General features: G+C 64.6%; 45 protein-coding genes (1 of these 45 running past the window's edge). 15 read left to right on the top strand and 30 right to left on the bottom strand.

Annotated features, from left to right (window positions below):
- From PVZ80_RS05205 to PVZ80_RS05180, 6 genes are all read right to left on the bottom strand, one after another.
- Positions 1 to 354, bottom strand: partial view of an acetyl/propionyl/methylcrotonyl-CoA carboxylase subunit alpha gene (locus PVZ80_RS05205; RefSeq protein ID WP_273863496.1) — the 5' portion only. Its footprint begins 1608 nt before the window's first position; only the first 354 of its 1962 coding nucleotides appear in the window; the start codon lies at positions 352 to 354; its stop codon lies beyond the left edge, outside the window.
- Between the two features lie 114 nt (positions 355 to 468).
- The gene (locus PVZ80_RS05200; RefSeq protein WP_273863495.1) at positions 469 to 1266 is read right to left on the bottom strand and encodes an enoyl-CoA hydratase/isomerase family protein; all 798 of its coding nucleotides are present in this window, start codon (positions 1264 to 1266) and stop codon (positions 469 to 471) included.
- On the bottom strand, positions 1263 to 2420 hold the full coding sequence (atuD, locus tag PVZ80_RS05195) for a citronellyl-CoA dehydrogenase (RefSeq protein ID WP_028683044.1): 1158 nt from the start codon (positions 2418 to 2420) through the stop codon (positions 1263 to 1265). Before atuD ends, PVZ80_RS05200 begins: the two co-directional genes overlap by 4 nt.
- 208 nt (positions 2421 to 2628) lie before the next feature.
- Positions 2629 to 4245 (bottom strand): geranyl-CoA carboxylase subunit beta, encoded by a 1617-nt coding sequence (gene atuC / locus PVZ80_RS05190; RefSeq protein ID WP_273863494.1) that lies wholly within the window; start codon positions 4243 to 4245, stop codon positions 2629 to 2631.
- A gap of 3 nt (positions 4246 to 4248) precedes the next feature.
- On the bottom strand, positions 4249 to 5118 hold the full coding sequence (locus PVZ80_RS05185; RefSeq protein ID WP_038634081.1) for an SDR family oxidoreductase: 870 nt from the start codon (positions 5116 to 5118) through the stop codon (positions 4249 to 4251).
- Positions 5119 to 5130: 12 nt separating this feature from the next.
- The gene (locus PVZ80_RS05180; protein WP_135006837.1) at positions 5131 to 6921 is read right to left on the bottom strand and encodes an acyclic terpene utilization AtuA family protein; all 1791 of its coding nucleotides are present in this window, start codon (positions 6919 to 6921) and stop codon (positions 5131 to 5133) included.
- Between the two features lie 210 nt (positions 6922 to 7131).
- On the opposite strand from PVZ80_RS05180, the gene PVZ80_RS05175 reads away from it, so the two are divergent.
- The 3 genes from PVZ80_RS05175 (at position 7132) to PVZ80_RS05165 (ending at position 9157) form a co-directional block, all read left to right on the top strand.
- Positions 7132 to 7755, top strand: coding sequence for a TetR/AcrR family transcriptional regulator (locus tag PVZ80_RS05175; protein WP_009050077.1), 624 nt, complete (start codon positions 7132 to 7134; stop codon positions 7753 to 7755).
- A 100-nt stretch (positions 7756 to 7855) separates the two neighbouring features.
- Positions 7856 to 8647 (top strand): substrate-binding periplasmic protein, encoded by a 792-nt coding sequence (locus PVZ80_RS05170; RefSeq protein WP_110175678.1) that lies wholly within the window; start codon positions 7856 to 7858, stop codon positions 8645 to 8647.
- A gap of 72 nt (positions 8648 to 8719) precedes the next feature.
- Complete coding sequence (locus PVZ80_RS05165; RefSeq protein WP_009050075.1) at positions 8720 to 9157, top strand: hypothetical protein; 438 nt, start codon at positions 8720 to 8722, stop codon at positions 9155 to 9157.
- A 56-nt stretch (positions 9158 to 9213) separates the two neighbouring features.
- Here the strand turns inward: PVZ80_RS05165 and PVZ80_RS05160 are convergent, their stop codons facing one another.
- Positions 9214 to 9762: an RNA polymerase factor sigma-70 gene (locus tag PVZ80_RS05160; RefSeq protein WP_009050074.1), complete on the bottom strand. Its 549-nt coding sequence runs from the start codon at positions 9760 to 9762 to the stop codon at positions 9214 to 9216.
- Between the two features lie 376 nt (positions 9763 to 10138).
- On the opposite strand from PVZ80_RS05160, the gene PVZ80_RS05155 reads away from it, so the two are divergent.
- From PVZ80_RS05155 to PVZ80_RS05145, 3 genes are all read left to right on the top strand, one after another.
- The gene (locus PVZ80_RS05155; RefSeq protein ID WP_273863493.1) at positions 10139 to 23155 is read left to right on the top strand and encodes a non-ribosomal peptide synthetase; all 13017 of its coding nucleotides are present in this window, start codon (positions 10139 to 10141) and stop codon (positions 23153 to 23155) included.
- Between the two features lie 196 nt (positions 23156 to 23351).
- Positions 23352 to 24170 carry an alpha/beta fold hydrolase gene (locus PVZ80_RS05150; RefSeq protein WP_273863492.1) on the top strand — a complete coding sequence of 273 codons (819 nt, stop codon included), beginning with the start codon at positions 23352 to 23354 and terminating at the stop codon, positions 24168 to 24170.
- A gap of 626 nt (positions 24171 to 24796) precedes the next feature.
- The gene (locus tag PVZ80_RS05145; RefSeq protein WP_273863491.1) at positions 24797 to 25168 is read left to right on the top strand and encodes a DUF6124 family protein; all 372 of its coding nucleotides are present in this window, start codon (positions 24797 to 24799) and stop codon (positions 25166 to 25168) included.
- Between the two features lie 138 nt (positions 25169 to 25306).
- Here the strand turns inward: PVZ80_RS05145 and PVZ80_RS05140 are convergent, their stop codons facing one another.
- The 4 genes from PVZ80_RS05140 to dsbD form a co-directional block, all read right to left on the bottom strand.
- On the bottom strand, positions 25307 to 28609 hold the full coding sequence (locus PVZ80_RS05140) for a DEAD/DEAH box helicase (RefSeq protein ID WP_273863490.1): 3303 nt from the start codon (positions 28607 to 28609) through the stop codon (positions 25307 to 25309).
- Between the two features lie 148 nt (positions 28610 to 28757).
- On the bottom strand, positions 28758 to 29525 hold the full coding sequence (dsbG, locus tag PVZ80_RS05135; RefSeq protein ID WP_016704291.1) for a thiol:disulfide interchange protein DsbG: 768 nt from the start codon (positions 29523 to 29525) through the stop codon (positions 28758 to 28760).
- Positions 29501 to 30373 carry a TlpA family protein disulfide reductase gene (locus PVZ80_RS05130; RefSeq protein WP_009050067.1) on the bottom strand — a complete coding sequence of 291 codons (873 nt, stop codon included), beginning with the start codon at positions 30371 to 30373 and terminating at the stop codon, positions 29501 to 29503. The genes dsbG and PVZ80_RS05130 overlap by 25 nt, the downstream gene beginning before the upstream one ends.
- A complete protein-coding gene (gene dsbD, locus PVZ80_RS05125) occupies positions 30373 to 32115 on the bottom strand; it encodes a protein-disulfide reductase DsbD (RefSeq protein WP_038634062.1) in 1743 nt (580 codons plus the stop codon). The genes PVZ80_RS05130 and dsbD overlap by 1 nt, the downstream gene beginning before the upstream one ends.
- A gap of 154 nt (positions 32116 to 32269) precedes the next feature.
- On the opposite strand from dsbD, the gene PVZ80_RS05120 reads away from it, so the two are divergent.
- From PVZ80_RS05120 to PVZ80_RS05105, 4 genes are all read left to right on the top strand, one after another.
- A complete protein-coding gene (locus PVZ80_RS05120; RefSeq protein WP_009050065.1) occupies positions 32270 to 32947 on the top strand; it encodes a response regulator in 678 nt (225 codons plus the stop codon).
- Between the two features lie 3 nt (positions 32948 to 32950).
- Entirely contained in the window at positions 32951 to 34273 is a 1323-nt protein-coding gene (locus PVZ80_RS05115; protein WP_038577300.1) for an ATP-binding protein, read from the top strand.
- A 265-nt stretch (positions 34274 to 34538) separates the two neighbouring features.
- Positions 34539 to 35951 carry an aspartate aminotransferase family protein gene (locus tag PVZ80_RS05110; RefSeq protein ID WP_009050063.1) on the top strand — a complete coding sequence of 471 codons (1413 nt, stop codon included), beginning with the start codon at positions 34539 to 34541 and terminating at the stop codon, positions 35949 to 35951.
- 81 nt (positions 35952 to 36032) lie between these two features.
- The gene (locus PVZ80_RS05105) at positions 36033 to 36257 is read left to right on the top strand and encodes an MbtH family protein (RefSeq protein ID WP_007923760.1); all 225 of its coding nucleotides are present in this window, start codon (positions 36033 to 36035) and stop codon (positions 36255 to 36257) included.
- A 241-nt stretch (positions 36258 to 36498) separates the two neighbouring features.
- Here the strand turns inward: PVZ80_RS05105 and PVZ80_RS05100 are convergent, their stop codons facing one another.
- The 11 genes from PVZ80_RS05100 to soxR all read right to left on the bottom strand — a co-directional run bounded on the left by PVZ80_RS05100 (position 36499) and on the right by soxR (position 45283).
- Complete coding sequence (locus PVZ80_RS05100) at positions 36499 to 37320, bottom strand: class I SAM-dependent methyltransferase (protein WP_273863489.1); 822 nt, start codon at positions 37318 to 37320, stop codon at positions 36499 to 36501.
- 206 nt (positions 37321 to 37526) lie between these two features.
- The gene (locus tag PVZ80_RS05095; protein ID WP_009050061.1) at positions 37527 to 38513 is read right to left on the bottom strand and encodes a metal ABC transporter solute-binding protein, Zn/Mn family; all 987 of its coding nucleotides are present in this window, start codon (positions 38511 to 38513) and stop codon (positions 37527 to 37529) included.
- Positions 38514 to 39413 (bottom strand): metal ABC transporter permease, encoded by a 900-nt coding sequence (locus PVZ80_RS05090; RefSeq protein ID WP_041987754.1) that lies wholly within the window; start codon positions 39411 to 39413, stop codon positions 38514 to 38516.
- Positions 39413 to 40168 carry a metal ABC transporter ATP-binding protein gene (locus PVZ80_RS05085; RefSeq protein ID WP_028683029.1) on the bottom strand — a complete coding sequence of 252 codons (756 nt, stop codon included), beginning with the start codon at positions 40166 to 40168 and terminating at the stop codon, positions 39413 to 39415. Before PVZ80_RS05085 ends, PVZ80_RS05090 begins: the two co-directional genes overlap by 1 nt.
- Positions 40165 to 41094 (bottom strand): metal ABC transporter substrate-binding protein, encoded by a 930-nt coding sequence (locus tag PVZ80_RS05080; protein ID WP_009050059.1) that lies wholly within the window; start codon positions 41092 to 41094, stop codon positions 40165 to 40167. Before PVZ80_RS05080 ends, PVZ80_RS05085 begins: the two co-directional genes overlap by 4 nt.
- A gap of 35 nt (positions 41095 to 41129) precedes the next feature.
- Positions 41130 to 41702, bottom strand: a complete 573-nt coding sequence (locus PVZ80_RS05075) for a DUF6162 family protein (protein ID WP_009050058.1) — start codon at positions 41700 to 41702, stop codon at positions 41130 to 41132.
- Positions 41699 to 42043, bottom strand: a complete 345-nt coding sequence (locus PVZ80_RS05070) for a hypothetical protein (protein WP_009050057.1) — start codon at positions 42041 to 42043, stop codon at positions 41699 to 41701. Before PVZ80_RS05070 ends, PVZ80_RS05075 begins: the two co-directional genes overlap by 4 nt.
- Positions 42040 to 42561, bottom strand: a complete 522-nt coding sequence (locus PVZ80_RS05065) for a thiamine pyrophosphate-binding protein (protein WP_257375100.1) — start codon at positions 42559 to 42561, stop codon at positions 42040 to 42042. Before PVZ80_RS05065 ends, PVZ80_RS05070 begins: the two co-directional genes overlap by 4 nt.
- Positions 42562 to 42578: 17 nt before the next feature.
- Positions 42579 to 43790: a PepSY-associated TM helix domain-containing protein gene (locus PVZ80_RS05060; protein ID WP_273863488.1), complete on the bottom strand. Its 1212-nt coding sequence runs from the start codon at positions 43788 to 43790 to the stop codon at positions 42579 to 42581.
- Positions 43791 to 44098: 308 nt separating this feature from the next.
- Positions 44099 to 44560, bottom strand: coding sequence for a VOC family protein (locus tag PVZ80_RS05055; protein ID WP_009050054.1), 462 nt, complete (start codon positions 44558 to 44560; stop codon positions 44099 to 44101).
- Between the two features lie 267 nt (positions 44561 to 44827).
- Positions 44828 to 45283, bottom strand: a complete 456-nt coding sequence (gene soxR / locus PVZ80_RS05050; protein ID WP_009050053.1) for a redox-sensitive transcriptional activator SoxR — start codon at positions 45281 to 45283, stop codon at positions 44828 to 44830.
- Between the two features lie 118 nt (positions 45284 to 45401).
- Between soxR and PVZ80_RS05045 the strand changes: the two genes are divergently transcribed.
- Positions 45402 to 45767, top strand: coding sequence for an antibiotic biosynthesis monooxygenase (locus PVZ80_RS05045; RefSeq protein WP_038577335.1), 366 nt, complete (start codon positions 45402 to 45404; stop codon positions 45765 to 45767).
- Here the strand turns inward: PVZ80_RS05045 and PVZ80_RS05040 are convergent.
- From PVZ80_RS05040 to msuE, 4 genes are all read right to left on the bottom strand, one after another.
- A complete protein-coding gene (locus tag PVZ80_RS05040) occupies positions 45764 to 46870 on the bottom strand; it encodes a sigma-54 interaction domain-containing protein (RefSeq protein ID WP_041987771.1) in 1107 nt (368 codons plus the stop codon). The two genes, PVZ80_RS05045 and PVZ80_RS05040, sit on opposite strands and share 4 nt — an antisense overlap.
- Positions 46871 to 46893: 23 nt before the next feature.
- Positions 46894 to 48081: an acyl-CoA dehydrogenase family protein gene (locus PVZ80_RS05035; protein WP_110175666.1), complete on the bottom strand. Its 1188-nt coding sequence runs from the start codon at positions 48079 to 48081 to the stop codon at positions 46894 to 46896.
- A 176-nt stretch (positions 48082 to 48257) separates the two neighbouring features.
- Entirely contained in the window at positions 48258 to 49409 is a 1152-nt protein-coding gene (gene ssuD / locus PVZ80_RS05030; RefSeq protein WP_041987776.1) for an FMNH2-dependent alkanesulfonate monooxygenase, read from the bottom strand.
- 9 nt (positions 49410 to 49418) lie between these two features.
- Positions 49419 to 49982 carry an FMN reductase gene (msuE, locus tag PVZ80_RS05025; RefSeq protein ID WP_009050048.1) on the bottom strand — a complete coding sequence of 188 codons (564 nt, stop codon included), beginning with the start codon at positions 49980 to 49982 and terminating at the stop codon, positions 49419 to 49421.
- 402 nt (positions 49983 to 50384) lie between these two features.
- Here msuE and PVZ80_RS05020 point away from each other — a divergent pair, with 402 nt between their 5' ends.
- From PVZ80_RS05020 to PVZ80_RS05010, 3 genes are all read left to right on the top strand, one after another.
- Positions 50385 to 50651 carry a hypothetical protein gene (locus PVZ80_RS05020; RefSeq protein ID WP_009050047.1) on the top strand — a complete coding sequence of 89 codons (267 nt, stop codon included), beginning with the start codon at positions 50385 to 50387 and terminating at the stop codon, positions 50649 to 50651.
- A gap of 320 nt (positions 50652 to 50971) precedes the next feature.
- Positions 50972 to 52141: a cysteine desulfurase family protein gene (locus tag PVZ80_RS05015; protein WP_041987778.1), complete on the top strand. Its 1170-nt coding sequence runs from the start codon at positions 50972 to 50974 to the stop codon at positions 52139 to 52141.
- A 55-nt stretch (positions 52142 to 52196) separates the two neighbouring features.
- A complete protein-coding gene (locus tag PVZ80_RS05010; RefSeq protein ID WP_273863487.1) occupies positions 52197 to 54005 on the top strand; it encodes an aminopeptidase P family protein in 1809 nt (602 codons plus the stop codon).
- Positions 54006 to 54074: 69 nt separating this feature from the next.
- Here the strand turns inward: PVZ80_RS05010 and PVZ80_RS05005 are convergent, their stop codons facing one another.
- The gene (locus PVZ80_RS05005; protein WP_009050044.1) at positions 54075 to 54665 is read right to left on the bottom strand and encodes a 2-hydroxychromene-2-carboxylate isomerase; all 591 of its coding nucleotides are present in this window, start codon (positions 54663 to 54665) and stop codon (positions 54075 to 54077) included.
- Positions 54666 to 54702: 37 nt separating this feature from the next.
- The gene (locus PVZ80_RS05000; RefSeq protein WP_009050043.1) at positions 54703 to 55443 is read right to left on the bottom strand and encodes an SDR family oxidoreductase; all 741 of its coding nucleotides are present in this window, start codon (positions 55441 to 55443) and stop codon (positions 54703 to 54705) included.
- A 93-nt stretch (positions 55444 to 55536) separates the two neighbouring features.
- Here PVZ80_RS05000 and PVZ80_RS04995 point away from each other — a divergent pair, with 93 nt between their 5' ends.
- Positions 55537 to 56106, top strand: coding sequence for a TetR/AcrR family transcriptional regulator (locus PVZ80_RS04995; RefSeq protein WP_009050042.1), 570 nt, complete (start codon positions 55537 to 55539; stop codon positions 56104 to 56106).
- An 11-nt stretch (positions 56107 to 56117) separates the two neighbouring features.
- Here the strand turns inward: PVZ80_RS04995 and PVZ80_RS04990 are convergent, their stop codons facing one another.
- Together PVZ80_RS04990 and rhtA are read right to left on the bottom strand one after the other, a co-directional pair.
- On the bottom strand, positions 56118 to 56399 hold the full coding sequence (locus PVZ80_RS04990) for a hypothetical protein (RefSeq protein WP_009050041.1): 282 nt from the start codon (positions 56397 to 56399) through the stop codon (positions 56118 to 56120).
- A gap of 169 nt (positions 56400 to 56568) precedes the next feature.
- Positions 56569 to 57456 carry a threonine/homoserine exporter RhtA gene (gene rhtA, locus PVZ80_RS04985; RefSeq protein ID WP_273863486.1) on the bottom strand — a complete coding sequence of 296 codons (888 nt, stop codon included), beginning with the start codon at positions 57454 to 57456 and terminating at the stop codon, positions 56569 to 56571.
- Positions 57457 to 57671 lie beyond the last annotated feature (215 nt).

Raw genomic sequence — 57671 nt, 5'->3', positions numbered from 1 at the left:
CTTGCTGCCCATCAGTTCGATGGCCTCGGCGCTGGGGCCGATAAAGGTGATGCCGGCCGCCTCGCAGGCGCGGGCGAATTCGGCGTTCTCCGACAGAAAGCCGTAGCCGGGATGCAGCGCATCGGCGCCCGTGCGCCGGGCCGCGTCGAGGATCGCCTGGCTGTTCAGGTAGGACTGCTGCACCGCCGCCGGGCCGATGCGCACCGCCTCGTCGGCCATCCGCACATGCAGCGCATCGGCGTCGGCGTCGCTGAACACCGCCACGGTGCGATAACCCAGGGCTTGCGCGGTGCGCTGGATGCGGCAGGCGATTTCGCCACGGTTGGCGATCAGGATTTTGCTGAAGGCGGGCATGGGGTGGTTTCCTGAGATCGGTGGTGTTTGGTCGGGCGTTTCGCGAGCAAGCTCGCTCCTACAAGGAGTAGGCAGGTCACGGACCTGTAGGAGCGAGCTTGCTCGCGATGGGGCTCATGACGCCCACGCCGGTTTGCGTTTCTGCACGAAGGCCATGGTCCCCTCGATGCCTTCGGCACCGGTGACGGCAGCGCTGAACTGCTCCGCCGCGCGATCGAGCAGGGGCGCCAGCGGTTCTTCAGCGCTGGCCAGCAACAGGGCCTTGGTCGCTGCATTGGCCTCGGGCGCGCAGCACAGCACATGGGCCAGCACTTCATCGAGGCGTTCGGCCAGGGCCTGCGGGCTGTTTTCGACAAAATGCACCAGGCCCAGCCGCTTGGCCTCGTGGCCGTCAAAGCGCGCGGCGGTCAGCGCCAGTCGACGGGCCTGGGTCAGGCCGATGCGCTTGACCACGAACGGGGCGATTTGCGCTGGCAGCAGGCCGAGGCTGGTTTCCGGCATGCCGAACTGCGCCTGATGATCGGCGATGGCGATATCGCTGACACAGGCCAGGCCGAAGCCGCCGCCTAGCACCGCGCCTTGCAGCAGCACGATCAGCACCTGCGGGCTGTGCTGGGCTTCTTCGAGCAGCGTGCCGAATGCCCGGTTCAGTTCCTGATAGGCGCTGGCGCCCTGGGTGCGGGCATTGGCCATGTCTTTCAGGTCGCCGCCGGCGCAGAAGTGCCCGCCAGCGCCCCTCAGGACCAGGGCGCGAATGTCGCGGTCATCGCGTACCGCCGCCAGCACCGTGCGCAGTTCGGCGACCATTTGCAGGCTCATGGCGTTGCGGCTGTCCGGGCGATCGAGGGTGATGTGCAGGACGCCGCCGCGGGGCGCCAGCAGCAGGGTTTCGCAGGCGGGCAGGCGGCTCATTTTCTTTTCCCCGGCAGGATGCCCATGAGTTTGCAGATGATGCCCAGCATGATTTCGTCGGCGCCGCCGCCGATCGAGACCAGGCGCACGTCGCGGTAGGCGCGGGCCACCGGGTTGTCCCACATGAAGCCCATGCCGCCCCAGTATTGCAGGCAGCTGTCGCTGACTTCGCGGCCCAGGCGCCCGGCCTTGAGCTTGGCCATGGACGCCAGGCGGGTGACATCCTGGCCCCGCACGTACTGCTCGGTGGCCTGGTACACCAGGGCCCGCAGGCATTCGATTTCGGTGGACAGCTCGGCCAGGCGGAAGTGGATCACCTGGTTGTCGATCAGCGCGCTGCCGAAGGTCTGGCGTTCCTTGCAGTACTCGATGGTGCTGTCGACGCAGTACTCCAGGCCCTTGATCATGTTGGCCGCGCCGAACAGCCGCTCTTCCTGGAATTGCAGCATCTGCATCATGAAGCCGGCGCCTTCGTGGCCGATGCGATAACGCTGGGGCACGCGCACGTTGTCGAAAAACACCTGGGCGGTTTCCGAGCTGCGCATGCCGAGCTTGTCCAGGTGCGGGCTGAGACTGATGCCGGGGCTGTTCATCGGCACCATGATCAGCGACTTGTTGACGTGGGGCTTGTCGTCCGAGGTGTTGGCCAGCAGGCAGATGAAGTCGGCGCTGGGGGAGTTGGTGATCCACATCTTGCTGCCGTTGATCACATAGTCGTCGCCGTCCTTGCGCGCCGTGGTCTTGAGCCCGGCCACGTCGGAGCCGGCGCCGACTTCGGAGACGCCGATGCAGCCGACCATTTCCCCGCTGATGGCCGGGCGCAGGAATTCCTCGCGCAGCTCGTCGGAGCCGAAGCGCGCCAGGGCCGGGGTGCACATGTCGGTCTGCACGCCGATGGCCATCGGGATGCCGCCGCAATGAATGGTGCCGAACTCTTCGGCGGCGACTATCGAATAGCTGTAGTCCAGGCCCATGCCGCCGAACTTCTCCGGCTTGGAGATGCCCAGCAGGCCCAGTTCGCCGGCCTTGCGGAAAATCTCATGGATCGGAAAGCGCCCGGCCTTTTCCCACTCGTCGACGTACGGGTTGATCTCGCGCTCGACAAAGTTACGCACCGTGCGCCGCAGTTCTTCATGTTCCTGGGTGAAGATCATTTTTATTGTTCTCCTCAAGTTGAGTGACGCAATCCCTGAACCTTGTGACTCCTGTAGCCGCTGCCGCAGGCCGAAAACACCGCCGTTGCGGAACTGCTCGCTGTCCCTGTCGCCGCTGCCGAAGGCTGCGATAAGGCCCGAAGGGCCTTCGAGGGCTTCAAGAGCACGTCCCCTTCGGGGCCGATCGCAGCCTGCGGCAGCGGCTACATCAGAACCGTGCGACACCGAAGCTATTGGGTTGTAGCTGACGCACCTGCGCCTCATGGCAGATATCCAGCAGATAACCCAGCAGGGTGCGGGTATCCCGTGGGTCGATCAGCCCGTCGTCCCACAGGTTGGCGCTGCCATACAAGGCGGTGGACTGGCTGTCGAGCTTCTGCGCGGTGACCTGTTCCAGCATATCCAGCATCTGCGGATCGGCCGCCTGGCCCTGCTTGGCGTGCTTGGCCTCGGTGACGATGCGCAGCACCTTGCCGGCCTGGGCGCCGCCCATCACTGCGGTGCGGCTGTTGGGCCAGGCGAAGATGAAGCGTGGGTCCAGGCCACGGCCGCACATGGCGTAGTTGCCGGCGCCATAGGAGCCGCCGACCACGATCGTCAGCTTCGGCACCCGGGCATTGGCCACCGCCTGGATCAGCTTGGAACCGTGCTTGATCACGCCTTGCTGCTCCGACTCGGTGCCGACCATGAAACCGGTGGTGTTGTGGAAAAACAGCAGCGGGGTGCCGCTCTGGTCGCACAATTGAATGAACTGCGCGGCCTTGCTTGCACCTTTCGGGGTGATCGGCCCGTTATTGCCGATAAAACCGCAAGGGCGCCCCTGGATCTGCAAATGACCGCAGAGGGTCTGCTGGTCGAACTCGCCCTTGAATTCGAGGAAGTTCGAACCGTCGGCGATGCGCGCGACGATTTCCCGGGCGTCATAAGGCTTTTTCGGGTCGTCGGGAATCAGCCCCAGCAGTTCGTCGATCGGGTACAGCGGTTCCGCGTAGGCGCGGGTCGGCTGCAGCGGCAGCCGGGCATTCCACGGCAGGGCGTCGAGAATCTCGCGCACGATGCGCACGCCGTCGCCGTCGTTTTCCGCCAGGTATTCGGCGGTGCCGGCCACCTGCGCATGCATCTCGGCGCCGCCCAGTTCTTCGTCGGTGGCCACCTCGCCAGTGGCAGCCTTGAGCAGGGGCGGCCCGGCAAGAAACAGCTTGGCCTTGCCGCGCACCACCACCACGTAATCCGACAGCCCCGGCTGGTAGGCGCCGCCGGCGGTGGCCGAGCCGTGCACCACAGTGATCTGTGGCAAGCCCATGGCCGACATGCGCGCCTGGTTGGCGAAACTGCGCGCGCCTTCGACGAAGATCTCCGCCGCGTAATTGAGATTGGCGCCGCCGCTCTCGGCCAGGGTCACCACCGGCAGTTTGTTTTCCATGGCGATCTGTTGCAGGCGCAGGGATTTTTTCAGGCCGCTGGGGGAGATGGTGCCGCCCTTGATCGCACTGTTGTTAGCCACCACCAGCACCCGCACGCCACTGACATAACCGATGCCGGCGATCAGCCCGCCACCGGCCTGGCTGCCGTCCTTGTCGTCGTGCAGCTTGTAGCCGGCCAGGCTCGCCAGTTCGAGAAAGGGCGCGCCGGGGTCCAGCAGCAGGTTGAGGCGTTCGCGGGGCAGCAGTTGCCCGCGCTTTTCGAATTTCGCCTTGGCCTCGGCAGCCTTGGCCAGCAGGTTCTGTTCCAGTTGGCGGATCTGTGCCAGGCCGGCCAGCATCGCTTCGCGGTTCTGCAGGAACTGCGGGCTGTGAGGGTCGAGTTGGGAATGGATGGCCGGCATGGCTTACTCCTGGTCCTTGAGCACGTCGGGCAGATAAGCGCGGTGGAAGCCGTTGTAGGACTGGCTATGGGAGGCCTTGTGCAGCGGCCAGGCGCGGCTGCCGAGGCTGGCGGCGCCGTCGATGCGCAAGGTGCTGCCGCTGATGAAGGCCGCCGCCGGGCTGAGCAGGAAGACGATGGCGGCACTGACTTCCGACTCGGTGCCGATGCGCTTGAGCGGCACGTGTTCGCGCAGGGTCGGGATCACCGCCTTGAACGCGCCTTCGTAGGTGTCCATGCCGCTGGAGGCGATCCAGCCCGGCGCCACGGCGTTGACCCGCACCCCGGCATGGCCCCATTCGAATGCGGCGGTCTTGGTGAAGTTGTCCATCCCCGAGCGCGCGGCGCCGGAATGGCCCATGCCGGGCATGCCGCCCCACATGTCGGCGAGCATGTTGACGATGCTGCCGCCGTGCTTGCTCATGGACTGGTTGAAGACTTCTCGGGCCATGAGAAAACCGCCCACCAGGTTGGTGCGCAGCACGGTTTCAAAACCTTTCTGATTGATCGAGGCCAGGGGCGAGGGGTATTGCCCGCCGGCGTTGTTGACCAGACCATGCAGCGGCCCGTGCTCACGGATCAGTTCACTGACCAGGGCCTTGACCGCCTCCTCGTCGCGGATATCGCAGGCATGCCCGCTGGCCTGGCCGCCGTCTTCGGCAATCTCCGTGGCCACCTTGTGCAGCTTGTCCGCCTTGCGCCCCACCAGCAGTACACGGGCGCCAAGGGCTGCCAGTTCGTGGGCGGTGCAGCGCCCGATGCCGCTGCCGCCGCCGGTGACGATGATGGTCTGGCCGGCGAACAGGTCGGGTTTGAAAATCGAGTCATAACCCACGATAGGTGTCCTCTAATTAACGGCGTCAGCGATGCTCTGCGGCACCGGGATCTGGATTTCCAGCAACTGCTGGGCAAAGGCCTTGCCTTGCGGGTCGATGCGCAGGCTGGCGACACCGCCGCCACCGAGGGCGTTTTCCAGCAGGAAATTCAGGCTATGGCTGCCCGGCAGGTACCAGCGCTGGACCCGGCCATGGATCGGGTCCAGCACATGGCTCATCCAGTCCACCACGACTGCGGGGGTCAAGGCTTCGGCGATCCACGGCAGGTATTCGGGCGCGCGGGCCATGACTCCGATATTGCTGTGGTTGCCCTTGTCTCCGGAGCGCGCCACCGCCAGCTTGACCAGCGCCACGCTGGCATCGGCGCGGCCCACGGGGCTGGCCACGGCATGGGGCGCGGGCAGGGCACTGGAGTCGAGGCTGTCGAGCTCGGGCAACTCGACCCGGTGGCGCTGGCCGGCCATCTCGACTTCCAGGGTGCAGGCGCTTTTGTCGATCAGGAACGAGAACAGACGGATCAGCGGATAGACCGTGGGCCGGCCGCCGACGATGCCGGTCAGGCCCGGGGCCATGCCCGTGGCGGCCTGGGCGATCTCCCGGGAAAACAGCACCAGCGCGCGCTTGTCCGGGTGGCGCACGGCGAGCTTGATCACCACTTCGCGGCTGTCCTGGCGCTGGCCGTGAGGGCCGTAGGTGGCTTCGCTGCCGAGCAGTTCGATATTGACTTCGCTGTAAGGCGCCCAGCCGCGCTGGGCGAACATTTCCGCGGTCTTGTCGATGATCGCCTGGCTGACCCGGCGCGCCTTGGCCACTGCGTCGATACCGGCGATCAGGCAACTGGCGGTGCAACGGAAACCGTCCGGGTAGGTGGCGCTGACCTTGTACTGGCCGGTCGGCGGCAGGCCCTTGGCGCCGTGCACGCTGACCGCATTCTTGCCCTGTTGGCGCAGCTTGACCTGGGTGAAGTCGCAGACCACGTCGGGCAGCAGATAGGCCCGAGGGTCGCCGATCTCATATAGCAGTTGTTCGCCGACGGTCAGCGGCGTGACCAGGCCGCCGGAGCCTTCGGGCTTGCTGACCACGAACTGGCCGTCGGCGCCGACCTCGACTATGGGAAAGCCGATGTGTTCGTAGTCCGGCACGTCGCGCCAGTCGGTGAAGTTGCCGCCGGTGCACTGTGCGCCACATTCGATGATGTGCCCGGCGAGGGCGGCCTGGGCCAGCTTGTCGTAGTCGTGCCAGGACCAGCCGAACTCATGCACCAGCGCGGCGCTGACCACCGCGCTGTCGACCCCGCGGCCGGTGATGACGATATCGGCGCCGAGCTTCAGGGCTTCGACTATTCCCGGGGCGCCGAGGTAGGCGTTGGTGGACACGCACATGGGTGGCAGCGGCGCGCCGCTGAACATTTCATGAATGCCGCTGCCGCTCAGTTGCTTGAAGCGCGGTTGCAGGTCGTCGCCCAGCAGCACGGCGATCTTCAGGGCCACGCCGGCCTGGTCGCAGGCCGCTTGCAGGGCCGCGGCGCAGGCCTGTGGGTTGACCCCGCCGGCATTGTTGATGACCCGGATGTTTTGCCGGGCGATCTCGCCCAGCAGCGGGCTCAAGACCTCGACAAAGTCCGTGGCGTAGCCGGCAGTGGGATCCTTCATCCGGGCGCCGGCCATGATCGACATAGTGATCTCGGCCAGGTAGTCGAACACCAGGTAATCCAGGCGGCCGCCCTGCACCAGTTGCGCGGCGGCGCTCGAGGTGTCGCCCCAGAAGGCACTGGCGCAGCCGATGCGGAGGGTCTTGGTCATGGCAGGGGGCTCTCGATAAAAGACTCGATAAAAGACGCGATGACAGAACTGCATCGAGACTACCAAGCAAGCGCTTGGTTTGTAAACGTCGGAAATATCTTCTTCCCAAGCGCTTGCTTGGTCGTCCCCACGGGCTTAAATTGCGCGCGCAAGCTCCCTGTTTCAGCGGGCTGCGCCGCATAACGATCGAGCGAATGTAGGAGAGAGGCCGTGGACGAGCAAAAAGCCTTGCTGGTGATGCGCCAGCTGGTCGCCAACGGGCAACTGACCGATCCGGACAGCGCCCGCGGCAAGCTGCTGCAAACCGCGGCTCACCTGTTTCGCAACAAAGGCTACGAACGCACCACGGTGCGCGACCTGGCCAGCGCGGTGGGCATCCAGTCCGGCAGCATCTTTCATCACTTCAAGAGCAAGGACGACATCCTGCGCGCGGTGATGGAGGAAACCATCCACTACAACACCGCCCTGATGCGCGCCGAACTGGCCGAAGCCGGCAGCGTGCGCGAGCGGGTGCTGGCGCTGATCCGCTGCGAGCTGCAATCGATCATGGGCGGTAGCGGTGAGGCCATGGCGGTGCTGGTCTACGAATGGCGCTCGTTGTCGGCGCAAGGCCAGGCCGACGTCCTGGCCCTGCGCGACATTTATGAGCAGATCTGGCTGCAGGTGCTGGGCGAGGCCAAGGAGGCCGGCTTTATCAAGGGCGATGTGTTCATTACCCGGCGTTTTCTCACCGGGGCGCTGTCCTGGACCACCACCTGGTTTCGCGCCGAGGGCAGCCTGACCCTCGAACAACTGGCCGAGGAAGCGCTGACCCTGGTGCTCAACGAGCCCTGAGCGCAAGTAATTAATTACTCAGTGGAAAGTTGTCGAAGCGAGGGAAACCGCCTAGCTTTAATGGCACTCCCCTGTTTCTTTTCTTGAGGTACGTTACCTGATGTCTTCGCCAATGCGGACGGCTTTGCGAATGCTTGTGTGGGGCCTGGCCACCCTGACGGTTTTCCCGGTCTGTGCTGCACAGTTGGTACGGGTGGGGGCGGCGCACTTTCCTCCTTATACCGTGCGGCCCGAGCAGGGCGCCGATACCGGTTTGCTGCCGCAACTGGTGGAGGCCTTGAACGTACTGCAAAGTGATTATCAATTCGTACTGGTGCCGACCTCGATTCCCCGGCGTTTTCGCGATTTCGAGCAAGGCCGCGTCGACATGGCGATTTTCGAGAACCCGGCCTGGGGCTGGCAGGACATTCCCCACACCAGCGTCGACATGGGCCTGGAAGATGCCGAGATCTTCACCGCCCAGCGCGAGCCCGGCCGCGGCCAGGAATATTTCGCCGACCTCAAGGGCAAGCGCCTGGCCCTGTTCAGCGGTTACCACTACGCGTTCGCCAACTTCAATGCCGACCCCAAGTACCTGGCCGACACCTACAACGCGACCCTGACCTACTCCCATGACAGCAACCTGCTGATGGTGCTGCGCGGTCGTGCCGACATTGCGCTGGTGACCCGTTCCTACCTCAGTGATTTCCTCTCGCACAATGCCGACACGGCGCAGCAGTTGTTCGCGTCCGAGCGGATCGATCAGGTCTACCACCACTACGCCCTGATTCGCCCCATGGCGCCGATCACGGGCGAAGACTTCGCCAAGTTGCTGGGGCGCCTGCGCGACAGCGGTGAAATGCTGAAGATCTTCGATCCCTACCGCATCGTGGTCATGCCCCCGGCCAAGTGAAGCCGGCCTGCCTAAATTTCTCTCTACGGCTCACGTCACTTGGTTGAACACCGATGACGCTGAGTCCGTGCCATGTCCTCTCTCGATACGCTGTCCGCTGTGGCCGTTGCCGATACCTGCCGTTGCGTCGCCGATGCCGCTGGCCTGCAACCGCTGCGGCTCGCCGGCATTGAAACCAGCGGTGCCAGCCGTGGGCCTGGCGCGCCGCTGCCACCGCCGGGCAGCGAGGTGCTGCAAGCCTTGCGTGGGCAAGACGGATGGCGTGAGGAGTGGATGGCCGGCTGGTTGTCGACCCTGGTGCATTCGTTATGCCTCGACCACGGGCCGAGCGAGCGGCTGGTCGAGGACGCTGGCCACAGGCTCGAGCAGCAGGAGCGTTGCCTGCATTGTGGAAGGGCCTTCGATTTTTCGCACAAGCGCGCCGCCCTGCTGATTCTGGCGCAGGGGCGTGGTGTCGAACGGCATCAGGGGGTCGAGAAGATCGGGCGGGAGCGTTCCTGTTCGCGGTAGCGCCGTGGCGGACGGTGGCTATCGCGATCAGGTGCGGGAGTAGCGGGCAGCGCGGATCAGTGGCGGGCGTAGGTGTCGGCGCGGCTACCCGAGACTTTGCGGCAGTGCACCAGTGCATCGCGAATCATGAAATTCACCAGGGTCGGCGAGACCCCGAGCTCCTTGGCGATGTCCTTTTGCGGCACGCCATGCAGGCGATACATCTCGAACGCATAGCGGGTGCGGCTCGGCAGTTCGGTCAGCGCATCGGCAATGTGTTCCAGAGTCGAGAAATTGATGTGTGAGGTTTCCGGCGACGCTCCCTGCACGACCACATTCAAGCCCTCTTCTTCAGTGCCCGAATACTTCTGCTCCAGCGCCTGCTTGCGATAGTGGTCGATCGCCAGGTTGCGCACGATCTGGAACAGGTAGCTCAACTGCGCCTTGAACGACGAGGTGATCTGCGGCGCCGATTGCAGCCGGAAGAAAGCGTCCTGCACCACGTCTTCGGCGCGGGAGCGGCAGCCGGTAATGCGCGCCGCGATTTTGACCAGGATCAGGCGGTTGTCGACAAAGGCCTGGAGTAGCGGTGAATCGCACCTGCTTGTGGATACTTGTTCCGTCATGGAAATCACCTTGCTGCAAAAGGGTTAGTAGGACGACAGAAATTTCAGATTCGTCTTACACATCGAGCGACAAATTATGTTGAATGATAATGATTGTCAATTGAGAAAGAGAATTAATGATCCTCTTTGGTGCGCAGTGAGAACTGCGGCTCGTTGTCGCACTTTGTGAAGGTGTTCGAGGGGTGGGTGGGGACTAATTATTTCAAGACGCCATCCGTTCTCATTGGAGAAAAGGCTACGGGTGGAACATCCCGCCACAGCAGTCTCCAGATGCCCCGTTCCGAGGGCAGGGGCCTTTATTTTTCAAAGGTTTATGTAACGGTCGCGGCCTTGGTCCGCGGCTCTACGTGCAAGCACAATCCGCGCAGGAAACCCCATGATGGACGCGTTCGAACTCCCCAGCACTCTGGCTCAAGCCCTTCAACGCCGGGCGGCTCAGACCCCCGATCAAGTGGCCTTGCGCTTTCTTGCCGAAGAGCAGGATCAGAGCGTGGTCCTCAGTTATCGCGACCTGGATCTGCGCGCCCGGACCATCGCCGCGGCGCTGCAGGCCAATGCCGGTCTGGGCGATCGCGCGGTGCTGCTGTTCCCCAGCGGCCCGGACTATGTCGCGGCGTTTTTCGCCTGCCTGTATGCCGGGGTCATCGCGGTGCCGGCCTATCCGCCGGAGTCGAGCCGACGCCATCACCAGGAGCGGCTGATCTCGATCATCGCCGACGCCGAGCCGCGGCTGCTGCTGACCAGCAGCGGGCTGCGCGATTCCCTGGCGCAGATGGACGAGCTGCAAGGCGCCGACGCGCCGCAGCTGCTCTGCGTGGACACCCTGGAGGCGAGCCTGGCCGAAGTCTGGACGGCCACCGAACTGCGCGGCGACGACATCGCCTTCCTGCAATACACCTCGGGTTCCACCGCCTTGCCCAAGGGCGTGCAAGTCAGCCACGGCAACCTGGTGGCCAACGAACTGCTGATCCGCCGCGGCTTCGGCATCGACCTCAACCCCGACGACGTGATCGTCAGCTGGCTGCCGCTGTACCACGACATGGGCCTGATCGGCGGCCTGCTGCAACCGATCTTCAGCGGTGTGCCCTGCGTATTGATGTCGCCGGCCTACTTCCTCGGCCGGCCGTTGCGCTGGCTGGAGGCGATCAGCCAATACGGCGGCACCATCAGCGGCGGCCCGGACTTCGCCTATCGCTTGTGCAGCGAGCGGGTCAGCGAATCGGCCCTGGAGCGCCTGGACCTCAGCCGCTGGCGCGTGGCCTATTCCGGGTCCGAGCCGATCCGCCTGGACACCCTGGAGCGCTTCGCCGAGAAGTTCGCCGCCTGCGGTTTCACCCCGAACAACTTCTTTGCCTCTTATGGCCTGGCCGAAGCCACCCTGTTTGTTGCCGGCGGCACCCGTGGCCAGGGCATCCCGGTCCTGCGCCTGGACGAGCAGGCCCTGGCGCAGAACCGCGCCGAGCCGGGCACCGGCAACGCCATGATGAGCTGCGGCACCAGCCAGCCCGAGCACGCCGTGCTGATCGTCGAGCCGCACACCCTGGTCGAGCTGGAAGACAACCTGGTCGGCGAAGTCTGGGCCGCCGGCCCGAGCATCGCCCATGGTTACTGGCGCAACCCCGAGGCGTCGGCCAAGACCTTCGTTCAGCACGCCGGCCAGACCTGGCTACGCACCGGCGATTTGGGCTTCATGCGCGGTGGCGAGCTGTTCATTACCGGTCGCTTGAAAGACATGCTGATCGTGCGTGGCCACAACCTTTATCCACAGGACATCGAGCAGACCATCGAGCGTGAGGTCGAGGTGGTGCGCAAGGGCCGGGTCGCGGCGTTCGCCGTCACCGAACAGGGCGAGGAAGGCATCGGCATCGCCGCGGAAATCAGCCGCAGCGTGCAGAAGATCCTCACGCCGGAGGCGCTGATCAAGCTGATTCGCCAGACCGTGGCCGAGGCCTATCAGCAAGCGCCGAGCGTGGTGGTCCTGCTTAACCCCGGCGCGTTGCCCAAGACCTCCAGCGGCAAGCTGCAACGTTCGGCCTGTCGTAACCGCCTGGCCGATGGCAGCCTCGACACTTATGCCCAGTTTCCTAGTCGCCAGGCGGCGATCGACGAGGCCAGCGGCGAAGCGAGCAGCGAACTGCAAGAGCTGATCGGCCGCATCTGGCGCGAACAGCTGCACGTCGAGCAAGTGGCGAGCGACGATCACTTTTTCCTGCTGGGCGGCAACTCCATCGCCGCGACCCAGGTCGTCGCGCGCCTGCGTGAAGAACTCGGCCTGGAGCTGAACCTGCGTCTGCTGTTCGAGGCGCCGACCCTCGGCGCCTTCGCCGCGCAGGTCGCGCAATTGCAACAGGACGGCGGCCTGGCCCAGGGCGCGATCAATGCCTTGTCGCGTGCCGAGGCGCTGCCTCAGTCCCTGGCGCAGAACCGCCTGTGGATCACCTGGCAGCTCGACCCGCACAGCAGCGCCTACAACATTCCCGGCGGCCTGCGCCTGCGCGGCGAGCTGGACGAAGACGCCCTGCGCGCCAGCTTCCAGCAACTGATCGAACGCCACGAATCCCTGCGCACGCGCTTTTTCGAGCGCGACGGCCAGGCGCTGCAACAGGTCGAAGCCGCTGGCGAATTCAACCTGCAGGTGATCGACCTCAGCGACCTGCCGCTGGCCGAGCGCGAGGCGCGGGCGCAACAGATCCGCGAGGAGGAAGCCCGTACCCAGTTCGACCTGGAACAAGGCCCGCTGCTCTGGGTGACCCTGGTGCGCCTCGACGACGAAGAGCACCAACTGCTGGTGACCCTGCACCACATCATCGCCGACGGCTGGTCGCTGAATGTGCTGATCGACGAGTTCTCGCGCCTGTATGCCGCCGCCGTGCAAGGCCAGGCGGCGAGCCTGGCGCCGCTGCCGCTGCAATACGCCGACTACGGCAGCTGGCAGCGCCAGTGGCTGGCCCAGGGCGAAGGCGAGCGGCAACTGGCCTACTGGAAACAGCAGTTGGGCAATGAGCACCCAAGCCTGAGCCTGGCCACCGATCACCCGCGCTCGGCACAGCGGCAACACAGCGCCGCGCGTCACAGCCTGCGCCTGGGAGCGAGCCTGAGCGAAGCCATCCGCCAGACCGCCCAGGCCCATGAATCCACACCTTTCATGCTGTTGCTCACGGCGTTCCAGAGCCTGCTGCATCGCTACAGCGGCCAGCGCGACATCCGCATCGGCGTGCCCAACGCCAACCGTCCGCGCCTGGAAACCCAGGGCCTGATCGGCTTTTTCATCAACACCCTGGTGCTGCGCGCCGAGGTGGATGGTCGCCTGCCATTTAGCGCGTTGCTGGCGCAGACCCGCCAGGCCGCGCTGGAAGCCCAGGCCCATCAGGACATGCCGTTCGAGCAACTGCTCGAAGCCTTCCCCCAGGCCCGCGAACAGGGTCTGTTCCAGGTCATGTTCAACCACCAGCAACGCGACCTCGGCGCCCTGCGCCGGTTGCCCGGGCTGCTGGCCGAAGAGCTGCCGTGGCACAGCCGCGAGGCCAAGTTCGACCTGCAACTGCACAGCGAAGAAGACCGCAACGGCCGCCTGAGCCTGTCCTTCGACTACGCCGCCGAGCTGTTCGAGGCCGCGACCGTCGAGCGCCTGGCCGAGCATTTCGTCAGCCTGCTGCGCGAGGCCTGCGAGCGTCCGCAGACCGCCATCGCCGACTTGCCGTTGCTCAACCCCTGCGAGCAGGCGCAGCAGCAACAGTGGAGCGAAGCCCCTTGCGCGGCGGCCAGCCAATGGCTGCCCGAGCTGCTCGACGCACAACTGCAACAGACCCCGGAGCGCACCGCGCTGGTGTGGCAGGGCGGTGAGCTGAGCTTCGCCGAGCTGCACGCCCAGGCCAATCGCCTGGCCCATTACCTGCGCGACAAAGGGGTCGGCCCGGATGTCTGCGTGGCCATCGCCGCCGAGCGTTCGCCGCAGCTGTTGATCGGCCTGCTGGCGATCGTCAAGGCCGGCGGCGCCTATGTGCCGCTGGACCCGGACTACCCGGCCGAACGCCTGGCCTACATGCTGGCCGACAGTGGCGTCGAGCTGCTGCTGACCCAGATCCAGCTGCTCGAGCGTCTGCCCCAGGCCGAGGGTGTCAGTGCCATCGCCATGGACAGCCTCAAGCTCGACAGCTGGCCGAGCCAGGCGCCGGGCCTGCACCTGCACGGCGACAACCTGGCGTATGTGATCTACACCTCCGGTTCCACCGGCCAGCCCAAGGGCGTGGGCAACACCCACGCGGCCCTGAGCGAACGCTTGCAGTGGATGCAGAATACCTACCGCCTGGACGCCAGCGATGTGCTGATGCAAAAGGCGCCGATCAGCTTCGACGTGTCGGTGTGGGAATGCTTCTGGCCGCTGATCACCGGCTGCCGCCTGCTGCTGGCCGCGCCGGGCGAACACCGCGACCCGCATCGCATCGCCCAGTTGGTGCAGCAATACGGCGTGACCACGCTGCACTTCGTGCCGCCGCTGTTGCAGCTGTTCGTCGATGAGCCGCTGAGCGCCGAATGCAGCAGCCTGCGCTGGCTGTTCTCCGGTGGCGAAGCCTTGCCGGCCGAATTGCGCGACCGGGTGCTGGAGCAACTGCCGAACGTCCAGTTGCACAACCGTTATGGCCCGACCGAAACCGCGATCAACGTCACCCACTGGCATTGCCGCCGCAGCGATGGCGAGCGCTCGCCCATCGGCCGGCCGCTGGGCAATGTGATCTGCCGGGTGCTGGACGCCGACCTCAACCCGGTGCCGGCCGGCGTGCCGGGCGAGCTGTGCATTGCCGGGATCGGCCTGGCCCGTGGTTACCTCGGGCGGCCGGGGCTGAGCGCGGAACGTTTTGTTGTCGACCCGCTGGGCACCGAGGGCGCGCGCCTGTACCGCACCGGCGACCGAGTGCGCTGGGCGGCCGATGGCGCGCTGGAATACCTCGGGCGCCTCGATCAGCAGGTCAAGCTGCGCGGCTTTCGCGTCGAACCCCAGGAAATCGAAGCGCGCCTGCTGGCCCAGGAGGGCGTGGCCCAGGCCGCGGTACTGGTGCGCGAGACCGCGGCCGGTGCGCAGCTGATCGGCTATTACACCGCCACCTCCGATGTGGAAGATGAAGAGGCGCAGACCGAGCGCCTGAAAACCGCCCTGGCCAGCGAGCTGCCGGAGTACATGGTGCCGGCGCAACTGATGCTTCTTTCGACCATGCCCCTGAGCCCGAGCGGCAAGCTCGACCGCCGTGCCTTGCCGGAACCGCAATGGCAGGTGCGTGAACACGTCGAACCGGTCACCGAGCTGCAACAGCAGATCGCGGCGATCTGGCGCGAGGTGCTGGGGCAGCAGCGCATTGGCTTGCGCGATGATTTCTTTGCCCTGGGCGGCCACTCGCTACTGGCCACGCAGATCATTTCCCGCACCCGCCAGGCCTGCGACGTCGAGTTGCCGCTGCGGGCCTTGTTCGAAGCCAGCGAGCTGGGCGACTTCGCCGAGCAAGTGCGGCTGATCCAGGCATCCGGCAAGCGCAACCAGCAGCCGCCGATTGCCAAGGTCGACCGCAGCGCGCCTGTGCCGCTGTCCTATTCCCAGCAGCGTATGTGGTTCCTCTGGCAGATGGAGCCGGACAGCCCGGCCTACAACGTCGGCGGCATGGCGCGCTTCAAGGGCGTGCTGGATGTCGGGCGTTTCGAGGCGGCGCTGCAGGCGCTGATCCTGCGCCATGAAACCCTGCGCACCACTTTCCCTAGCGTCGACGGCGTGGCCCAGCAACGGGTGCACGGGGAAACCGGCGTGCGCATGGCCTGGAAGGACTTCTCCAGCCTGGATGCAGCAGCCCGCGAACAGCGCCTGCAACAACTGGCCGACAGCGAAGCGCACCAGCCGTTCGACCTGGAAACCGGTCCGCTGCTGCGCGCCTGCCTGGTCAAGGCGGCGGAGCATGAGCACTACTTCGTGCTGACCCTGCACCACATCGTCACCGAAGGCTGGGCGATGGACATCTTCGCCCGTGAGCTGAGCGCGTTGTACGAAGCCTTTATCGACGACCGCGACTCGCCGCTGGAACCACTGCCGGTGCAGTACCTGGACTACAGCGTCTGGCAACGCCAGTGGCTGGAGTCCGGCGAGCGTCAGCGCCAGCTGGATTACTGGACCGCGCAACTGGGCAGCGAACACCCGCTGCTGGAACTGCCGGGCGACCGTCCGCGGCCGCCGGTGCAAAGCCACCAGGGCGAGCTGTACCGCTTCGACCTCAGCGACGAACTGGCGGCACGGGTGCGTCGCTTCAATGCGGAACACGGCCTGACCCTGTTCATGACCATGGCCGCCACTTTGGCCGTGCTGCTCTATCGCTACAGCGGCCAGACCGACCTGCGCATCGGCGCGCCGGTGGCCAACCGCATCCGCCCGGAAAGCGAAGGGCTGATCGGCGCCTTCCTCAACACCCAGGTGCTGCGTTGCCAGCTCGACGGGCAGATGAGCGTCGGTGAACTGTTCGAGCAGGTGCGACATACCGTGATCGAAGGCCAGTCCCATCAGGACCTGCCGTTCGACCACCTGGTGGAAGCCCTGCAACCGCCGCGCAGCGCCGCCTACAACCCGCTGTTCCAGGTGATGTGCAACGTCCAGCGCTGGGAGTTCCAGCAGAGCCGCAGCCTGGCCGGCATGACCGTCGAATACCTGGCCAACGATGCGCGGGCCACCAAGTTCGACCTCAACCTGGAAGTCACCGACCTCGACCATCGCCTGGGTTGCTGCCTGACCTACAGCACCGACCTGTTCGACGAACCGCGCATCGCGCGCATGGCGACGCACTGGCGCAACCTGCTGGAGGCCTTGATCGAGAGCCCCGAGCAACGCCTGAGCGAATTGCCGCTGCTCGACCGCGCCGAGCAACAGCAGCTGCTGGACAGCCTGGGCGTCGAGCCCGGCGAGCACCGCCTGGACCAGTGCATCCACCACCTGTTCAGCGAACAGGCGCTGCTGCGCCCGGACGCGCCGGCCCTGACGTTCGCCGGGCAGACCCTGAGCTACGCCGAACTCGACAGCCGCGCCAACCGCCTGGCCTGGATGCTCCGTGAACGTGGCGTCGGTCCGCAGGTGCGGGTCGGCCTGGCCCTGGAGCGTTCGCTGGAAATGGTCATCGGCCTGCTGGCGATCCTCAAGGCCGGCGGCGCCTACGTGCCGCTGGACCCGGAATACCCGCTGGACCGCCTGCACTACATGATCGAAGACAGTGGCATCGGCTTGCTGCTCAGTGACGCGGCGATGTTCCAGGCCCTGGGCCAGCTGCCGCCGAGCGTGGCGCGCTGGTGCCTGGAAGAGGACGGCGCGCAACTGGCCAACTACCCGGCCAGCGAGCTGCCCTTTATCAGCCTGCCGCAGCACCAGGCGTACCTGATCTACACCTCGGGTTCCACCGGCAAGCCCAAGGGCGTGGTGGTGTCCCATGGCGAGATCGCCATGCATTGCCGCGCGGTGATCGAGCGCTTCGGCATGCGCCCGGACGACTGCGAGCTGCACTTCTATTCCATCAACTTCGACGCCGCCACCGAGCGCCTGCTAGTGCCGCTGCTCAGCGGCGCCCAGGTGGTGCTGCGGGCGCAAGGGCAGTGGGACACCGAAGAGATCTGCCAGCTGATCCGCCAGCATCGCATCAACATCCTCGGTTTCACCCCGAGCTATGGCAGCCAGCTGGCGCAGTGGCTGGCGACCCAGGGCGAAACCTTGCCGGTGCGCATGTGCATCACCGGCGGCGAAGCGCTGACCGGCGAGCACCTGAGCCGCATCCGCGCGGCGTTCAAGCCGAGCCTGTTCTTCAACGCCTACGGCCCCACCGAAACCGTGGTCATGCCTTTGGCCAGCCTGGCGCCGGAACAACTGGAGGAGGGCGTCGGCAGCGTGCCGATCGGCACGGTGGTCGGTGAGCGCGTGGCCTACATCCTCGACGCCGATCTGGCCCTGGTGCCGCAAGGCGCCACCGGTGAGCTGTATGTCGGCGGGGCCGGCCTGGCCCAGGGTTACCACCAGCGTCCGGGTATGAGCGCCGAGCGCTTTGTGGCCGACCCGTTCAGCACTCTTGGCGGGCGTCTGTATCGCACCGGCGACCTGGTGCGCCAGTGCGCCGACGGTCAGGTGGAATACATCGGCCGGGTCGACCATCAGGTGAAGATTCGCGGCTTCCGCATCGAGCTGGGGGAAATCGAAAACCGCCTGCTGGAACATGAGGCCGTGCGCGAAGCGGTGGTGCTGGCCCTGGACATGCCGGGCGGCAAACAGCTGGCCGGCTATCTGGTGACCGATGTCGCCGAACAGAGTGACGAGCAGCAAGCTGCCTTGCGCGAAGCGATCAAGGCCCAGCTGAAAATCCATCTGCCGGATTACATGGTGCCCACCCATCTGGTCCTGCTGGCGAGCATGCCGCTGACCGCCAACGGCAAGCTCGACCGCCGCGCCTTGCCGGCGCCGGACCTGGAGCTCAACCGCCAGCAGTACGTGGCGCCGAGCAACGAGCTGGAGCAAACCCTGGCCCAGGTCTGGTGTGATGTGCTGAACCTGCGGCAGGTCGGCCTGCACGACAACTTCTTCGAACTGGGCGGCGACTCGATCCTGTCGATCCAGGTGGTCAGCCGCGCCCGCCAGCTGGGCATTCATTTCAGCCCGCGGGATTTGTTCCAGCATCAGACCGTGCAGACCCTGGCCGCGGTGGCCAGCCGCAGCGAGCAGATTGTTGCCGAGCAAGGCGTGCTCAGCGGCGAGTCGGGCCTGACGCCGATCCAGCACTGGTTCTTCGACAGCGAGATCCCCGAGCGTCAACACTGGAACCAGGCGCTGCTGCTGGCGCCGACCCAGGCACTCGATGGGCAGTTGTTGGAGCAAGCGCTGCACGCGGTGCTGGCGCAGCATGATGCCCTGCGCCTGCGCTTTACCCAGGTCGACGGCCAATGGCAGGCGATACATCAACCGTTGTCCGAAGCGCCGCTGCTGGTGCAGATGCATGTGGCGTCTATGGATCAATGTGTTGCGCTGTTCGCCGAGGCCCAGCGCAGCCTCGACCTGAGCAACGGACCGCTGTTGCGCGCGCTGCTGGTGGACGGTCCGCAGGAACAGCAACGCCTGTTTATCGCCATCCACCACCTGGTGGTCGACGGCGTGTCCTGGCGGGTGCTGCTGGAGGATCTGCAAAACCTCTACCGCCAGCTTGAAGCTCAGCAGACGCCGCGCCTGCCGGCGAAAACCAGCGCCTTGCGCGATTGGGCGTCACGCCTGCTGGCCTATGCCGGCAGCGAGTCGCTGCGCGAAGAGTTGAGCTGGTGGCAGGACCAACTGGCTGGCCCGGCAGCGACGCTGCCGGTGCAGCACACTCAGGGCGGGCGGCAGAACAAGCATGCCCGGACCGTCAGCGTGAAACTGGATGCCGAGCGCACCCGGCAGTTGCTGCAACAGGCGCCGAGCGCTTACCGCACCCAGGTCAACGACCTGCTGCTGACGGCCCTGGCCCGCGTACTCTGCCGTTGGACCGGCGAGGCTTCGGCGCTGATCCAGCTCGAAGGCCACGGCCGCGAAACCCTGTTCGACGAGATCGACCTGACCCGCACGGTCGGCTGGTTCACCAGCGCTTACCCGCTGCGCCTGACCCCGCAGGCTATAGAGGAAGCGGCCGGGCAGGGCGCCTCGATCAAGGCGATCAAGGAACAGCTGCGCGCCGTACCGCACAAAGGCCTGGGTTATGGCGTGCTGCGCTACCTGGCCGACGCGGCGATCCAGCAAGGCATGGCGGCCTTGCCGAAGGCGCCGATCACCTTCAACTACCTGGGCCAGTTCGACCAGAGCTTTGCCAGCGACGCGCTGTTCCGTCCGCTGGACGAGCCGGTGGGCGCCGCCCATTCACCGGAAGCGCCGCTGCCCAACGAGCTGAGCGTCGACAGCCAGGTCTACGCCGGTGAGCTGGTGCTGCGCTGGACCTTCAGCGGCGAGCGTTTCGACCCGCAGACCATCGACGAGCTGGCCCAGGCCTACCTCGGCGAACTGCACTGCCTGATCGCCCATTGCCTGGAGGACGATGCCGGCGGCCTGACGCCGTCGGACTTCCCCCTGGCGCGCCTGACCCAGGCGCAGCTGGACGCGCTGCCAGTAGCAGCCGGGGTCATCGAAGACGTCTACCCGCTGACCCCGATGCAAGAGGGCATGCTGCTGCACACCCTGCTGGAGCCGGGTACCGGCCTGTACTACATGCAGGACCGCTACCGCATCAACAGCGAGCTGGACCCTGCGCGTTTCGCCCAGGCCTGGCAGGCGGTGGTGGCTCGTCACGAAGCCCTGCGCGCGTCCTTCTGCTGGAACGTCGGCGAAGACATGCTGCAAGTTATCCACAAGCCGGGCGGCACGCCGATCGAGTTCCTGGACTGGAGTTTAGTGGCCGAAGCCGAGCAGGAGCCGAAGTTGCAGGCGCTGCTGAAAAGCGAACGCGAGGCCGGTTTCGATCTGCTCGAGCAGGCGCCGTTCCACCTGCGGCTGATCCGCGTGGGGGCCGCGCGCTACTGGTTCATGATGAGCAACCACCACATCCTGATCGATGCCTGGTGCCGTTCGCTGTTGATGAACGACTTCTTCGAGATCTACACCGCCCTGGGCGAAGGTCGCGAAGCCCAGCTCAGCGTGCCGCCACGCTACCGCGATTACATCGGCTGGCTGCAACGCCAGAGCCTGGCCGAGGCGCGCCAGTGGTGGAAAAACAACCTGCAAGGCTTCGAGCGCACCACGCCGATTCCGAGCGACCGGCCGTTCCTGCGTGAGCACGCCGGCGACAGCGGCGGCATGATCGTCGGTGACTGCTACACCCGGCTCGATGCCCGCGACGGTGCGCAACTGCGCGAGTTGGCGCAGCAGCATCAACTGACCGTCAACACCTTCGCCCAGGCGGCCTGGGCCCTGGTCCTGCGGCGCCTGAGCGGTGAGCGTGACGTGCTGTTCGGCGTCACCGTGGCTGGGCGCCCGGTGGAGATGCCGGAGATGCAGCGCACCGTCGGCCTGTTCATCAACAGCATCGCGCTGCGGGTGCAGCTGCCGGAAGACGGTCAGCGTTTGAGCGTGCGTCAATGGCTCAGCAGCCTGCTGGAACGCAATATGGAGCTGCGCGAGTACGAGTACCTGCCGCTGGTGGCGATCCAGGAAAACAGCGAACTGCCCAAGGGCCAGCCGCTGTTCGACAGCCTGTTCGTGTTCGAGAACGCGCCGGTGGAAGTCTCGGTGCTGGACCGCGCGCAAAGCCTGAACGCCACCTCGGATTCCGGCCGCACCCACACCAACTTCCCGCTGACCGCGGTGTGCTACCCGGGGGATGACCTGGGGCTGCACCTGTCCTACGACCAGCGCTACTTCGAGCAAGCGACCATCGAGCGCATGCTCGGCGAATTCAAGCGCCTGCTGCTGGCGCTGGTGCAGGGCTTCCATGGCGACATGGCCGAGCTGCCGCTGCTGGGCGCAGAAGAACAGGACTTCCTGCTCGCCGGCTGCAACCAGAGCAAACATGAGTACCCGCTGGAGTGCAGCTACGTCGAACTGTTCGAAGCGCAGGTGGCGGCCCATCCGCAACGCATCGCCGCCAGTTGCCAGGAGCTGCAATACAGCTACGCCGAACTGAACCAGCGCAGTAACCGCCTGGGCCACGCCCTGATCGCCAACGGCGTGGGCCTGGACCAGCCGGTGGCCCTGCTGGCCGAGCGCAGCCTGGACCTGCTGGGCATGATCATCGGCAGCTTCAAGGCCGGCGCCGGCTACCTGCCGCTGGACCCGGGCCTGCCGAGCCAGCGCCTGGGGCGGATCATCGAGCTGAGCCGCACGCCGTTGCTGGTGTGCACCGCGGCCTGCCAGGCACAGGCGCAAGCCTTGCTGGACGAATTCGCCTGCGCCAACCGACCCCGTTTGTTGGTCTGGGAAGAGGTGCAAGCGGCCGATCATTCGCTGGACAACCCAGGCATTTACAGCGGCCCGGACAACCTGGCCTATGTGATCTACACCTCGGGTTCCACCGGCTTGCCGAAGGGCGTGATGGTCGAGCAGCGCGGCATGCTCAACAACCAGCTGAGCAAGGTGCCGTACCTGCAATTGAGCGAAGCCGATGTGATCGCCCAGACCGCGTCGCAGAGCTTCGACATTTCGGTCTGGCAGTTCCTCGCCGCGCCGCTGTTCGGCGCGCGGGTGGACATCGTGCCGAACGCCATCGCCCATGACCCGCAAGGTTTGCTGGCCCATGTGCAGGCGCAGCGCATCAGCGTGCTGGAAAGCGTGCCGTCGCTGATCCAGGGCATGCTGGCCCAGGAGTCCATCCACCTTGATGGCCTGCGCTGGATGCTGCCGACCGGCGAGGCGATGCCGCCGGAGCTGGCGCATCAATGGTTGCTGCGTTACCCGCAGATCGGCCTGGTCAACGCCTATGGCCCGGCCGAGTGCTCGGATGACGTGGCCTTCTACCGTGTCGACATGGCCTCGACCCGTGGCAGCTATCTGCCGATCGGTACGCCGACCGACAACAACCGCCTGTACCTGATGGATGGCGCGCTGGACCTGGTGCCGCTGGGCGCGGTGGGCGAGCTGTGCGTCGCCGGTACCGGGGTCGGCCGTGGTTACGTCAGCGATCCGCTGCGCACCGCGCAGGTGTTCGTGCCCCATCCGTTCGGTGCCCCGGGCGAACGTCTGTACCGCACCGGCGACCTGGCACGCCGCCGCGCCGATGGCGTGCTGGAATACGTCGGGCGCATCGACCACCAGGTGAAGATCCGTGGCTACCGCATCGAGCTGGGGGAAATCGAAGCCCGCCTGCACGAACAACCGGAAGTCCGCGACGCGGCGGTCGGCGTGCAGGAAGGCGTCAACGGCAAGCATCTGGTGGGTTATCTGGTGGCCAGCGACTCGGCGCTGAACCCGACGGAACGCCTGGAGCGCATCAAGCAACGCCTGCGCGCCGAGCTGCCGGAATACATGGTGCCGCTGCACTGGTTGTGGCTGGAACGCCTGCCGCTCAACGCCAACGGCAAGCTCGACCGTAAGGCCCTGCCGGCCCTGGAGATCGGCCAGCTGCACAGCCAGGACTACCTGGCGCCGCGCAGCGAGCTGGAGCAGACCCTGGCCGCTATCTGGGCCGAGGTGCTCAAGGTCGAGCGGGTCGGGGTCCGGGACAACTTCTTCGAACTGGGCGGGCATTCGCTGCTGGCCACGCAGATCGCCTCGCGGGTGCAGAAAACCCTGCAACGCAACGTGCCGCTGCGGGCGATGTTCGAGTGCAGCACGGTGGAGGAACTGGCGCAGTACATCGACAGCCTGGCGAGCAGTGAAATCAGCGAGGAGAAGGTCGATCGCCTGAGCGATCTGATGGCGGAGCTGGAGGGGCTGTAATCCAGTGTTGTCAGTGCTGGCCCTATCGCGAGCAAGCTCGCTCCTACAGAAGGCGATATGTCCCATGTAGGAGCGAGCTTGCTCGCGAAAAACCTCCAGGCTTGCACGGCCGTTAGGACTTGTCCGATTGACGGCAACCCTTCACCGGCACAGTCTACCGAAGCTTTTTCGCAGCCCACCTGACAGGAGACAGTTGATGCCCTTCGCGACTATTGATGGACAAGCCCTTCACTACCTGGACCAGGGCAGCGGCCCCGCGGTGCTGCTGGCCGGCAGTTACCTGTGGGACCTGAACATGTGGGCGCCGCAGATCGAGGCGCTGTCCCGGCAGTACCGGGTGATCGCCCCGGACCTGTGGGGCCACGGCCAATCCGGCGCGCTGCCGCAAGGTACTGCTTCGCTGGATGACATCGCCCGGCAGGTGCTGGCGCTGCTGGATCATCTTCAGATCGAACGCATCACCCTGGTCGGCCTGTCCGTGGGCGGCATGTGGGGCGCGCGCCTGGCCCTGGCGGCGCCGCAACGGATCAATGGCCTGGTGCTGATGGACACCTATCTCGGGGCCGAGCCGGAGCCGACCCGCCAGTACTACTTCTCGCTGTTCAAGCAGATCGAAGAGAGCGGGACGATCGCCCCGCAACTGCTGGACATCGTGGTGCCGATTTTCTTCCGTCCGGGCATCGACCCGCAGTCGGCGCTGTACCAGGACTTCCGCGCCGTGCTCGCGGCACTGCCCAGCGAACGCCTGCGTGAAAGCGTGGTGCCCATGGGTCGTATCACCTTCAGCCGCGCAGACCTGCTGTCGCGCCTCAACCAACTGGACCCCAAGAGCACCTTGCTGCTGTGCGGCGACCAGGACAAACCGCGCCCACCGTCGGAAACCCGGGAGATGGCCGAGCTGATTGGCTGCCCTTATCAGCTGGTGCCCGAGGCGGGGCATATCTCTAATCTGGAGAACCCGGAATTTGTCACCGAGGTGTTGTTGGCGTTTTTGGCGCAGCGGTATTCCTGCTGATGCCTCGGCGGCGTCTGGGCTGACGTCATCGCGAGCAAGCTCGCTCCTACAGTGATCGCATTCCTCTGATCGATCATGCTCTTCTGTAGGAGCGAGCTTGCTCGCGATCCGATCCTCCAGAATGCCGACGATCTGCGTTATCCCACGGACCCTGTAGCCGCTGCCGCAGGCTGCGATCGGGCTGGGCGGCATTCCGACGAAGCGGCCGCAAACCAGGCGACGGTATTTTTCCTGACACACCGCATGGGCAGGTTTGGCGCCTGCTGCGCGGTCGATCGCAGCCTCGCAGGCTCGGCAGCGGCTACAGGGGCTGATTCGCTTTCTTTTGTAAGGTATTTCCTAGAAACTTCTGCGCGCTTGAGTGCGCCTGTATGCGGGGCTAGGCTGCCTGGGTCATCGCCAAATCGATGACTCGGATGTGCAAGTCCGGGCTCTACCAGGTGCAGAAGCGCTCAGTCGTGAGTGAGCGTTTTCATGTCCGCTGCTTTATGGCGGCCATGCGCGGGAGATCCTCGGATCTGCTGAGTGGCCTGGTAGCTCGGTCTTGCACACCCGCGTATGGCTGCCACCCTTAATTCGTGTGCAAGCGAACGGTGTCAGCTCCTTTATTTACCAGGAGCCTAACCATGAAAAAACTTGTTCCCGATCCACCTGTTGATTCCAGCACCTACCGCTACCCCGAACTGAAACTCGCCAACCAGGCCTTGCGCCAGTCCTTGGCCGAGCAGCCTGTCGAAACGGTGCCATTCGCGTCCTTGGCCACCACTGCGGCGGTACGCGTCACCCCGGATTCCTTGTTCCATGTACGCGAAGGCATCAGCGCCGAAGAAGCCCTGGTGCATGTGTCGTTGCTGCTCAAATGCGCTGAAGAAGTCAGCGATGAAATCACCGAACGCGGCAGTGGCCTGGAGCGTGGGTTGATCTGGTCGATGGTCCATTCCGTGGAAATGGCCAGGGCGGTGGTGGATGCGTTGCTGGATGGGCGCGGCGCCCGTTGAGTCGTTTTTGAAGCGTTCATCCTGAGCGGGCTCGCCCCCACAGGGGCCTGATCGTTGTTTCACAATCAGGTATCCGTGGGGGCGAGCGCGTTCACCAAATATCTTCAGGTCAGCGTCAGGCGCTGACGGTGTTCAACGTTAGGCCTGCTCTTCCAGAGCATTCAGTTTTGCCAGAAAGGCAGCAGGCCCCATTCTTTGCAGCGGGAATTTGCCGCGACTCACCGTATCGAAATAGCGCAGCGACCCCCAGAGGTCAAAATCCCCGACCAGATAGACCCGACGTTTGGCCCGGGTGAGGGCAACGTTCAACAGGTTGGGTTTGGAGGCGGCCCACTGCGCCGCTCCCGCATGCTCGGGGTCTGCCCCCAGCAGCATGAACACGGTGTCTTGTTCCTTGCCCTGGAAGGTATGCACGGTGCCGATGGAGGCTTTCAACCACTGTTTCAACTCGCCCGCGGGTAATTTCGGGCGATGGTTGGGCCTGGCCCAGGCCGCCGCGCGTATGGCTTTCTGCAGGGCCAGGCGCACGGCCTTGAACGGCGAGATCACGTACAGCTGCGGCAGTTCTCCATCGCGCAGGTACAGCTGCCCGAGAAGATCGACCATGAACTCGATCTGCCTGGGGACGACCTGTTTGTGTTCGACATTGCCAGGGATATCGACCCAGCAACTGGAGCTGTACACCGGGGCGTCCTGTTCGGCGTGGGCGTTGGGCAGGCCAAAGACCATCTTGTTACCGTAGGCGATCTGGTTCGACAGGCTGAACATGGGTTCGATGCAGCGTCTGTGGACCCTCAGCGGGCTGCCGATCCACAGCTCTTCATCGGTGTCGTTCTTGAACACGCTGCCATAGCGATTGTTCTGGTCCGCCAGGCTCTGGACCGACACGCGATTGGGGGCGAAGGCATCGTTTGCCGTGTGCGCCGATAGCTGGCCCAGTGTCTTGACCAGGCGTTGCGGCAGGGTGAAGACCGGCTCGATTTGCAGGGGGTCGCCCACCACCATGGCGCGCTGCGCCCGCCACAAGGCACCGACGGCGGCCTGGGGCACGGCTTGCCCTGCCTCGTCGATGTACAGCCAGCCCAGAGAGCCGGCACCCAGCCCACGGAACTGGTTGCCAAAGGAGGCAAAGGTGCTCGAGACCACCGGGATCACCATGAACAGGCTTTGCCAGAGCACCTGGGTCAGTCGCTCATCCTCGGGTGTCTTGTTGCTCAGCAACAGGCTGATGGCTGCAAGGTTGGCGCTGAAGCCCTTGCCGTTCGAGCCTGAGGGCGCGACCTCGGCAAGCCAGGCCTCATGCAGGGTCAACGCCGCGGCGAACACGGTCGAGCGCAATCGATTGAGCGCGGCATCATGCCAAAGCCCATTGATCTGGAAGTCGCTGTTCTCCAGTTCACTCAGCTGGCCTGGCAGGTTCGGACGGCCCAGGCGGCTGGCGAAATCGTCCAGGCATTGGCACTTGCTTTGCCATTGCGCTTTACGGGCATCGAGTTCGCTTTTACAGAACAGCAATGCGGTTTGCGCGCTTTCAAGTTCCGGTCTCAGGCTATTGTTCAGAAGGTTTTTCGCGCGGTTGATCTCTTCATGCGCCAGACGCTGGAGCCGGGCATTTTCCAGTTGTTCATTACGGTGGGTTTTAGCTGCTTGAGTATTGAACAAGCGCTTCCACCAGACCGGACGACTGCGATCTATCAGGCGCTCCAGTTCCTGCAGGCTGCTCAGGTGTTGCGCCGTTGCTTGAAGTTGCTGTTGCTGGCGGTCGAGGGCTTGCTGGGCGGACGCCCTGGTCTGTTCGGCCTGATTGAATGACTGCTGTTGAGGGTGCAGGAAGGCCGGCTCATCGGTAGCCGCCATTTCTTCCAGCAGGCTGGCGTAGCGGGCTCGCTCCTCCAGCGCCTTGCTGACCTCCTCGTCGGCTTTTTTGAAGGCTGCGCAGGCCTCCTTGAAGGTGGGGCCCTTATAGTCATCCACCCATTGCCGAATCGTCAGGGGCGGATTGGGCTCGGTGGTGTCTACCGGGTTGAAAAACAAACGTTCCTGCAGGGCTTTTCGGTTGCTGCTGTTACCGAGTGCGGCGCAGATCAACCCCCAGGGTTTGTCCTCATCGGACAGGGGGCTGATGCTGCCATCGCTTTTCTGGGCAGCAATCTTATGGGCGACCGGTTGCAGGTACTGCACGTTGTTCCAGCATTTTCCCAGGGATTTGCGTTTGGGCAGGTCTCGGGAAATGTTTTCCACGGCGGCGTTGTTGGAGGAGGCCACCACCATTTCATAGCCGGTCAGCTCAGGCTTGAGCGCGCGGATGGTGTAGGTATTCGGCATGCCCTTGAAGGTGACCTGCGGTTTTTTCCCGCCAACAAAAGCGTCTGCCGCCTCGCTGTATCCCGCCAATACCCGCGCTCGACGAACAATGTTCTCGGCGAACATGTCGCGCAATAAGGTCGTTTTGCCCGTCCCGGGTGGTCCGTTAACGGAGAACACCCCGCTGTTTTCCAAGGTGCCGAGCGCGGTATTGATCGCGAACTGTTGCATCAGGCTCATGGCATGGCCGGGCTCATCCGGCCAATGCCCGGGGTTTATGCATTGCGGTTGCAGGGCCTGGTAAATGGCCGTGCGGCCATGATCGGTATACAGGTCGATTCTTTTGCTCGGGTCGGCTTCGCCCAGGTACTGAAGCAAAGGCAGCGGCTGCTCTGCGCGCTGCAAGCTGGCGATCGCACGCTCGATGTCTTTTATGAAAAAGCTGTTGAGAATGTCGATCTCGGTATCGGGTTCTTCTTCATCCTCGACTTCCGGTGCCTGTGCCGCAGAGGGCTGGGTGAGTGGTTTCTCGACCTTGGGCTGGGTCAGCACTTGAAGCAATGCGACCGCGGTACCGCTGTTCTGCTCAGGCGTGAAACTGGCCCAGTTGCACAGCAGTTGATGTAAATGCAGGACTTCCTCAGCCATCAAGCTCGGGTCATCGTTTTGCTGGCGCTGTCCATGGAAGTTGTGCAGCAGTTTGATCAACTGCTCCTTGGCGTCTTCGAAGGCTTGATGGCCAAGAGCGCCAAGCCCTTTGCTCACCGTTTGCCCCAGGGCCCAGGGAGCCGTCGACAGTGACACGGCATCCAGTTGCGGGACGGCTTGAGCGTTGAGCTTGATCTTGGCAAAGCACGTCAGCCCTTCAAGCTCCACCCGTTCCTGCTCTTCATAGAAGGTGTTCTCGTCTACCGATAAAGCGGCCAGGTGCGGTTCGCAAAGAGTTGCAATGACGGAGGCATCAAAGACTCCGATGTAGAGGTTGAAGCCTTTGACTTGAAGGTCGTCGGGGATGGAAAAGTTGCGCCAGCGGCTGTCCTTGCTCTGCTGGAGATCTTCCTGGGAGAGCCATCGGGTCTCCCATTCCTTGAAGTCCTCGACATATTTCTCGAGGGCATAAGGTAGAAAGAACTCCACCTTGTGCCAGTAATCGAGAATGTCTAAAAGCCTAGCTTGTCCTTGAGCTATCAAAACGTCACTTCCCTGTCTGCGTGAATAAAGGCAGTAGTGTAACGCTGTCGGTAAGGCTAAAGGCCATTACGGGTCAGGTCTTGGCGCATCTCATTCATTTAGGTCCGAGAATCTTCACCAGCTTGCCCGGTGCCGGCGCGCCTTGTTGCTGTTGCAGTTCGCCCTGGTCGTCCATGTAGAAGATCGCCGGGGTGGCGGACAGCTCCAGTTCGTCCATCAGCGCCATGTTGGCGTCGAGCTTGGCCTGGACTTCGGCGGGGATCTTGTCCAGGGGTTTGAGGCTGCTGCCCTTGCCGGCTTTTTCGTGGTCCTGCAGGGCTTTTTGCGGGTCTTTGGCGGCCAGCAGGGCGGCGGATTTGCCCGGGCTGTCTTCGCGGATGATGCCGACCATGATGTGCCGCAACTGGACCTTGCCGGCGTTCACCCAGGGCCGCGCCTGTTCCCAGAACATGTTGCAGTAGGGGCAGTTGGGGTCGCTGAACAGGTAGACCACGCGCGGTGCGTCGGCCTTGCCGTCGGCGATCCAGTTGCTCTTTTCCATCTTGGCCCAGACTTCCTTGGCCATCGGTGCATACACCAGTTTCTGCAGCGGCTCGGCGCTCAGGTCCTTGCCGTCGGCGTCGTACAGGTTGCCCAGCAGCACATGCTTGCCGTCCGGGGTCAGGTACAGGGCCATGCCACGGTTCTGGTACTGCGCGGCATAACCCTTGAGGCCGTCCGGGGCGTCGAAGCGGCCGACGATCTTGGCGCCTTTGGCTTCGATGTTTTTGATCGCCTGGGGCAGTTCTTCGGCGTGCAGCAACGGTGCCTGGAGCAGCGCCGCGCCCAGGGACAGGCTCAGCAGGTGGCGGATGAAGGGCATGGCAGTTTCCTTGAAGGGGCGGCTTGCGTGGCCGTGGTCGAATGCGGTCGGTCGAAATGTTCCAGGGCGCGGGCCAGGCTGGCCTCGGACAGCTCGCCCAGGTGGCTGCCGAGCATGCGCCCGTCAGCGCTGTAGAACAGCGTAGTCGGTAGCGCCATGGAGCCCACGGCCTGGCCCAGGCGGCCGCTGCCGTCGAACAGCACGTTGTTCAGGTTGAGGTCCTGGGTGGCCAGGAAGGTGCTGACGCTCTGCATGCTTTCGGCCTGGTTGACGAACAGGAAGGTCAGGTCCGGGCGCTGTTGCTGGGCTCTTTCCAGCACCGGCATTTCCCGGCGGCAGGGCGGGCACCAGGTGGCCCAGAGATTGATCACCAGGGGCTTGCCCTGGTAGCTGGTCAGTTGCACGGTGCCGCCGTCGGCGTTGCGCAGGGCGATCTCCGGCAGCCGTGTGCCTTGTTCGAAAATGCTCAGGGACAGGGTGGCGAGCAGCCAGAAGGCCAGGCCGCTACCGACCCCGGCGCCCAGCGGCTTGCGCAGGGCCGGGCGGCGCCAGCCCCAGGCGAGGGCGGCCAGCAGCAGGACGATCGCCCCCGGCCAAGGGAGAAAACCACCGTCGCGCAGGTCGATGATCTGCCACAGGTCGTGGCGGTAATGCTTCCAGTAGGCGACCACGAAGCCGATGCGCGCCGCCAGCATGCCCAGCAGGAACAGGCCGAACAGCACCGATTCCGGGTTCTCGCCACCGCGCTTGGCGACTCGCCAGCCAACCAAGGTGGCCAGCGCCAGGGCACTGATCAGCAGCAGGTGGTTGAGCGCGATGGCAAAGGTGCCGATGGTAAAGGTCAGCATCAACGGGCTTCTCGGGTAGCGGTCCAGCGTTGCAGGAAGCCAGCGGCGTCTACCTCGCCGGTAATCCGCTGGCTGCGTCGTTCTTCGCCGTCCGGGCCGATCCACAGCAGGCTCGGCGGCCCCGGCACTTTATACCGGTTGAGCAGTTCGCGGCTGGCGGCGTTGTCGGCCGTCACGTCCAGGCGCAGCAGGCGCACGTCTTTCAGGGCGTCGAGGACCTGGGGTTGGCCGAACACCTGTTTCTCCATGATCTTGCAGGACACGCACCAGTCAGCGTAGTAGTCCAGCAGCACCCACTGGCCCTGGGCCCTGGCGGCGTCGAGAGCGCCTTGCAGGTCGGCCGGCGCCTTGACGGTGGTGAAGGCGTCGTGGGCGCTGACCGCCGCCACGGCATTGCCGCCGCTGTAGACCTTCAGCGGTCGCCACAGGTCGTCGCTGCCACCGGCGGCGCCCACCAGCAGCAGGCTGCCCCACAGGCCGAACACCACCGAGCCGGCGCCGAACAGGTGCCCGGCGCGCCCGGCGGCACGCATCTGATACCAGGCGGTGTAGGCCAGGACCAGCGCCAGCGCGCCCCACAAGCCGATCCACAGCGACTCGTCGAGCACCGGGCGCAGCAGCACGATGGCGGTGCCGAGGAACAGGAAGCCGAACACACCCTTGAGCAGGTTCATCCACGGACCGGGCTTGGGCAGGAAGCGGTTGCCCAGGGTCACCAGCAGCAACAGCGGCAGGCCGATGCCCAGGCCCATGACGAACAGGATCAGCCCGCCATGCAGGGCGTTGCCGCTCTGGGCGATGTACAGCAGGGCGCCGGCCAGCGGCGCGGTCATGCACGGGCCCACCAGCAGGCCGGACAGGGCACCGAGCACCCCGGCGCCGACCAGGCTGCCACCGCGGCGCGAACGGCTGGCGTTTTCCAGGCGGTCGCGCAGGGCCGCCGGCAGTTGCAGCTCGAAGAAGCCGAACATCGGCAGCGCAAGGATCACGAACACCGCGGCAAAGCTGCCCAGCAGCCAGGGCTGTTGCAGCAGGGCTTGCAGATTGGCGCCGAGCAGCGCGGCCAGCACGCCCATGGCGGCGTAGACCAACGCCATGCACACCACATAGCTGCCGGCCAGGGCGAAGCCGCGACGCGGGCTGGCGCCGCTGCCCACCACCAGGCCGGCGAGGATCGGCAGCATCGGCAGCGAGCAGGGGGCGAAGGCCAGCAGCAGGCCGAGGCCGAAGAACACCAGCAGGCTCCAGCCCAGGGCCCGCTGTTGCAGGCCGCTGGCCAGGGCCTGGTCGCTGGCCTCAGGGGTATTGGTGGCATTGCCGGCGGTGGTCGGGCTGCCGCCCAGGTCCACTTCCAGGGATTGCGGCGGGTAGCACAGGCCGGCGTCTGCGCAGCCTTGCCAGCCGAGCTTGACCTTGCCGGTGGCGCCGGCGGGGATTTTCAGTTCCAGGCCTTGGCGATACACCTGCTGCGCGCCGAAGAATTCGTCGCTGTGGGCCTCGCCTTCGGGCAGCGCCGGTTTGTGCGCGTCCGCCAGGCCGTCGAATCTCAGCCGCTGCTGATACAGGTAATAACCGTCGGCGATCTGCCAGAACAGCTGGGTTTCCCCCGAGGCCAGGCGCTCGGAAGTGAAGACGAAGGCTTTGCCGACCGGGAGAAAGTCGGGTTTGACCTCGAACGGGTTGTTACCCGCCTGGGCCAGGCCCGACAGCAGCATGAACAACAGGATGAACAGACGACGCATGGAAAAGCCTTAAACCGGTGCAAGTGACGGGCACAATGGCCGATGGCGATTAACCGATGATTAACCCTGCACGCCTTGTGACACTGGCGGTGCGGGCATAATGTCGGCTTAATCGGCGATAGTTTTAATGCACCCCTTTTCTACAGGTTTCACCATGCACGTACTGGTCTGTGAAGATGATGAACTGATTGCCAGCGGGATCGTGGCCGGCCTCACGGCCCAGGGCCTGACGGTCGAGCACGTGGCCACCGCCTCGGCGGCGCGGGCCATGCTCGGCGTGGCGGAGTTCGACGTGATGGTGCTCGACCTCGGCCTGCCCGACGAAGACGGCCTGAAGCTGCTCAAGCAGCTGCGCCACAACGGCCTGGAAATCCCCGTGCTGATCCTCACCGCGCGGGACTCGGTCAGCGACCGGGTCGACGGCCTGCAGGCCGGCGCCGACGATTACCTGCTCAAGCCTTTCGACCTGCGGGAACTGGCGGCGCGCCTGCACACCCTGTTGCGCCGGGTGGCGGGGCGCAGCGTCAACCTGATTGAACACGGCCGCCTGACCTACGACCCGAGCACCCGCGAAACCCTGCTCGGCGGCCAGCCGGTGGACCTGTCGCGGCGCGAGCAGTCGCTGCTCCAGGCACTGCTGCACAACCGCGGCCGGGTGCTGTCCAGCGAACAGCTCAAGGACAGCGTCTACGGCTTCAACGACGAACTGGAAAGCAATGCCCTCAACGTGCACATCCACCACCTGCGACGCAAACTCGGCAATGGCATCGTCGAGACCGTGCGCGGCCTGGGCTATCGCCTGGGGCCGGCGGATGGTGGGGAGGAGTCGTAAGTGATGAGCCTGCGTTTGCGCCTGAGCCTGACCATCGGCGCGGCCTTCGTGCTGATCTGGGCACTGGCCGCGGCCTGGATGTTCAGCGATTTGCGCAACCAGATGATGTTTTCCCTCGACCAGCGCCTGGTGGCTTCGGCGCGCATGGTCGCCGGCCTGCTGGAACAATTGCCGCCGTTGTCGAGCAAGGGCGAGGGCACTCATTTCAGTGCCGAACAGCTGAACATTCCCGGGGGCATGGCCTGCCAGGTCAGCTCCCTGCGCGGCGAGATTCTTGCCCGCAGCCATAACCACCCCGACGAGAAACTCGAAGCCGAACGCATGGGCTTTCACGACCAGATGATCGATGGCGTGCGCTGGCGCAGTTTCACCCTGGCCCGGGGCGACCTGCGCATCACCACTGCCGATCGGCAGGTCGAGCGCGAGGCGTTGAACATGTCGGTGCTGCTGGCTGCCTCGGTGCCAGTCGGCGTGGCGTTGCTGGGCTGCCTGTGGTTGCTGTGGCTGGGGATCGGCCAGGGCCTGGCGCCGCTGAACCGCATGCGCGATGCCTTGATGCGCCGTAGCGCCGACTCCCTGGAGCCGTTGCAGATCCAGCCGCTGCCCAGCGAGTTGCGGCCGTTGCTGGAAACCCAGAACCAGCTATTCCAGCGCATCGGCAAGACCATCGAGCGCGAGCGCCGCCTGACCGGCGACGCTGCCCATGAGTTGCGCAGCCCGCTGACGGCGATCAAGACCCACCTGCAAGTGGCGCGCATGACCGACGGCGCGGCCCGCGATCAATCCCTGGCGCGCGCCGAAGAAGGCGCCGACCGTCTGCACCGGACCCTGGAGCAACTGCTGTTGCTGGCACGGGTCGAAGGCAGCCTGTCGTTCGAGGATGGCGTGCAGTGCAATGCCGAACAGGTGGCGAAAACCGCGATCCAGGACGCCGCCAGCGGCGCCCGGCAACGGGTCCGGCTGCACATTGACGAGCGGGTGTCGGCGGCGCCGCTGGAAATGCCCTCGGTGCTGGCCATCGCCGCGCTGCGTAACCTGCTGGACAACGCCCTGCGTCATACCCCGAGCGATGCGCCGGTGGAGCTGAACCTGGAAACCCTCGGCAACCGCGTGCGCTTCCAGGTGCGCGACCATGGCAGCGGCATCCCCGAGGATGACTTGCAGCACCTGACCCAACGCTTCTGGCGCAACGGCCAGAGCACCGGCTGCGGCCTGGGCCTGGCCATCGTCCAGGCGATCGTCCAGCGCTGCGGCTGCGTGCTGCATTTCGACAGCCGGCCGGATGGCTTGCGGGTCGAGCTGACCATGCCGCTGCAATCGGCCTGACGGCCTTATCGCGGGCAAGCCTCGCTCCTACGAGGTCACGCCGATCTGTAGGAGCGAGCGGGCGGCGATCCGACTTGCCCGCGATGACATTCTGATGTCCACCACCACCTTCGTGGTTGATACGCAATAAACCCTCTCCCGGGTGTAAATCCTCTCGTCGCTGATGCGTTTCCAGAACAGGAAAACCTGCGAGTGCGCGCTGAACCGGCTGCGTACCTGTGTGGTGTGCGGTTTCGCTCAACTCATCAGCGTGAGGATTCGAGAGATGTCAGTTGCTACCAGCCTTGTCGACGATCAGCCCGCGCGGACCAGTGCCGCGCCGGCCGAAACGCTTTACCAGTTCACCGAATCGCCGTTGCTGGCCCGGCAGAACCAGCAGGAATCCAATGCCCGCAGCTACCCACGGCGCATTCCCCTGGCGCTCAAGCGCGCGCGCGGGATTCATGTCGAGGACGTCGAAGGCCGGCGCTTCATCGACTGCCTGGCCGGTGCCGGCACCCTGGCCCTGGGCCACAACCACCCGGTGGTGATCGAGGCGATCCAGCAGGTGCTGGCTGATGAGCTGCCGCTGCTGACCCTGGACCTGACCACCCCGGTCAAGGACCAGTTCGTCCAGGACCTGTTCGGCCTGCTGCCGCCGGCCCTGGCCGCCGAGGCGAAAATCCAGTTCTGCGGCCCCACCGGCACCGACGCGGTGGAGGCGGCGTTGAAGCTGACCCGTACCGCCACCGGCCGCAGCACCGTGCTGTCGTTCCAGGGCGCCTACCACGGCATGAGCCAGGGCGCCTTGAGCCTGATGGGCAGCCTGGGGCCGAAGCGGCCGTTGGGTGCGCTGCTGACCAATGGCGTGCAGATCCTGCCGTTCCCTTACGACTACCGCTGCCCGTTCGGCCTGGGCGGCGAAGCAGGGGTGAAGGCCAACCTGAGCTACCTGGAAAACCTGCTGAGCGACCCGGAAGCCGGCGTGCAACTGCCGGCGGCGATCATCGTCGAGGCGGTGCAGGGCGAGGGCGGGGTGATTCCCGCCGACCTCGACTGGCTGCGCGGTGTGCGTCGCATCACTGAAAAGGCCGGTGTGGCCTTGATCGTCGACGAGATCCAGAGCGGTTTCGGCCGTACCGGCAAGATGTTCGCCTTCGAGCACGCCGGGATCATCCCGGATGTGGTGGTGATGTCCAAGGCCATCGGCGGCAGCCTGCCGATGGCGGTGGTGGTCTACCGCGACTGGCTCGACACCTGGCTGCCGGGCGCCCATGCCGGCACTTTCCGTGGCAATCAGATGGCCATGGCCACCGGTTCCGCGGTGATGCGCTACCTCAAGGAACACAAGGTGGCCGAGCATGCCGCCGCCATGGGCGAGCGCTTGCGCGAGCACCTGCGGATCCTGCAGCGCGACTTCCCGCAGATGGGCGACATTCGCGGGCGCGGCCTGATGCTGGGGATCGAGCTGGTGGACCCGGCCGGCGAGAAAGACGCCCTGGGCCATCCGCCGCAGTTCAGCCACCTGGCGCCGCTGGTGCAGCGTGAATGCCTCAAGCGCGGGTTGATCCTGGAAATGGGCGGGCGCCATGGCAGCGTGGTGCGTTTCCTGCCGCCACTGGTGATCACCGCAGCGGAAATCGACCAGGTGGCGGATATTTTCAGCCGGGCCTTGGCGGCGGCGGTCGCCAGCCTCTAATTTTCCACGAACCTCGAACGTTCCTTATTCACAACCGTTGCGCGCTCGGCGCAGCGAGCCTTACAGCGATGGAGACACGTAATGACTTCAGTATTTGACCGCGAGGACATCCTCTTTCAGGTAGTGGTCAACCATGAGGAGCAGTATTCGATCTGGCCGGACTACAAGGCCGTGCCACAAGGCTGGCGCACCGTGGGCAAGAGCGGCTTCAAGAAGGAGTGCCTGGCCTACATCGAAGAGGTATGGACCGACATGCGCCCGCTGAGCCTGCGGCAGAAAATGGACGCCCAGGCGGCGGCCAACTGACTGCCCACGCCCTGTAGCCGCTGCCGAGCCTGCGAGGCTGCGATCGACTGCGCAGCAGGCGCAAAACCTGAGAATGCGTTGGGTCAGGATAATCGCGTTGGCCCCATTGCGGCCGCTTCGTCGGAATGCCGCCCAGCCCGATCGCAGCCTCGCCAGGGCTCGGCAGCGGCTACAGGGAGTGTGGGGATGTGGAAAGCCCGCTGGAGATACAGTCCTGCGGGCTTTTTTGTGGGCCTGAGGTTTAGCGTTTGACGGCCTGCAAGGTGTAGCTCAGTGGCAGGCGCAAGGGCGCTTCCTTGAGGTGCCATTCGCCGTGTTCGTCACAACGCATCTGCCCGGGCAGGGCTTCCCAGGGGATGCTCTGGTGTTCCACCAGGCCGCTGATGTCCAGGCCGTGCTTGAGCAACGCGCTGACGATTTCCCCCAGGCCGTGGTTCCACGCATGGGTCACCGTGGCCTTGAGCGGCCGGTCGGTGCTGACGTAGGTGCTGTCGTCGTCCCACACCAGCGGTTCGCTGTGCTCGAAGTAGGGCAACTCCACCAGCAGCGTATCCTCGCGCCTTTCGTCCAGGGCCCAGAGCATCGGGTGGCCTTCGCGGATAAATAGCCGGCCGCCGGGCTTGAGCAGTTCGCTGACATTACGCGCCCAGGTATCGACGCTGGGCAGCCAGCACAGGGCGCCGATACCGGTGTAGACCAGGTCGAACACGGCCTTGGGCAGCACCTCGGAGGCTTTGTAGACGTCGGACTCGACGAACTCGATAGTGGTACCCGTGCGCGCCATCAGGTTGCGGGCTTCGGCCAGGGACGCGGGGGAGAAATCCAGCCCGGTCATCCGCGCGCCGAGGCGCGCCAGCGACAGGGTGTCGGTGCCGATATGGCATTGCAGATGCACGCCGCGCAGGCCGCTGATGTCGCCCAGCAGCGGCAGGTCGAAACGCACCACCTCGGACAGGTGCTGCGGGTCGTCGACAAACATCTGTACCTGGTAGTCCGGTGAGGCCGCGTGCAGCGGTGCGCGCTCGTCCCAGTTGGCCTGGTTGAGCTTGAGGTAATCACTCATGGCGGGGCTTCCTGTCCGTTCAAGGGAGCAGCAGGCTAGCACCGGCGAGGCGGGCGTTTCTTGGGGGAATTTGTAAGCCGCGCCATTTCCCCTGTAGGAGCGAGCTTGCTCGCGATGAGCGCAAGAACAACGCGTTCACTCAGGCAATACGCATCATCGTTGACGTTTATCGCGAGCAAGCTCGCTCCTACAGAGGTAGTGGCGGGTCAGGTTTTCGGAGCGAGGGCACTGGTGATCTGGCTGATGTTGCTCTCCAGCTCCGCCAGCGGGTCGGCGCTGTCGGTTTGCAGCACCAGCAACTGGCTGCCGGCGGCGCTGATGGCGGCCTTGATCGCGTCGGACGGCTGGCGGTGATGCAGGACGATGGCCACGTCGTTGTCCTTGAGCCGGGCTTGCAACTGCTGCAGCGCTTCGGCCGTCCACTCGTTGTCGGCGCGGGCGTCGACCTCCAGCAGTTCCAGGTTGAGCCCGCTGACCAGATAACCGAAGTGGTCGCTGAGGCTGAGCACGCTGAGGTTGTCGGCGTTGGCCAGTTGCCCCTCGGTATCGGCGCTGAGCTTGAGCAGGCGTTGCTTGAGGCTGGCCAGGTTGGCGTCGATCTTCGGCTTGGCGGCGGGGGCCAGGCGCACCAGATCGGCGGCCAGCACATCGGCCATGCGCCCTAAATTGTTGCTCGACAGCCACGGCTGGCTGTTCAGGCCATCGCTCTTGCCGGGTTGCAGGGCCACCCCGGGCAGGGCGCCGTCCACCGGGCGCGCGGCATCGACTTCGACGATGCGGATGTTGCTGCGCCGCGCGTTGGGGTACAGCGGGTCGTCCGGCCAGATCGAGCGCAGGCCGATCACCGCGTCGGCGTCGAGGGCCAGCTTGTGCAGCGCCGGGGCGCCGCGGCCGGTGAAGTAAGCGGTCTGGCGCGAGCCCGGCAGGTTATCGGGGGCGGCACGTTCGAGCTGCACGTCGGTGCCTTGCAGCAGCAACTGGCCGAGGCCGAAGGTCACCGGCAGCGAGGCCAGCACGGTGAGTGGCTTGTGTGAACGACTGCTGTGCAGCGCCGTGGTGCCCAGGCTCTGGTTGGCGGTGACGCGCATGGGTTCGAAACGGTCCGGCTGGGCCAGGGCCGGAGCGCTGCCCAGCCCGCCGAGGGCCAGGGCCAAAGCCAGGGGGAGTGTCAGGTGACGTAGTGAACTGTGCATTTATCCGATATTCCCTTTGAGGCTGGGGACAATGCCGCGGGCAATGGCGGCCAGGGCGAAGGCGACACCGGCCACCAGGATGATCGCAGCGCCGGAGGGCACCGGCAGGTCGAAGAGGATCGGCAGCAGGATGCCGCACAGGGTGCTGACCGTGGCGATCAGCACCGAGATCCAGAAAAAGCCCTTGAGTGACTGGCTCAACAGGCGCGCGGCCGCCGCCGGAATCACCAGCAGGGCGCCCACCAGGATCGCGCCTATGACTTTCACCGCGGCCACGGTGATCAGGGTCACCAGGATCACGAACAGGTAGTCCAGGGTCTTCACCGCGACGCCGCGCACCGCTGCCAGTTGCGGGTTGAAACTGGCCAGCATGATGCGGTTGTACAGCGGCAGGCTCAGGCCCATCACCAGGGCGCCGACGATCAGCAGCACCAGCAGGTCGTTGCTGTTGACCGTGAGCACCGAACCGAACAGCACGTTTTCCAGGATGTGCACGTTGATCTTGCCGGCGAGGATCAGCAGCAGGCTGGCGCCCAGGGCCAGGGACACCGAGAGGAACACGCCGATCAGGGTGTCCGGCGCCAGGCCGGTGCGGTTGCGCAGGTAGTTGAGCAGAATGCCGAACAGCAGGCAGTAGCCGAACAGACTGCCGTACGGGCCGGTGTAGGGCTCGCCGAGCAGAATGCCGATGGCCACGCCAGTCAGGGCCGCATGGCCCACCGCTTCGGAGAAGAAGGCAAAGCGCTTGACCACCACCAAGGTGCCCAGGCCGCCGAGCACCGGGCCAATCAGCAATCCGGCGAGCAGGGCGTTGACCACAAACCCATAGGCCAGGGCTTCCGGCAGGTAACCGGAGGAGGCCCAGCCCTGGATCATCAGACGAAAGGCTTCGTAACTCATCAGGCAACACTCCCGCTGACGATGTCCGCGCTGCGCGGGTGGGTGGAAAACAGCGTCAGCAGGCGTTCCGGGGTCAGCGCCTGTTGCGGCTGGGCGTCGAACAGCACCCGGCGATGCAGGCCGGTGACCCGGTCCGCCAGGCGGCCGACCGCTTCCAGGTCGTGTTCGATCCACAGCAGGGTGATGCCGGCCTGGCGCCAGTCGCCGAGCAGGCGCTCGAAGACTTGGATGCCGGCCTCGTCGAGGGCCGACATCGGTTCGTCCAGCACCAGCAGCTGCGGCGCCGGGATCAGCCCCTGGGCCAGCAGCACTCGCTGGCGTTCGCCGCCGGACAGGGCGCCCATGCGCCGCTTGCGTTTGTCCTGCATGCCGACCCGCTCCAGGGCCTCGCCTATGGCCGCAGCGTAATGCCGGCTGAGGCCGAGGAAGGCCGGGCGGCGCTGGCACATGGCGGCCATGAAGTCGTCGACGGTCATCGGCAGGCCGCGATCGAACTCCAGGGCTTGCGGCACATAGCCGATCACCCCCGGTTCGCCCGGCCATTGCAGGTTCAACTGGCCCTGGTGGGGCATCTGCCCGAGCAGGGTCTTGATCAACGAGCTCTTGCCGCCACCGTTGGGGCCCACCAGGGCATGTAGGGTGCCGGGCTGCACCTTGAAGCTGACGTTGTCGAGGATGGTGGTGCGGCCCAGGGTCAGGCTGACCTGGTCGAACTCGATGGACGGGCCGCGGGCCAGGCTGTGCAGGGCGGTCATGCGCCGGCCTCCTGGATCGCCCGGACCACGGTGTCGAGGTTGCCGGCCATTTCCTTCTCGTACTTCTCGGCGCTGTAGTCGCCGTAGGAAATGTGCGACAGCGGGTACAGCTTGACCCCGGACTCGCGCTGGATGGTGTCGACGTAGGTGGACGGGAAGTCCATCTCGGAGAAGATCACCTTGACGTCCAGTTCACGCAGCTGGTCGATGGTCTTTTTCAGCTGGCTCGGGCTGGGCTCGATGCCGTGGGCCGGCTCGACCACGGCGGTGACTTCCAGGCCGAATTCGCGCAGCAGGTAATCGTAGGCGGCGTGCACCGTGGCCACCCGCAGGTCGGCGTTGGGCGCCTTGGTCAGCTTGGCCAGGGCGTCGGCGCGCATCTGCCGCAGGCGTTTGCCGTAGGCGCGGGCGTTCTGGGTGTAGGCCTTGGCGTTGGCCGGGTCCATCTTGCCCAGCTCGCGGGCGATGTTGTTGACCTGGGCGATGGAGGCGCTGATGGACAGGAAGGTGTGCGGGTTGACCACCTTGCCGGCGCCGCGCGCGGCGATGCCGGTGGCGGCCAGCAGCGGCACGTTCTGGTTGGCCTCGATCACCGGGATGTCCGGGCGCTCGCTGGCCTCGATCATGCGGTCGGCGAAGTCGTCGTGACCGACACCGTTGAGCACGATCACGTCCAGGGTGCCGATGCGCTTGATGTCTTCGGCGCGCGGTTCATAGGCGTGGGGGTTGAAGCCGGCGGGAATCAGCGGCACGACCTCGGCCTTGTCGCCGACGATGTTGGCCACGTAGCTGTAGTAGGGATGCAGGGTGATGCCGATACGCAGGCGCTTGGCCTGGTCGGCCATGGCGAGAGGGCTGAGCAACAGGGCGAACAGGCTGACCAGCAGCACCCGCAGGAACGGGCGGCGTTGAGATGAAATAGGCATGGGCTAGCGGTCTTCTCTCGGGTGAATGCGTGGGTTCAGTGGCGATGCTGGCGGGTCACTCCGGCATCGAATTGCGCGACCACCTGCTGCCAGCCGGCACTGGCCAGGGCGGCGTCGCTGAGGTCGTCGGGGGCGGCGAGGGACGGGCCGCGGTTGAGCCAGATGTCCGGGGTGGCGGCCGGGTCGGTGGCGATGCGCATCAGCAAGGAACCGGCCACTGCGTTGTTCTGGCTGAGGCCGACATAGGCCTGTTGCCGCAGTTGCCAGACATGCCCGCCACGGCTCACCGAGCTGGCGTCCTGGGCAAAGGGCGCGAAGCCTTCCTCGGCCAGTTGCTCGGGGGGCGGCAGGGCCTGGGCTTCTTCGCGCAGCAGGCGGATTTCGTCGAGGGTCACCCGCAGGTCGGCGTACAGGCCCTGTTCGCCTGCGGTGAGGTCGCGGCGGGCGTCCAGTTGGTGGCTGTCGACGCTCGCCACTTCGCGGGTTTCGCCGCGCCAGAGCACCACGGAGCCGGCCACGCTGAGGATCAACAGGCACAACAACAGGACGTAGAGGGTTTCATGGCCGGCGCCGGCCGGGCGCACGACTTGGGGAGGAGAGGTGCTCATGGGGCCTCGATGTCGGCTTGGTCGATCTCGACCACGTGGCCGGGGCCGGCGTCGAACAGCACATAGAACTCGGCGTCGGGTTTCTTGAAGGTCAGGGTGGAGTCGGCGCCCAGCTTGCCGGGCACCAGGATGGTTTCGTCGTAGCCGATCACGTCCAGGGTCACCCCCGGGGCGCCGCTGCCATCGGAGAAGCCGCCGGTGCAGCGGATCTGCTCGCCGTCGATCTGCTTGCACTCGCACATCGGGTTGTGGGCCAGGGCGCCGCCACTGAACACGGCGCTGGCAAGCAGGAGCGCGCCGGCGCCGAGCAGGCGCAGGCGGGCGGTGGGTACAGCAATCATGGTTTGCCTCCTTGTTTGTTCAGCCAGGCGAGGGTCGCCGGGGATGCCTGGCCCAGAGGGATGGCCGCCTGGTGCATGCTGCCGTCCCAGCCTTCCATGGTGATCCACAGCTCGGCGTCGGCCTTGGTCTTTTCCGCAACGGGCAGGCTGGCCCCCATGCGGTATGGGGTGCCGAAGAAAATCACCCCGGCGGCGCGCAGGCTGCGGGGTTTGCCGATGCGCAGGTAGGTGGCCTTGACCTGGTTGATGCAGGCGTCGCACAGGGCGGCATTGAAGCCTTTCATATAACCGGCCGGCCCCTGGAGTTGCGGCGCTTCGTTACGCAGTTCGGCCAGGCGCAGGCTCCAGGGGCCGACCTGGATCTCGCCCACCTCGCGTTCGCCCAGGCCGCTGTCGCCACGGGCCAGCGCCGCGTCGGCAAAGTACTTGGGCATGAAACCGAGGGGGATCAGCAACAGCAGGATGTTCAGGTGGAAACGCCATTTCAGCCAGAACTGGCGCAGGGGCGAAACCGGCATTGGGTTGTCTGTCTTGCTCACAGGTTGCCCTCCGGCGTGTCGCTGTGCAGGGCCGCAAGCGGGCGCGGGGCGAGGGCGGGGCGCGCTGTCTTGGTGCTGCGCTTGAGGGCCGCGGCGGTGGCCAGGGCAGTGCGTTTGGTCCAGATCAGCAGGCCGCTGAGCACCATCATGCTCAGCAGCAGGCCGAAGAAGAACCAGATCAGCTTGATCCAGAGGCCGCCGAAGTCACCGGTGTGCAGCGGGCGCATGGACTCGGTGACGAACTCCAGGGCCGAGCGATGGGACAGCAGGTGCGCGGTATCCACCGAGCCGCTGTAAGGGTTGAGGTTGGCGGTCTGGTACATCAGCGGGTACCAGCCGCGGCCGCCGATGAACATATGGCTGTAGGCGTTGCTCGGCAGCATGACGAAGCCGACCTCGAAGCCCGAGATCTGCTGGGTGGCGATGCGGATGGCTTCATCGACGCCGATCATCGGCGCCGGGCTGCCGTCGGCCGAGGTCGGCACGTTTTCGCGGGCGATCACCGGCACTATGGGTTCGCTGGAAATGGTGATCTGGTTGTCGCTGAGGATTGCCTCGATCAGGAACCAGGTGCCGGTGATGGAGATCACCGCGATAAACCAGATCGACCAGATGCCGCTCAGGCGATGGAAATCGCCCCAGAAAATCCGCGCGCCATGGCGCAGGCGTAGGGTCGGCTTGAGAAAGCCCTTCCAGAACTTCTTGTAGACCACCAGGCCCGTGACCAGCGACGCCAGCATCGGCAGGCCGAGCAGCGATACCAGGTACCAGCCCCAGCTGTAGCCATTGGTGAACGGCACCAGCCACCAGCCGTGCAGGGCGCGGGTGAAGGCCTGGAAGTTGAACGGCGGGCTGACGCCCTGGATCACGCCGGTGTACGGATTGACATAGACCTCGACAGAACGGCCATCGGGGTAGCTGACGCCCACGGTCAGGGCGAAATGCGCTTCGTCGGGGGTGTTGATGCTTTCGACCAGGGTCTGCGGTTCGGCCTGCTTGATGGCCTTGACGATCTGGTCGTAGCTCAGCGGCTGGGCATCGCCTGTGGGTTTGCTGGCGCGGATGTCGGGGTTGGCCAGCCAGACGATTTCCTGGCTGACCACGGCCAGGGTGCCGGTGACGCAAACGATCAGCACAAAGAACCAGATGGGCAGCGCCAGCCAGCTGTGAACGAGAAACCAGATTTTCGAGCGGGACTTCTTCGACATTGAGCACGCGTCTTGATTCGAGGAGTGGAGTTGCGGGGCGTTTGCCGAGCCCGGAGATAAACCCGCGGCGTAGCCTTCGCCAACGCGACCTGCTGCATCTAATTAAGACGAATGAGAATCGTAAATCCCGAAAGACGATATGAAAGTAAATGTTTCCGCGCGACCAATGGCGTGCAAAAGGCCGGTGCTGTGGGGCGTTGAGGGCGCTATCGCGGGCAAGCCTCGCTCCTACAAGGGAACGCGCATCTGTAGGCGCGAGCGGGCGGCGATCCGACTGGCCCGCGATCAGCGGTTTACAGGCTCAGGGCTTATCCCTGCTGTTTAAACATCTCCACGGCCCGCTGCTTGATCTGCTCTTCGCTCAGGTCTTCCTTGCGGGTGGCGAGAAACCACAGGTGGCCGAACGGGTCTTTGAGGGTGCCGCTGCGGTCGCCATAGAACTGGTCCTTGACCTCGGACACCACCTGGCCACCGGCGGCGATGGCCTGGGCGAACTGTTTGTCGACATCGTTGACGTACAGGTGCAGACCGACCGAAGGCGATTGGTCGGGATTGCTCAATGGCCCTTGGTCGCAGGGCGTTCCCAGCATGATCGGGCAGTCGCCGATGCGCAGCTCGGCATGGCCGACACTGCCGTCGGGCATGTCCAGGCGCATGACCTGGGTGGCGCCGAAGGCATTCTTGTAGAACTCGATAGCCTCGGCAGCCTGCGTGATCCCCAGGTAGGGCGTGATGCTGGGGTAACCCTCGGGGATGGGTTTGACGCTCATCTCGGTTCTCCTTTCTTGTCTGGGTGTTCGTCGAAGTGAACCTGGCCGGTTTTCCGGTCGGTTCACTATAGGCCCGGGGAATCCACAGCCTGGTTTGAACTGACGAGGTGTTCGCCAGGCAACAGTGAGCCTGCGATCAGGGGAAGAGGTGTCGCCGCTGCCGCAGGCCGCGATCGGGCTGGATGGCATTCCGACGTTTGACTTGAAAAGACGCCAGCAGTGGCCGCTCCACCGATTGCCGGCTGGGGAAACCGCTGCGCCGTCCGCTCAGTCGGTTTCCAGCAATTGCGCGCCCGGGCCGTGTTCGCCCAGCTGGTCGCCCTGGTTGCGCAGCGGGCAGTCTTGCATCGACAGGCAGCCGCAGCCGATGCAGCCATTGAGGCGGTCGCGCAGCAGGGTCAGCTGCTTGATCCGCTCATCCAGCTCATGGCTCCACTGTTCGGACAGCCGCTTCCAATCGGCGGCCGTCGGTGCGCGGTGGTCCGGCAGGCTGCGCAGGGCCTGGCCGATCTCGGCCAGGGGAATGCCCAGGCGCTGCGCCACCTTGATCAGCGCCACCCGGCGCAGCACTTCCCGTGGATAGCGGCGCTGGTTGCCGGCGTTGCGGTTGCTCTTGATCAGCCCCTTGGTTTCATAGAAATGCAGCGCGGTGACCGCTACGCCACTGCGGGCGGCCACTTGGCCGACGGTGAGTTCCTTGTGCACGGTTTCGGGGGTGAGCATGCAGCACTCCTGCGGGTGGGGAATGAGCAAAAGTCGCTTGACCTTTACTTAACTGGAGGTTTTACCCTGCAGGCCTTCGAATCACAAGATTCCGTTTATCCGTCAGTAGGGACTTGCCATGCACGCGTTTGCGCAAAACCGCAGCTTTACGCAATTGATCGAATTCGAAATCGAACCCCATCAACAATCCGCCCTGGTGTCGGCGCTGTCCGAGCAGACCGAACGCCTGGCCCAGGGTTACCCGGGGTTCCTGAGTGGCAGCGTGCAGGCCAGCGAAGACGGCCGGCGGGTGCTCAACTACCTGCAATGGCAAACCCGGGAAGCTGGCGAAGCGGCCTTCCAGAGTTTCGAGAAGGGCGAACAGGACTTCTGGCAACTGCTGCGCGCCTATCAGGCCAAGACCGTGACCTTCGGCTCGTTCCAGGTGGTGCGCAGCATCGAGCGCAGCCCGGATAACGCGCTGCATTGCCGTTTGGCCAGCTAGATCGACAGTTGCAGGGTGCGTTCATGCTGGCCGGTTTTTTCCGGCGGACGGCGCTTGTTCACCGCGAGTTCGCCGATCTTGATCAGCCGGGTGCGGGTGACGTTGCGGCTCAGGCCCAGCAGGTTGGCGGTGTGCACCTGGTTGTAGTGGCTGAAACGGTAGGCCGCGCGCAGCAGCGCATCCTCGACCTTTTCATGCAGGGCGCCGGCCTGTTCTTCGAAGAGTTTGTGAAAGGCCCGCTCCAGCAGGGCTTCGGCTGAGTCGTCGTGGCTGTGGTGGCTGTCGTCCTGGCGCTCGATGCGCATGTTCGACAGGCGCAGGTCGTCGCGCTCGATCACGCCGTCGCGGCAGATCAGCAGGGTGTGGTGGATGACGTTTTCCAGTTCGCGGATATTGCCCGGCCAGCTGTAGCTGCGCAGCTTGTGCTCGGCCTCGCTGCTGATGGTCACGGCGCCGTAGCCCAGGCGCTGGCTGTAGGCTTCGATGAAGTGCCGGGTCAGCGGCAGGATGTCGCCGGGACGTTCGCGCAGCGGGCTCAGTTCCAGGCTGACCACGTCGAGGCGGTAGTACAGGTCCTCGCGGAAATGCCCGGCGTTGATGGCTTTCTCCAGTTGCACGTTGGTCGCCGCCAGCACCCGCACATCGATGGGAATGCTTTTGCGCGAACCCAGGCGCACCACTTCGCGCTCCTGCAACACCCGCAGCAATTTCACCTGGATCGCCATCGGCAGGTCGCCGATCTCGTCGAGGAACAGAGTCCCGCCATTGGCTTCTTCGAACCAGCCGGCCTTGGCGCTCAGGGCCCCGGTGAAGGCGCCTTTTTCATGGCCGAACAGCTCGGCCTCCACCAGCGACTCGGAGAACGCCCCGCAGTTCACCGCCACGAACGGCCGGTTGCGCCGGGCGCTGAGGTTGTGGATATGGCGCGCCACCAGCTCCTTGCCGGTACCGGTCTCGCCGATGATCAGCACACTGGCCTCGCTCGGCGCGACCTGCTGCAGATGCGCCAGCAAGGCCTGGGATTTCGGGTCTTCGAATACCTGGGCGGTGGCCCGGATCGAGGTGGCCAGGGCGGGCGAGGGCGGTAAGGTCAAAAGCTGCATGGACAAGCTCCGGGAACAGAAGGCTAGGAATAGAAAGTCGGGGTCGGCAGGGACTGGTTCAGGGCCCAGTCGCCCAACTCATGGAGTTTGTAATCCACCGGGTCGTGCAGGGTTTGCGTGCGCAGGTTGCGCCAATGCCGGTCCAGGCGCAGGGAGGCGTGGGTGGAGCGGGCGCCGGTGACCTCGAACAGGCGGCTGCACAGTTCCAGGCCCTGGCGCGTGGTGGCGACCTTGGCGGTGGCGATGGCCGTGGCCAGGTGGCCGCGTTCTTCGGCGCTCAGGTTCGGCCCCTTGGCCCAGGCCTTGTCCAGCAGCTCCGCGGCGCGCTCCACCAACAGACGCATGCCTTCCAGGGCCACCCAGAAATCACCGTAATGGCCCAGTACGTAAGGGTCCTGATAGGCCTCCTGTGCGCTGGACTTATGCCAGGGCCGGGTTTCGCTGAGGGTGTACTGGCGGGCTTCTTCAAAGGCCCCTTCGGCGATGCCGAGGAACATGTGGGTGAAGGTCAGCTGGGCGATCAGCGGGCGCAGACAGGCAAAGGGCGTGCTCAAGGGGCCCGGGTCCAGCAGCAGCTCCGATTCCTCGACCCGCACCCGCTCGAAGCTGGCGCTGCCGCTGTCGGTCTGGCGCTGGCCCATGTTGTTCCAGTCGTTGTGCAGGGTGATGCCGCTGCGGCCGCTGGGGATGGCGGCGATCAACAGCTTGCCGCCGTTGCTTTCGTCGACCGCCGAGGCGATGAGCATTTCCGAATCGCTGGCGCCGGAGCAGAAGCTCTTCTTGCCGGAGAACTCGCGCCAGCCGCCGAGGTTCTTCACCACGGTACGGGTGTCCAGCGGGTTGAGGGCGTTGCCCCAGAACCAGTTCTTGCGCGCGGTCTGTTCGAACCAGGGTTGCCATTGTTCCGGGCGGGCGAACAGGCGCACGGTGGCCAGCATCAGGTGATGGAAACCGAAGACGTGGGCGATGGAACTGTCGACCTTGGCGAACTCGCGGACGATGTTCAGGGTCTCGCTCCAGCTGGCGCCGAGGCCGCCGTACAGGGTGGGAATGCTCAGGGCCAGCAGGCCGCTCTGGCGCAGGGCGTCGCGCTGGGCTTTGGGGGTTCCGCCGCGTTCGTCGCGTTCGACGGCGGTCAGGGCAAACTCGGCCGCCAGCTGGCGGGCGGTCTGCAAGGGGGACAACAGGGCGCTTTGCGGCTTGGCAGTCACGCGGTGTTCCTCGTTGGGGGCCGGTTGTTGGGCCATGAAATCGGTGGCTTTCAGGGGGAGCGGCGGGGCTCCATCGCGGGCAAGCCTCGCTCCTACAGAAGCACGCTCATCTGTAGGAGCGAGCGGGCGGCGATCCGACTTGCCCGCGATAGCGTTCTATCAGGCAATAAATACCCTTAAGCCCCAGCCGCTTTTTTGCTCGGCAACACATCATTGGCAATCATTTCGCCAAACGGCCCGGTTAGGTTGGTCACGCCACGTCCGGCCAGGCTGGCGTAGGGTTCCGGCAGCAGCGGGAACACCAGTTCGGCAAAGCGATAGGCTTCTTCCAGGTGCGGGTAGCCGGAGAAAATGAAGCTCTCGATCCCCAGGTCCGCGTATTCCTTGATCCGCGCCGCGACCTGCTCGGGGTTGCCCACCAGCGCGGTGCCGGCGCCGCCACGCACCAGGCCGACGCCGGCCCAGAGGTTGGGGGCGATTTCCAGGTTGTCGCGCCGCCCGTCGTGCAAGGCAGCCATACGCCGCTGACCCTCGGAGTCGAAGCGCGAGAAGGATTGCTGCGCGGCGGCGATGGTCTCGTCGCTGATGTGTTCGATCAGCTTGTCCGCGGCCTTCCAGGCCTCTTCCGCGGTTTCGCGCACGATCACATGCAGGCGGATGCCGAACTTCACCGTGCGGCCATGGCGGGCGGCCCGCTCACGTACATCGGCGAGTTTCGCAGCGACCGCGGCCGGTGGTTCGCCCCAGGTCAGGTAGACATCTACCTGTTCGGCGGCGAGGTCATGGGCGGCGTCCGAGGAACCGCCGAAATACAGCGGCGGATAGGGCTTCTGCACCGGCGGGTAGAGGGCCTTGGCGTTCTGTACATGCAGATGCTTGCCTTCGAAGTCCACGGCTTCGCCTTGCAGCACCCGGCGCCAGATCCTCAGGAATTCGTCGGTGACTGCATAGCGCTCGCTGTGGCTGAGGAAGCTGCCGTCGCCGCGGTTCTCGTCGGGGTCGCCGCCGGTCACCACATTGATCAGCAGGCGGCCGTTGGACAGCCGGTCGAGAGTGGCGGCCATGCGCGCCGAGACGGTCGGCGAGATGATTCCCGGACGGATCGCCACCAGGTAGCGCAGGCGTTCGGTCAGGGGCACCAGCGCCGAGGCGATCACCCAGGAGTCTTCGCACGAGCGGCCGGTGGGGATCAGTACGCCGTGATAACCCAGGCTGTCCGCGGCCTGGGCCACTTGCTTGAGGTAGTTGAGGGTGACCGGACGCGCGCCCTGGGTGGTGCCCAGGTAATGGCCGTCGCCGTGAGTCGGAAGAAACCAGAAAACGTCCATGACAGGTCCTTAAGCGATTTTCAGCAGATTTTTCGGATGCACGCCGAACAGGGGCGCGGCGCGTTCTGCCGCAAGGCGAATGCGGGCTTTCAAGGGCTCGCTGGTTATCTGGTAGTTGGCGAAGTCGGCCTCGGTGGCATAGACCCCGATGGGCAGGGTCAGGGCCTGGAAGAAACTGAACAGCGGCCGCAGCTGGTGATCCAGCACCAGGGCGTGACGCTCGCTGCCTCCGGTGGCGGCCAGCAGCACCGGGGTATTGATCAGGGCGTTGAGGTCGATCAGGTCGAACAGGTGCTTGAGCAGGCCCGGGTAGGAGCCGCGATAGACGGGCGCTGCGACGATCAGCAGGTCGGCGCTTTCGATGGCCTGCAACTCGGCTTCGACTTCCGCCGCCAGCTCCTGGCGGGACAGGGCCGCGCCCAGGGGGCGGGCGATGTCGCCCAGTTCGATGAGCTTGCTCTCGATCGGCAATTGCCCTGCCAGTTCGGCGAGCAGCGCTTGGGTCAGCACCAGGGTGCGCGAGGGGCGCCAGGTTCCACCGGACAGGGCAACGACTTTTAATGGACGCGACATGATCAGTTCCTTTGTTGAACAGGGCTCAACGAGCAGTGAGTAGTCCCAGGGCTTGAGCAAGAGCTGTACCAGCGGGGCAAAGCCTTGAGTGGCGGGGCTCGTGGCGCTGTTGCAGGATCAGGCTGTTGTTGGGGAGACACTGTTTTGTTGATTGGCTGTTGCCTGGCGAACAGTTGCCCAGGCAACAGCAGGCGGCGCGATGGGCCTGTTATAAAGGCTTACTGATATTCCTAAAAAATACTTTATTTCCATATTTATAGGTCTTTTGGAAATAAGAGAGGACGCTATGGGCTGCGATAGGGGGAATCGATAGCCACTATCGAGCGTGATGATTTCTGCCCCGGGAAGGGCGACGGTAGCCTGTGTCCATTGCCTCGCAGCCCAGATCCAGGAGCCTTTGCCATGAACCGTTCGCTCGTCTTATCCCTGCTTGTCGTCACCTCGGTCCTGGCCGGTTGTGCCAGCCAGCCGGGTCCGGAATCGCGCCCTTATACCGCCGAGGAAACTCGCGAACTGGCGCTGGAAGCCCTGAACCGGCGCGGGCTGTCCTTTGACGAATACCAGCAGAAGAAGGCCGAGCTGCTTGCCCCGCAACGGACCTTCGGTTTCGACCAGCAGGGCGAAATGAACGCCGAACACAGCGTGACCCTGCATGGCCGTGCCAGCTGATTTGTCGATCTTCCGTGGCCTTGCCCGCAGAGGCTGACGGACTGCCGGTGACAGTCGGCAAAACCCTGTGATGATTTTCCCGCCTCCTGCCTTGTTCTTCGGCCCCTTGGCCGAACCTCGCTTAACCCGGCTCCCGGAGCCTGTTAAGCTGCCCCTCGGGAGCGTTCCTACGCACTTTTAAATGAAGTTGTCCTTCTTTAACTGCATCCGATCGGGTATTGCTGACGGTCTGCCGTTTTTGCGTTGCCGAAAGGGCGCGTATCAGCGTTCGGCACCGAGTGAACCTTGATCCTGGAACAGGCTCTGCGGGTATTTTTGCGATGAATAAACGTCCTCTCTATTTCGACTACGCCGCCACCACGCCGGTGGATGAGCGAGTCATTCAGGTGATGGTGGAATGCCTGGGGTTCAACGGTAACTTCGGCAACCCGGCGTCCAGTTCCCACGCCTTCGGCCAACAGGCCCGGCGCAGCGTCGAGCTGGCGCGGCAGCAGGTCGCCCAGCTGGTGGGCGCGGCGCCCGAGCAGATCGTCTGGACCTCCGGCGCCACTGAATCCAACAACCTGGCGCTCAAGGGCGTGGCTCAGGCCCGGGGCGTATCCGGCGGGCACATCATCACCAGCCAGATCGAACACAAGGCCATTCTCGATACCGCCAGCCAGCTGCAGGCTGCCGGCGTGGCGGTGACTTACCTGGTACCGGACCGCGACGGGCTGATCACGCCCGAGGCGGTCAGCGAAGCCCTGCGCGACGACACCTTCCTGGTGTCGCTGATGCTGGTCAACAACGAGCTGGGTACGGTCAATGACATTCCTGGCATTGGCCGCGTGGTCCGCGAGCGCGGGGCGCTGCTGCATGTCGACGCGGCCCAGGGCGCAGGCAAGGTGGCGATCGACCTGGCGCAGTGGCCGGTGGACCTGATGTCCTTTTCCGCCCACAAGATTTATGGCCCCAAGGGCATCGGCGCGCTTTACGTCGGTCCTCGCGCGCAGCAGCGCTTGCAGGCGCAGATTCACGGCGGCGGCCATGAAGGCGGTTTGCGCTCCGGGACACTCGCGACCCATCAGATTGCCGCCATGGGCGCCGCCTTTGCCCTGGCCGCCGAACACTTCGATGAAGAAGCGGCGACCATCGTTCGTCTGCGCGAGCGCCTGCTCGAACAACTGGCCGACGTGCCGGGGCTGCGCCTGAACGGCAGCCCGGCCCAACGCATTCCCCATACCTTGAGCCTTACCTTCGGTGAAGGGGAGTTCAACCCGGCGGCCCTGAGTGCCTCCATCGCGTTTTCCGCGACCTCGGCCTGCAACTCGGCGAGCAATGCGCCGTCCCATGTGTTGCTGGCGCTGGGGCTCGACGCCCGGGCGGCGGGGCGGACCATCCGCCTGAGCCTGGGCCGCTTCACCACCGAGCAGGACATCGATCAGGCCGTCCAGCTGATCAAGGCTTCATCCGCCAGTGCACCGGCGTTCTGGGCAGTTGCCCAACCCTGAGGGCTTATGCCCTCGGTATCCAATAACAATGATTCACCTGGTAGCAGGAGACACAATGAGTACGCAGCCCTTGACCAATGGAGTGGTCCCCCAGCGCCTGGCGCGCACCCGTGAGCTGATGAGCCGCGAGGGCATTCATGCCCTGCTGGTGCCGTCGGCCGACCCGCACCTGTCGGAGTACCTGCCGGGTTACTGGCAAGGCCGGCAGTGGCTGTCGGGCTTTCACGGTTCGGTCGGCACCCTGATCGTCACGGCGGATTTCGCCGGGGTCTGGGCCGATAGCCGTTATTGGGAGCAGGCGACCAAGGAGCTCAAGGGCAGCGGTATCGAACTGGTCAAACTGTTGCCGGGTCAGCCCGGTCCGCTGGACTGGCTGGCCGAGCAGACCCCGGAAGGGGGCGTGGTCGCGGTCGACGGCGCGGTGATGGCGGTGGCTTCGGCGCGTACCCTGGGCAACAAGCTGCAGGAACGTGGCGCTCGCCTGCGCACCGATATCGATCTGCTGAACGAAGTCTGGAGCGACCGTCCGAGCCTGCCGGATCAGCCGATCTATCAGCATTTGCCACCCCAGGCCACGGTCAGCCGGGTCGAGAAGCTCGGCAAGTTGCGCGAAACCCTGAAAGAGCGAGGCGCGGACTGGCATTTCATCGCCACCCTCGACGACATCGCCTGGTTGTTCAACCTGCGCGGCGGTGACGTCTCGTTCAACCCGGTATTCGTCTCCTTCGCCCTGATCAGCCAGCAGCAGGCAACGCTGTTCGTGGCGTTGAGCAAGGTCGATAACGCTTTGCGCGCGGTGCTGGAGCAGGACGGCATCAGCCTGCGTGACTACAGCGAAGTGGCCGCGGCCCTGAGTGCGATCCCCGACGGCGCCAGCCTGCTGGTGGATCCGGCGCGGGTCACTGCCGGTTTGCTGGATAACCTCGGTAGCGGCGTGAAGCTGCTGGAAGGCCTGAACCCGACGACATTGGCCAAGTCCCAGAAGAGCTTGGCTGATGCCGAGCATATCCGTCAGGCCATGGAGCAGGATGGCGCCGCGCTCTGCGAGTTTTTCGCCTGGCTGGAGTCGGCCTGGGACCGTGAACGCATCACCGAGCTGACGATCGACGAGCACCTGACCGCGGCCCGCACCCGTCGCCCCGGCTACGTGTCCCTGAGTTTCAACACCATCGCCGCGTTCAACGCCAATGGCGCGATGCCGCATTACCACGCCACCGAAGAAGAGCACGCAGTGATCGAAGGCGATGGCCTGCTGCTGATCGACTCCGGCGGCCAATACCTGGGCGGCACCACGGACATCACCCGCATGGTGCCGGTCGGCACCCCGAGTGCCGAGCAGAAACGCGATTGCACGCGGGTGCTCAAAGGCGTGATCGCCTTGTCCCGGGCGCACTTCCCGCGGGGCATCCTGTCGCCGCTGCTGGACGCCATCGCCCGCGCGCCGATCTGGGCCGAGGGCGTGGACTATGGGCACGGCACCGGCCATGGCGTGGGGTACTTCCTCAATGTCCACGAAGGCCCGCAAGTGATCGCCTATCAGGCGGCGCCGGCACCGCAAACCGCGATGCAGCCAGGGATGATCACCTCGATCGAGCCGGGAACCTATCGTCCGGGCTGTTGGGGCGTGCGCATCGAAAACCTGGCGATGAACCGTGAGGCGGGCACCACCGAATTCGGCGAGTTCCTCAAGTTCGAAACCCTGACCCTGTGCCCGATCGACAGCCGCTGCCTGGAGCCTTCGCTGCTGACCCAGGACGAGCGTGAGTGGCTCAACGCCTACCACGCCGAAGTGCGTCGGCGCCTGAGCCCGCTGCTGCAAGGCGCGGCGCTGGAATGGCTGAATACCCGTACCGCAACTATCTGAACGTTAATCGCGCTGCCGGCTTTGGGCTGGCAGCGCGAATGGCGTTGCTCGTCATATCGACGTCTTGGCTTAACTCAAGGCTTCGAGGACAAAGTCCAGGCGATCCTGGCCGAAAAACAGCTGGTTATCGACGAACATGCTCGGCGCGCCAAACACGCCGCGCTGCAAGGCTTGTTCGGTCTTGTCCTTGAGGGCGTTCTTGACCTCTTCATCGTTGGTCAGGGCCAGCACCTCCAGCGGATCGAATCCCCCCTCACTGAGTACCGCTGCCACGGTGGCCTGATCATTCAGGTTGCGCTTCTCGACCCAGAGTGCGCGAAACAGGCAGTCGATAAAGGCAACAAAGCGCTGCGGGTGTCGCAGTTGCATGCCGGTCACCGCGCGCATCAGCAGCAGGGTGTTGATCGGGAAGTGCGGGTTGAATGCCAATGGCACCTCATAGCGTCTGGCATAACGCGCCAGGTCCTGAAGCATGTAGCGTCCCTTGGCGGGGATGCTGATTGGCGAGGCGTTGCCAGTGACCTTGAATACGCCACCGAGCAACATGGGTTGGTAAATCAGTTGGCTGCCCGTCTGGGCACAGATCTTCGGCAGTTGGGTGTAGGCCAGGTACGAGGTCGGGCTGCCCAGGTCGAAAAAGAACTCGACGGTTTTGCTCATCGGTAATGCTCCTTTTTTGTTGTTGTGGAGGAGGGGGCTACCAGCGTTCGTTCCAGGGCCGCAGATCCAGTTCGAAGGTCCAGGCATCCCGTGGCTGGCTGTGCAGATGCCAGTAGTTGTCGGCGATGTGCTCGGGGTTGAGGATGCCGTCTTCATCCTTGAGCGCGTACTTTTCCGGGAAACTGTTGCGGATAAAGTCAGTGTCGATGGCGCCATCGACCACCACGTGAGCGACGTGGATGTTCAGCGGTCCCAGTTCCCGAGACATGCTTTGCGCCAGCGCGCGAATGCCATGCTTGGCTCCGGCGAAGGCGGCAAAACCCGCAGCGCCACGCAATCCCGCGGTGGCCCCGGTGAACAGGATGGTCCCGCGTTTGCGAGTGACCATGCGTTTGGCCACTTCCCGCGCATTGAGGAAACCCGAGAAGCAGGCCATCTCCCAGATCTTGAAGTACTTGCGCGCGGTTTCCTCGAGGATGCTGCACGGCACGTTGGCGCCGATATTGAACACCAGGGCTTCGATCGGGCCGATCTCGCTCTCGATCTGTTCGATCAAGGCAATCACTTCTTCCTCTTTTCGAGCGTCGCAGGCGAACCCGTGGGCTTCGCCTCCCGATTGCTGGATGGCCTCCACCAGTGGCTGCAACTTGTCCGCGCTGCGTCGGGTGACACAGGCCACAAGACCTTCCCGGGCAAAACGCTTGGCGATGGCACCGCCTGTGGCATCGCCGGCTCCGACGACCAAAACGACTTTCTTGTTCTCTGTAGCTGTAGTCATGGTGGGATCGCTCTATTGGTAAACGGTCGTTAACTAAACGAACGTTATGCTACGATTCGCCGAGCGTCAAGGCGAAGAGAGGAGAGGGGCGTCATGCGTTATTCAGCCAGTCACAAGCAGGAAACCAGGGAGCGGTTGCTGCAGAGCAGCGCCGTGTCAGCCAAAAAGGAAGGGTTTTCGACTGTAGGGGTCGATGGTCTGATGAAAGCGATCGGGCTGAGCGGCGGGGCGTTCTACAGCCACTTTTCGTCCAAGGATGAGCTGTTCGGTTCGATTGTCGAACGGGAGCTGAGCCAGAGCCTTGAGCGCCTGGGCGCCGATGGCGAGCAAAGCCGGATGCGGCTTGAACGTTGCCTCAAGCACTACTTGAGCATGGCGCATGTCGAGAGCCCGGAAACGGGTTGTGCGCTGCCGACCTTGGGTGCGGAAATATCACGGGCGGACGAGGTGGTTCGACAGCAGGCGGAAGACTGGATTTGCCGCTTGCAGCAGAGCTGGGCGCACACCCTGGGCAGCGACAGCCTGGCCTGGTCGATCCTGTCGCAATGTGTAGGGGCGTTGGTGGTGGCGCGAATGTTGGTCAGTCCGGACATTCAGCGCCAGGTCCTGAAATCGAGCCATGACGAAATTGTTCGTCAGTTGCCAACGCAGGATGTGCAGTAGGCAGGTGCTGCCTACTTGCAGATGACGATCATGCTGCGGCTGGTGTAGCCGGCGGGGTTCAGGCCGAAGGGGTAATCGCCCGGATCCTCCACCGTATCGCCGGACTTGGCGATCACTTTGTAGCCTTTGGGGCCACAGGAGGTAGCAGCACTGGCGTAGCATTTGTCCCAGGAGGAGGACAGGCCGGAGCAGTTGATATGCAGGCCCTTCTTTCCGCGCTTGACCTCGGTTTTCGAAGTTGCGGCGCAACCTGCGATGGCAAGTACGGCTAACAGAATCAAAAAACGTTTCATTCCTGTCCCTATTGCTGATCCCGGATCTGTTGTCCGGGTTCGACTGCGTTAGCTGTCACTTTGGCGTCTGTGCGGTCCTTGCCCGAAAAATCCATGACTGGCGCTGAGTTACAGCGCCTAAACATGGCCTAATTGAGCGGCAAATGCCAGAGCTATGTACAACCGAGAATCAATCCGCCGCTACCAAAGGTTTCGATTCGCTGCGCATGGTCAGGGTCGCACCCACTGACGCCAGGATGATGCAGGCAATAGCCATCCATTGTGCGAGAGACAGGTATTCGTGGAGGAACAGCAGCCCGGACAAGGCACCGAAAGCGGGTTCGATACTCATCAGCGTGCCGAAGGTTCTCGCTGGCATTCGGGTCAGGGCGACCATCTCCAGGCTATAGGGAAGGGCAGTGGAGAGAATGGCCACACCGATGGCAATGGGAATCAGACTGGGGGTCAGCAAGGCAGCTCCGGCGTGCACGATACCGATAGGCGCAACGAACAAGGCGGCGATCATTACACCCAGCGCTGCGGTCTGGACGCCATTATCGGCTCCGGCCTTTTGCCCGAACAGAATATAGAGCGCCCAGCACACTCCGGCCCCCAAGGCATAACCTGCGCCGATCAGATCGATGCCGGCGCTGGTATCGCTGCTAGGGATCAACAGCAGCAGGCCGATAACCGCCAGAAGGATCCAGAGAAAGTCGATGGCTTTTCGCGAAGCATAAATGGCCACGGCAAGCGGGCCGGTGAATTCCAGGGCGACGGCGATTCCCAGGGGAACGCTGCGTAGCGACATATAGAAGAGGAAGTTCATTCCACCCAGCGCCATCCCGTAAACGATGACCGTGCGCAGGGACTTGGCGGTGAGCTTCGCGCGCCACGGGCGCAATAGCAGCAGCATGATGATGCTGGCGAAGATCAGGCGCAGTGTGGTGGTGCCCTGTGCGCCCACGATCGGGAACATGCTTTTGGCCAGCGAGGCGCCGGACTGGATGGAGGCCATGGCAATAAGCAGCAGTCCCACTGGGAACAGGGTTGAGGCTAGGCTGCGGGGCTGGTCATTCATGGCAAGGCATCATCCGGTTTTATAAAGGGGGGAGATTGGGTGCGCCGACATGATGCTCAACTAATAACGCATGAGCAATATATTGCTCATGGTGTTTCTGCTCTTCTTATATAGAGAAGGATTTATCTGTTTTTGCAGGTTATTGATAGAAAAGACAAATTAGGGGTTGACGGCAGATTCTGGAAGTCTATAATTCGCCCCACTTCCGGCGCAGT

Source organism: Pseudomonas sp. B3G-3 (genome assembly GCF_028640915.1).
Classification (GTDB): Bacteria; Pseudomonadota; Gammaproteobacteria; order Pseudomonadales; family Pseudomonadaceae; genus Aquipseudomonas; species Aquipseudomonas chlororaphis_I.
Note: the sequence above shows the minus strand (reverse complement) of the source record. Positions and strands in the feature narration are given on the sequence as shown.

Excerpts from the sequence above, each read along its gene's own strand:
- PVZ80_RS05040 (WP_041987771.1), bottom strand. The coding sequence starts at position 46,870 with ATGCAGCTTTTGACCTTACCGCCCTCGCCCGCCCTGGCCACCTCGATC.
- PVZ80_RS05095 (WP_009050061.1), bottom strand. The coding sequence starts at position 38,513 with ATGCACAGTTCACTACGTCACCTGACACTCCCCCTGGCTTTGGCCCTG.
- PVZ80_RS05130 (WP_009050067.1), bottom strand. The coding sequence starts at position 30,373 with ATGCTGACCTTTACCATCGGCACCTTTGCCATCGCGCTCAACCACCTG.
- PVZ80_RS05170 (WP_110175678.1), top strand. The coding sequence starts at position 7,856 with ATGTCTTCGCCAATGCGGACGGCTTTGCGAATGCTTGTGTGGGGCCTG.
- PVZ80_RS05010 (WP_273863487.1), top strand. The coding sequence starts at position 52,197 with ATGAGTACGCAGCCCTTGACCAATGGAGTGGTCCCCCAGCGCCTGGCG.
- PVZ80_RS05155 (WP_273863493.1), top strand. The coding sequence starts at position 10,139 with ATGATGGACGCGTTCGAACTCCCCAGCACTCTGGCTCAAGCCCTTCAA.
- PVZ80_RS05085 (WP_028683029.1), bottom strand. The coding sequence starts at position 40,168 with ATGACCGCCCTGCACAGCCTGGCCCGCGGCCCGTCCATCGAGTTCGAC.
- PVZ80_RS05080 (WP_009050059.1), bottom strand. The coding sequence starts at position 41,094 with ATGCCTATTTCATCTCAACGCCGCCCGTTCCTGCGGGTGCTGCTGGTC.
- PVZ80_RS05075 (WP_009050058.1), bottom strand. The coding sequence starts at position 41,702 with ATGAGCACCTCTCCTCCCCAAGTCGTGCGCCCGGCCGGCGCCGGCCAT.
- PVZ80_RS05060 (WP_273863488.1), bottom strand. The coding sequence starts at position 43,790 with ATGTCGAAGAAGTCCCGCTCGAAAATCTGGTTTCTCGTTCACAGCTGG.
- soxR (WP_009050053.1), bottom strand. The coding sequence starts at position 45,283 with ATGCTCACCCCCGAAACCGTGCACAAGGAACTCACCGTCGGCCAAGTG.
- PVZ80_RS04995 (WP_009050042.1), top strand. The coding sequence starts at position 55,537 with ATGCGTTATTCAGCCAGTCACAAGCAGGAAACCAGGGAGCGGTTGCTG.
- msuE (WP_009050048.1), bottom strand. The coding sequence starts at position 49,982 with ATGTCGCGTCCATTAAAAGTCGTTGCCCTGTCCGGTGGAACCTGGCGC.
- PVZ80_RS05150 (WP_273863492.1), top strand. The coding sequence starts at position 23,352 with ATGCCCTTCGCGACTATTGATGGACAAGCCCTTCACTACCTGGACCAG.
- PVZ80_RS05115 (WP_038577300.1), top strand. The coding sequence starts at position 32,951 with ATGAGCCTGCGTTTGCGCCTGAGCCTGACCATCGGCGCGGCCTTCGTG.
- ssuD (WP_041987776.1), bottom strand. The coding sequence starts at position 49,409 with ATGGACGTTTTCTGGTTTCTTCCGACTCACGGCGACGGCCATTACCTG.
- PVZ80_RS05200 (WP_273863495.1), bottom strand. The coding sequence starts at position 1,266 with ATGAGCCGCCTGCCCGCCTGCGAAACCCTGCTGCTGGCGCCCCGCGGC.
- dsbD (WP_038634062.1), bottom strand. The coding sequence starts at position 32,115 with ATGCGTCGTCTGTTCATCCTGTTGTTCATGCTGCTGTCGGGCCTGGCC.
- PVZ80_RS05015 (WP_041987778.1), top strand. The coding sequence starts at position 50,972 with ATGAATAAACGTCCTCTCTATTTCGACTACGCCGCCACCACGCCGGTG.
- PVZ80_RS05020 (WP_009050047.1), top strand. The coding sequence starts at position 50,385 with ATGAACCGTTCGCTCGTCTTATCCCTGCTTGTCGTCACCTCGGTCCTG.
- PVZ80_RS05105 (WP_007923760.1), top strand. The coding sequence starts at position 36,033 with ATGACTTCAGTATTTGACCGCGAGGACATCCTCTTTCAGGTAGTGGTC.
- PVZ80_RS05110 (WP_009050063.1), top strand. The coding sequence starts at position 34,539 with ATGTCAGTTGCTACCAGCCTTGTCGACGATCAGCCCGCGCGGACCAGT.
- PVZ80_RS05045 (WP_038577335.1), top strand. The coding sequence starts at position 45,402 with ATGCACGCGTTTGCGCAAAACCGCAGCTTTACGCAATTGATCGAATTC.
- PVZ80_RS05120 (WP_009050065.1), top strand. The coding sequence starts at position 32,270 with ATGCACGTACTGGTCTGTGAAGATGATGAACTGATTGCCAGCGGGATC.
- PVZ80_RS04990 (WP_009050041.1), bottom strand. The coding sequence starts at position 56,399 with ATGAAACGTTTTTTGATTCTGTTAGCCGTACTTGCCATCGCAGGTTGC.
- PVZ80_RS05090 (WP_041987754.1), bottom strand. The coding sequence starts at position 39,413 with ATGAGTTACGAAGCCTTTCGTCTGATGATCCAGGGCTGGGCCTCCTCC.
- rhtA (WP_273863486.1), bottom strand. The coding sequence starts at position 57,456 with ATGAATGACCAGCCCCGCAGCCTAGCCTCAACCCTGTTCCCAGTGGGA.
- dsbG (WP_016704291.1), bottom strand. The coding sequence starts at position 29,525 with ATGCCCTTCATCCGCCACCTGCTGAGCCTGTCCCTGGGCGCGGCGCTG.
- atuD (WP_028683044.1), bottom strand. The coding sequence starts at position 2,420 with ATGATCTTCACCCAGGAACATGAAGAACTGCGGCGCACGGTGCGTAAC.
- PVZ80_RS05005 (WP_009050044.1), bottom strand. The coding sequence starts at position 54,665 with ATGAGCAAAACCGTCGAGTTCTTTTTCGACCTGGGCAGCCCGACCTCG.
- atuC (WP_273863494.1), bottom strand. The coding sequence starts at position 4,245 with ATGCCGGCCATCCATTCCCAACTCGACCCTCACAGCCCGCAGTTCCTG.
- PVZ80_RS05145 (WP_273863491.1), top strand. The coding sequence starts at position 24,797 with ATGAAAAAACTTGTTCCCGATCCACCTGTTGATTCCAGCACCTACCGC.
- PVZ80_RS05000 (WP_009050043.1), bottom strand. The coding sequence starts at position 55,443 with ATGACTACAGCTACAGAGAACAAGAAAGTCGTTTTGGTCGTCGGAGCC.
- PVZ80_RS05100 (WP_273863489.1), bottom strand. The coding sequence starts at position 37,320 with ATGAGTGATTACCTCAAGCTCAACCAGGCCAACTGGGACGAGCGCGCA.
- PVZ80_RS05070 (WP_009050057.1), bottom strand. The coding sequence starts at position 42,043 with ATGATTGCTGTACCCACCGCCCGCCTGCGCCTGCTCGGCGCCGGCGCG.
- PVZ80_RS05055 (WP_009050054.1), bottom strand. The coding sequence starts at position 44,560 with ATGAGCGTCAAACCCATCCCCGAGGGTTACCCCAGCATCACGCCCTAC.
- PVZ80_RS05180 (WP_135006837.1), bottom strand. The coding sequence starts at position 6,921 with ATGACCAAGACCCTCCGCATCGGCTGCGCCAGTGCCTTCTGGGGCGAC.
- PVZ80_RS05065 (WP_257375100.1), bottom strand. The coding sequence starts at position 42,561 with ATGCCGGTTTCGCCCCTGCGCCAGTTCTGGCTGAAATGGCGTTTCCAC.
- PVZ80_RS05165 (WP_009050075.1), top strand. The coding sequence starts at position 8,720 with ATGTCCTCTCTCGATACGCTGTCCGCTGTGGCCGTTGCCGATACCTGC.
- PVZ80_RS05160 (WP_009050074.1), bottom strand. The coding sequence starts at position 9,762 with ATGACGGAACAAGTATCCACAAGCAGGTGCGATTCACCGCTACTCCAG.